56 protein-coding genes and 2 tRNA genes (1 of these 58 cut by a window edge) are annotated in these 56,868 nt (G+C 56.3%); 25 read left to right on the top strand and 33 right to left on the bottom strand.

The genetic code is table 11. The features are described 5' to 3' along the window. A protein-coding gene (mgtA, locus tag NR114_RS18070; RefSeq protein WP_234530578.1) for a magnesium-translocating P-type ATPase crosses the window boundary here: on the bottom strand, positions 1-1,674 show its 5' portion. Its footprint begins 1,035 nt before the window's first position; only the first 1,674 of its 2,709 coding nucleotides appear in the window; it begins with the start codon at positions 1,672-1,674; its stop codon lies off the left edge, out of view. Between the two features lie 417 nt (positions 1,675-2,091). Here mgtA and treR point away from each other — a divergent pair, with 417 nt between their 5' ends. Next, positions 2,092-3,039 carry a trehalose operon repressor TreR gene (treR, locus tag NR114_RS18065; RefSeq protein WP_020824994.1) on the top strand — a complete coding sequence of 316 codons (948 nt, stop codon included), beginning with the start codon at positions 2,092-2,094 and terminating at the stop codon, positions 3,037-3,039. Positions 3,040-3,072: 33 nt separating this feature from the next. Here treR and NR114_RS18060 read toward each other — a convergent pair whose 3' ends face one another. Continuing rightward, positions 3,073-3,486, bottom strand: a complete 414-nt coding sequence (locus NR114_RS18060) for an Exc2 family lipoprotein (protein WP_020824993.1) — start codon at positions 3,484-3,486, stop codon at positions 3,073-3,075. Positions 3,487-3,820: 334 nt separating this feature from the next. On the opposite strand from NR114_RS18060, the gene treB reads away from it, so the two are divergent. After that, positions 3,821-5,236: a PTS trehalose transporter subunit IIBC gene (gene treB / locus NR114_RS18055; RefSeq protein ID WP_020824992.1), complete on the top strand. Its 1,416-nt coding sequence runs from the start codon at positions 3,821-3,823 to the stop codon at positions 5,234-5,236. A gap of 56 nt (positions 5,237-5,292) precedes the next feature. Then, a complete protein-coding gene (treC, locus tag NR114_RS18050) occupies positions 5,293-6,957 on the top strand; it encodes an alpha,alpha-phosphotrehalase (protein ID WP_234530576.1) in 1,665 nt (554 codons plus the stop codon). Between the two features lie 28 nt (positions 6,958-6,985). Here the strand turns inward: treC and NR114_RS18045 are convergent, their stop codons facing one another. Then, positions 6,986-7,510, bottom strand: a complete 525-nt coding sequence (locus NR114_RS18045; RefSeq protein ID WP_129941289.1) for an NAD(P)H-dependent oxidoreductase — start codon at positions 7,508-7,510, stop codon at positions 6,986-6,988. A gap of 104 nt (positions 7,511-7,614) precedes the next feature. On the opposite strand from NR114_RS18045, the gene NR114_RS18040 reads away from it, so the two are divergent. From NR114_RS18040 to nrdG, 3 genes are all read left to right on the top strand, one after another. Continuing rightward, positions 7,615-8,523 (top strand): LysR family transcriptional regulator, encoded by a 909-nt coding sequence (locus NR114_RS18040; RefSeq protein ID WP_020824989.1) that lies wholly within the window; start codon positions 7,615-7,617, stop codon positions 8,521-8,523. 283 nt (positions 8,524-8,806) lie between these two features. Then, positions 8,807-10,945, top strand: a complete 2,139-nt coding sequence (gene nrdD / locus NR114_RS18035) for an anaerobic ribonucleoside-triphosphate reductase (protein WP_115060294.1) — start codon at positions 8,807-8,809, stop codon at positions 10,943-10,945. Positions 10,946-11,118: 173 nt separating this feature from the next. Continuing rightward, positions 11,119-11,583, top strand: coding sequence for an anaerobic ribonucleoside-triphosphate reductase-activating protein (gene nrdG, locus NR114_RS18030; protein WP_129983218.1), 465 nt, complete (start codon positions 11,119-11,121; stop codon positions 11,581-11,583). On the opposite strand, the gene NR114_RS18025 is transcribed toward nrdG, so the two are convergent. The 3 genes from NR114_RS18025 to NR114_RS18015 form a co-directional block, all read right to left on the bottom strand. Then, complete coding sequence (locus tag NR114_RS18025; RefSeq protein ID WP_048762831.1) at positions 11,580-11,870, bottom strand: type II toxin-antitoxin system mRNA interferase toxin, RelE/StbE family; 291 nt, start codon at positions 11,868-11,870, stop codon at positions 11,580-11,582. The genes nrdG and NR114_RS18025 overlap by 4 nt on opposite strands. An 8-nt stretch (positions 11,871-11,878) precedes the next feature. Next, positions 11,879-12,166, bottom strand: coding sequence for a type II toxin-antitoxin system RelB/DinJ family antitoxin (locus NR114_RS18020; protein WP_020824985.1), 288 nt, complete (start codon positions 12,164-12,166; stop codon positions 11,879-11,881). Positions 12,167-12,270: 104 nt separating this feature from the next. Continuing rightward, positions 12,271-13,329, bottom strand: coding sequence for a permease (locus NR114_RS18015; protein ID WP_129983217.1), 1,059 nt, complete (start codon positions 13,327-13,329; stop codon positions 12,271-12,273). A gap of 260 nt (positions 13,330-13,589) precedes the next feature. On the opposite strand from NR114_RS18015, the gene phnF reads away from it, so the two are divergent. From phnF to phnP, 11 genes are read left to right on the top strand one after another with little or no spacing between them, the layout of a single operon-like run. Then, entirely contained in the window at positions 13,590-14,315 is a 726-nt protein-coding gene (phnF, locus tag NR114_RS18010; RefSeq protein WP_172958979.1) for a phosphonate metabolism transcriptional regulator PhnF, read from the top strand. Further along, positions 14,316-14,759, top strand: coding sequence for a phosphonate C-P lyase system protein PhnG (gene phnG / locus NR114_RS18005; RefSeq protein WP_046374634.1), 444 nt, complete (start codon positions 14,316-14,318; stop codon positions 14,757-14,759). It abuts the gene before it with no gap. Positions 14,760-14,761: 2 nt separating this feature from the next. Continuing rightward, positions 14,762-15,343, top strand: coding sequence for a phosphonate C-P lyase system protein PhnH (gene phnH, locus NR114_RS18000; RefSeq protein ID WP_129983216.1), 582 nt, complete (start codon positions 14,762-14,764; stop codon positions 15,341-15,343). Beyond that, the gene (locus NR114_RS17995; RefSeq protein ID WP_048762826.1) at positions 15,343-16,428 is read left to right on the top strand and encodes a carbon-phosphorus lyase complex subunit PhnI; all 1,086 of its coding nucleotides are present in this window, start codon (positions 15,343-15,345) and stop codon (positions 16,426-16,428) included. The genes phnH and NR114_RS17995 overlap by 1 nt, the downstream gene beginning before the upstream one ends. Continuing rightward, positions 16,421-17,281, top strand: a complete 861-nt coding sequence (locus NR114_RS17990; protein WP_234530574.1) for an alpha-D-ribose 1-methylphosphonate 5-phosphate C-P-lyase PhnJ — start codon at positions 16,421-16,423, stop codon at positions 17,279-17,281. Before NR114_RS17995 ends, NR114_RS17990 begins: the two co-directional genes overlap by 8 nt. Beyond that, on the top strand, positions 17,281-18,069 hold the full coding sequence (phnK, locus tag NR114_RS17985; RefSeq protein WP_020824978.1) for a phosphonate C-P lyase system protein PhnK: 789 nt from the start codon (positions 17,281-17,283) through the stop codon (positions 18,067-18,069). Before NR114_RS17990 ends, phnK begins: the two co-directional genes overlap by 1 nt. A 16-nt stretch (positions 18,070-18,085) precedes the next feature. After that, complete coding sequence (gene phnL / locus NR114_RS17980) at positions 18,086-18,790, top strand: phosphonate C-P lyase system protein PhnL (protein WP_020824977.1); 705 nt, start codon at positions 18,086-18,088, stop codon at positions 18,788-18,790. Next, positions 18,790-19,926: an alpha-D-ribose 1-methylphosphonate 5-triphosphate diphosphatase gene (gene phnM / locus NR114_RS17975; protein ID WP_020824976.1), complete on the top strand. Its 1,137-nt coding sequence runs from the start codon at positions 18,790-18,792 to the stop codon at positions 19,924-19,926. The genes phnL and phnM overlap by 1 nt, the downstream gene beginning before the upstream one ends. Continuing rightward, the gene (phnN, locus tag NR114_RS17970; protein ID WP_020824975.1) at positions 19,926-20,495 is read left to right on the top strand and encodes a ribose 1,5-bisphosphokinase; all 570 of its coding nucleotides are present in this window, start codon (positions 19,926-19,928) and stop codon (positions 20,493-20,495) included. The genes phnM and phnN overlap by 1 nt, the downstream gene beginning before the upstream one ends. Further along, positions 20,492-21,094: a DapH/DapD/GlmU-related protein gene (locus tag NR114_RS17965; protein WP_234530573.1), complete on the top strand. Its 603-nt coding sequence runs from the start codon at positions 20,492-20,494 to the stop codon at positions 21,092-21,094. The genes phnN and NR114_RS17965 overlap by 4 nt, the downstream gene beginning before the upstream one ends. A gap of 14 nt (positions 21,095-21,108) precedes the next feature. Further along, positions 21,109-21,891 carry a phosphonate metabolism protein PhnP gene (phnP, locus tag NR114_RS17960; RefSeq protein WP_234530572.1) on the top strand — a complete coding sequence of 261 codons (783 nt, stop codon included), beginning with the start codon at positions 21,109-21,111 and terminating at the stop codon, positions 21,889-21,891. Here the strand turns inward: phnP and NR114_RS17955 are convergent. Together NR114_RS17955 and NR114_RS17950 are read right to left on the bottom strand one after the other, a co-directional pair. After that, on the bottom strand, positions 21,842-22,480 hold the full coding sequence (locus NR114_RS17955) for an NAD(P)H-binding protein (protein ID WP_234530571.1): 639 nt from the start codon (positions 22,478-22,480) through the stop codon (positions 21,842-21,844). The two genes, phnP and NR114_RS17955, sit on opposite strands and share 50 nt — an antisense overlap. A gap of 47 nt (positions 22,481-22,527) precedes the next feature. Beyond that, positions 22,528-22,956 carry a YhbP family protein gene (locus NR114_RS17950; RefSeq protein WP_265178593.1) on the bottom strand — a complete coding sequence of 143 codons (429 nt, stop codon included), beginning with the start codon at positions 22,954-22,956 and terminating at the stop codon, positions 22,528-22,530. A gap of 438 nt (positions 22,957-23,394) precedes the next feature. On the opposite strand from NR114_RS17950, the gene speFL reads away from it, so the two are divergent. The 4 genes from speFL to NR114_RS17930 all read left to right on the top strand — a co-directional run bounded on the left by speFL (position 23,395) and on the right by NR114_RS17930 (position 27,710). After that, positions 23,395-23,499 carry a leader peptide SpeFL gene (gene speFL, locus NR114_RS17945; protein ID WP_112363015.1) on the top strand — a complete coding sequence of 35 codons (105 nt, stop codon included), beginning with the start codon at positions 23,395-23,397 and terminating at the stop codon, positions 23,497-23,499. A 269-nt stretch (positions 23,500-23,768) separates the two neighbouring features. Next, complete coding sequence (gene speF, locus NR114_RS17940; protein WP_256824844.1) at positions 23,769-25,931, top strand: ornithine decarboxylase SpeF; 2,163 nt, start codon at positions 23,769-23,771, stop codon at positions 25,929-25,931. A 63-nt stretch (positions 25,932-25,994) separates the two neighbouring features. After that, positions 25,995-27,311, top strand: a complete 1,317-nt coding sequence (gene potE / locus NR114_RS17935) for a putrescine-ornithine antiporter (RefSeq protein WP_041415181.1) — start codon at positions 25,995-25,997, stop codon at positions 27,309-27,311. Positions 27,312-27,401: 90 nt separating this feature from the next. After that, positions 27,402-27,710 (top strand): GIY-YIG nuclease family protein, encoded by a 309-nt coding sequence (locus tag NR114_RS17930; RefSeq protein ID WP_071844585.1) that lies wholly within the window; start codon positions 27,402-27,404, stop codon positions 27,708-27,710. On the opposite strand, the gene NR114_RS17925 is transcribed toward NR114_RS17930, so the two are convergent. Further along, positions 27,697-28,200, bottom strand: coding sequence for a GNAT family N-acetyltransferase (locus NR114_RS17925; protein WP_020824967.1), 504 nt, complete (start codon positions 28,198-28,200; stop codon positions 27,697-27,699). The genes NR114_RS17930 and NR114_RS17925 overlap by 14 nt on opposite strands. Then, the gene (locus NR114_RS17920) at positions 28,194-28,715 is read right to left on the bottom strand and encodes an SCP2 domain-containing protein (protein ID WP_020824966.1); all 522 of its coding nucleotides are present in this window, start codon (positions 28,713-28,715) and stop codon (positions 28,194-28,196) included. The genes NR114_RS17925 and NR114_RS17920 overlap by 7 nt, the downstream gene beginning before the upstream one ends. A gap of 254 nt (positions 28,716-28,969) precedes the next feature. Here NR114_RS17920 and NR114_RS17915 point away from each other — a divergent pair, with 254 nt between their 5' ends. Beyond that, positions 28,970-29,965, top strand: coding sequence for a peptidase U32 family protein (locus NR114_RS17915; protein WP_044553975.1), 996 nt, complete (start codon positions 28,970-28,972; stop codon positions 29,963-29,965). Between the two features lie 11 nt (positions 29,966-29,976). Next, entirely contained in the window at positions 29,977-30,855 is an 879-nt protein-coding gene (locus NR114_RS17910; protein ID WP_020824964.1) for a U32 family peptidase, read from the top strand. Positions 30,856-30,923: 68 nt separating this feature from the next. Here NR114_RS17910 and NR114_RS17905 read toward each other — a convergent pair whose 3' ends face one another. From NR114_RS17905 to NR114_RS17890, 4 genes are all read right to left on the bottom strand, one after another. Further along, positions 30,924-32,045, bottom strand: a complete 1,122-nt coding sequence (locus tag NR114_RS17905; RefSeq protein ID WP_234530569.1) for a cupin domain-containing protein — start codon at positions 32,043-32,045, stop codon at positions 30,924-30,926. A 104-nt stretch (positions 32,046-32,149) separates the two neighbouring features. Continuing rightward, positions 32,150-33,292 (bottom strand): ABC transporter permease, encoded by a 1,143-nt coding sequence (locus NR114_RS17900; protein ID WP_020824962.1) that lies wholly within the window; start codon positions 33,290-33,292, stop codon positions 32,150-32,152. After that, positions 33,289-34,443 (bottom strand): ABC transporter permease, encoded by a 1,155-nt coding sequence (locus NR114_RS17895; protein ID WP_020824961.1) that lies wholly within the window; start codon positions 34,441-34,443, stop codon positions 33,289-33,291. Before NR114_RS17895 ends, NR114_RS17900 begins: the two co-directional genes overlap by 4 nt. Further along, positions 34,425-35,396, bottom strand: coding sequence for an HlyD family secretion protein (locus NR114_RS17890; protein WP_020824960.1), 972 nt, complete (start codon positions 35,394-35,396; stop codon positions 34,425-34,427). Before NR114_RS17890 ends, NR114_RS17895 begins: the two co-directional genes overlap by 19 nt. Before the next feature lie 224 nt (positions 35,397-35,620). On the opposite strand from NR114_RS17890, the gene NR114_RS17885 reads away from it, so the two are divergent. Continuing rightward, on the top strand, positions 35,621-36,634 hold the full coding sequence (locus NR114_RS17885; RefSeq protein ID WP_256814456.1) for a luciferase-like monooxygenase: 1,014 nt from the start codon (positions 35,621-35,623) through the stop codon (positions 36,632-36,634). A gap of 82 nt (positions 36,635-36,716) precedes the next feature. Here NR114_RS17885 and yedF read toward each other — a convergent pair whose 3' ends face one another. The 19 genes from yedF to rlmE form a co-directional block, all read right to left on the bottom strand. Further along, positions 36,717-36,956 (bottom strand): sulfurtransferase-like selenium metabolism protein YedF, encoded by a 240-nt coding sequence (gene yedF, locus NR114_RS17880; protein WP_004952879.1) that lies wholly within the window; start codon positions 36,954-36,956, stop codon positions 36,717-36,719. Next, complete coding sequence (gene yedE, locus NR114_RS17875) at positions 36,953-38,167, bottom strand: selenium metabolism membrane protein YedE/FdhT (protein ID WP_046374648.1); 1,215 nt, start codon at positions 38,165-38,167, stop codon at positions 36,953-36,955. The genes yedF and yedE overlap by 4 nt, the downstream gene beginning before the upstream one ends. 146 nt (positions 38,168-38,313) lie before the next feature. Further along, positions 38,314-40,281 (bottom strand): DEAD/DEAH family ATP-dependent RNA helicase, encoded by a 1,968-nt coding sequence (locus NR114_RS17870; protein ID WP_020824957.1) that lies wholly within the window; start codon positions 40,279-40,281, stop codon positions 38,314-38,316. Beyond that, entirely contained in the window at positions 40,271-40,345 is a 75-nt protein-coding gene (gene yrbN / locus NR114_RS24305) for a protein YrbN (RefSeq protein ID WP_223499600.1), read from the bottom strand. Before yrbN ends, NR114_RS17870 begins: the two co-directional genes overlap by 11 nt. 122 nt (positions 40,346-40,467) lie before the next feature. After that, the gene (gene nlpI / locus NR114_RS17865) at positions 40,468-41,352 is read right to left on the bottom strand and encodes a lipoprotein NlpI (RefSeq protein ID WP_012004952.1); all 885 of its coding nucleotides are present in this window, start codon (positions 41,350-41,352) and stop codon (positions 40,468-40,470) included. Between the two features lie 128 nt (positions 41,353-41,480). After that, a complete protein-coding gene (gene pnp, locus NR114_RS17860) occupies positions 41,481-43,598 on the bottom strand; it encodes a polyribonucleotide nucleotidyltransferase (protein ID WP_020824956.1) in 2,118 nt (705 codons plus the stop codon). Positions 43,599-43,853: 255 nt separating this feature from the next. Beyond that, positions 43,854-44,123, bottom strand: coding sequence for a 30S ribosomal protein S15 (gene rpsO / locus NR114_RS17855; RefSeq protein WP_012004950.1), 270 nt, complete (start codon positions 44,121-44,123; stop codon positions 43,854-43,856). Positions 44,124-44,246: 123 nt separating this feature from the next. Then, positions 44,247-45,191, bottom strand: a complete 945-nt coding sequence (gene truB, locus NR114_RS17850; RefSeq protein ID WP_115060316.1) for a tRNA pseudouridine(55) synthase TruB — start codon at positions 45,189-45,191, stop codon at positions 44,247-44,249. Then, a complete protein-coding gene (rbfA, locus tag NR114_RS17845; protein ID WP_020824954.1) occupies positions 45,191-45,601 on the bottom strand; it encodes a 30S ribosome-binding factor RbfA in 411 nt (136 codons plus the stop codon). Before rbfA ends, truB begins: the two co-directional genes overlap by 1 nt. A gap of 68 nt (positions 45,602-45,669) precedes the next feature. Next, the gene (infB, locus tag NR114_RS17840; protein ID WP_020824953.1) at positions 45,670-48,357 is read right to left on the bottom strand and encodes a translation initiation factor IF-2; all 2,688 of its coding nucleotides are present in this window, start codon (positions 48,355-48,357) and stop codon (positions 45,670-45,672) included. 24 nt (positions 48,358-48,381) lie between these two features. Continuing rightward, positions 48,382-49,890 carry a transcription termination factor NusA gene (nusA, locus tag NR114_RS17835; RefSeq protein ID WP_004952855.1) on the bottom strand — a complete coding sequence of 503 codons (1,509 nt, stop codon included), beginning with the start codon at positions 49,888-49,890 and terminating at the stop codon, positions 48,382-48,384. Positions 49,891-49,911: 21 nt separating this feature from the next. After that, a complete protein-coding gene (rimP, locus tag NR114_RS17830; protein ID WP_071827073.1) occupies positions 49,912-50,364 on the bottom strand; it encodes a ribosome maturation factor RimP in 453 nt (150 codons plus the stop codon). 217 nt (positions 50,365-50,581) lie between these two features. Then, positions 50,582-50,658 (bottom strand) — tRNA-Met (locus tag NR114_RS17825). Positions 50,659-50,718: 60 nt separating this feature from the next. Continuing rightward, positions 50,719-50,805: transfer RNA gene (locus NR114_RS17820), tRNA-Leu, on the bottom strand. A 77-nt stretch (positions 50,806-50,882) separates the two neighbouring features. Beyond that, positions 50,883-51,218 carry a preprotein translocase subunit SecG gene (secG, locus tag NR114_RS17815; protein WP_020824951.1) on the bottom strand — a complete coding sequence of 112 codons (336 nt, stop codon included), beginning with the start codon at positions 51,216-51,218 and terminating at the stop codon, positions 50,883-50,885. Between the two features lie 252 nt (positions 51,219-51,470). Further along, on the bottom strand, positions 51,471-52,808 hold the full coding sequence (gene glmM, locus NR114_RS17810; protein WP_048762815.1) for a phosphoglucosamine mutase: 1,338 nt from the start codon (positions 52,806-52,808) through the stop codon (positions 51,471-51,473). A gap of 7 nt (positions 52,809-52,815) precedes the next feature. After that, the gene (gene folP / locus NR114_RS17805) at positions 52,816-53,649 is read right to left on the bottom strand and encodes a dihydropteroate synthase (protein WP_234530567.1); all 834 of its coding nucleotides are present in this window, start codon (positions 53,647-53,649) and stop codon (positions 52,816-52,818) included. A 92-nt stretch (positions 53,650-53,741) separates the two neighbouring features. Then, positions 53,742-55,673, bottom strand: coding sequence for an ATP-dependent zinc metalloprotease FtsH (gene ftsH / locus NR114_RS17800; RefSeq protein WP_041414147.1), 1,932 nt, complete (start codon positions 55,671-55,673; stop codon positions 53,742-53,744). A gap of 56 nt (positions 55,674-55,729) precedes the next feature. After that, on the bottom strand, positions 55,730-56,359 hold the full coding sequence (gene rlmE, locus NR114_RS17795; RefSeq protein ID WP_012004940.1) for a 23S rRNA (uridine(2552)-2'-O)-methyltransferase RlmE: 630 nt from the start codon (positions 56,357-56,359) through the stop codon (positions 55,730-55,732). Between the two features lie 144 nt (positions 56,360-56,503). Here rlmE and yhbY point away from each other — a divergent pair, with 144 nt between their 5' ends. After that, entirely contained in the window at positions 56,504-56,797 is a 294-nt protein-coding gene (gene yhbY / locus NR114_RS17790) for a ribosome assembly RNA-binding protein YhbY (protein ID WP_004933536.1), read from the top strand. Positions 56,798-56,868: the final 71 nt, after the last annotated feature.

Here is a 56,868-nt window from a genome sequence, read left to right as displayed (position 1 = left end):
CGCCGGCGCCGTGCTCTCTTTAGGCGGATCGAGGAAGGCCACGTAGCCCTCGAGGATCAAATCCGACTCGTCGGCCACGCTGTATTCATGGGCCTGGGCCGGCAAGATCTTGTTGGCCACCGCCACTACGCGCAACCCTTGCTGGTTGAGATCGTCGGTGATGCGCCGAATTCGCGCCAGCAGCGCTTCGCTGAGCGGGATCACCTCATCTTCCTGCCGCACATGGCTGCAAATCGCCAGCATCTCTTCCAGCGCGCCCTTGCAGATCAGTTCGTGATATTGCGCGTCTTTGGCCACCACCACCGACATACGGCGCCGTTCAAAATCAAACGGGATCTCATCCACTTTACGGTAATGCTGCAACGCATCCGGCTGTTGGTTTTGTTCCGCGCAGCTCAGCACTGCCACGTCGAGCAGGTTTTTCAAGCCGGTCTGGTAGAAGCTGTTCAGCCAGGCGTAATGCAGTACGCGATCGCTGGCGGCACCGAACACGTCGGTGTGGCGCTCCAGCACGATTTTATCCTGGGTCAGGGTGCCGGTTTTATCAGTGCACAAAACGTCCATGGCGCCAAAGTTTTGGATAGCATCCAGACGTTTGACGATCACTTTCTGCCTGGACAGTTTCACTGCCCCTCTGGCCAGCGTTGAAGTGACGATCATCGGCAGCATTTCCGGGGTCAGCCCCACCGCCACCGACAGCGCAAACAGCGCAGCTTCCCACCAGTCACCCTTGGTGTAGCCGTTGATCAACAAAACGATCGGCGTCATCACCAGCATAAAACGGATCAGCAGCCAACTGACCCTGCTGATGCCGGTCTGGAAGGCGTTCGGCTGTTCATCCTGGCTGATGACCCGCTGCGCCAACTGGCCAAAGTAGGTGCCGCCGCCGGTACCGATCACCATCGCCAGCGCGGTGCCGCTGACCACGTTGGTGCCCATAAAGCACAGGTTCTGGCACTCCAACGGATCTTCTGCCTGTTCGCGCAGCTCGGCGATTTTCTCTACCGGCAGAGATTCGCCGGTCAACGCCGCCTGGCTGATAAACAGATCCTTGGCCGACAGCACGCGCAGATCCGCCGGGATCATATCTCCTGCCGCCAGTTTGATGATGTCACCCGGCACCAGTTGAGAGATCGGCAGTTCAAGATGTTCGCTTTTCCCGGACAATGCGTCGCTGCGGATCACCGTGGCGGTGTTGCTGACCATCGCCTTCAGCGCGTCCGCCGCCCGATTGGATCGCGCTTCCTGAATGAAGTTCAACAACGTGGAGATCACCACCATCAGTGCGATCACCAGTGCGCCCGTCAGATCTTCCGTCGCGTAAGAGATCATGCCAAGCGCGGTCAGCAGCAGGTTGAACGGGTTGCGATAACAGTGCCACAGGTGCTGCCACCAGGCTTCTTTTTGCTGCTCGTCGATGACGTTCTCGCCGCAGCGTTCGCGCACCCGCTCAGCCTCATGAGCAGTGATGCCTTCCGGGTGGCTGTGAAAACGCAGATACAGATCGGTGACGTCGGCAGCGGCGCATTCCAGCCGCTGCTGTGCCAATCCGGCGGGCAACCCTTGCGCTTTGCCGCCAAGGCTGTCCAACAGGCTATCGCGGTGCACCAAACGGCGCGGTAAATTGCGGCTGAGCATGCCCAACAGCTGACGGGGAATATTTTTCAGTTTCATTATTTTGCACCTCGTCGCCCATTGCCTCCCGGCAGCGGGTGAACGCGGGATCGCTCCCAACCGGGCTTTTGGATGTGCCAAAAAGCCTCTGCCGGGGCAGATCCTGTTTTTTTAAAAGCAGCAGGAGCGAACGACGGGCGTGCGCTACCGGTTACCGTTTACTTCACCGGTAAAACAGCAGCGCAAAGCGAGCAGGTTTTACCGGATCACCGAGTGGGTGTCTAACGGGGTCGGATCGGGATCCATACGGATGATAACCTCCGGTAAATGAAAAGATCGAACGACAAGAGCGGCCGTTCAGCGCAGCACATAAATCCCTGCATAGCGTCAAGATCCGTTGCGGAAAATAAGCTATGCTGACGGGCATTCAGCGTAGGCCGCCAGTCTACGCCTTTTAACCTCAACGAAAAGTAAACCATGCAAAACCGGCTGACCATCAAGGACATCGCACGCCTGAGCGGCGTAGGCAAATCCACCGTATCACGCGTGCTGAACAACGAAGGCAGCGTGAGCCCGCAAACCCGCGAACGGGTGGAAGCGGTGATCCGTCAGCAGGGGTTTACCCCGTCCAAATCGGCGCGCGCCATGCGCGGCCAGAGCGATAAAGTGGTCGGCATCATCGTTTCCCGTCTCGATTCACCGTCAGAAAACCAGGCGGTACGCACCATGCTGCCGCTGCTGTATCAGCACGGTTTCGACCCTATCGTGATGGAAAGCCAGTTTGAAACCCGGCTGGTGGAAGAGCATCTGCATGTCCTTCAACAGCGCAACGTCGACGGGGTGATCCTGTTTGGCTTCACCGGCCTGACGGCGGCCATGCTCAGCCCATGGCAAGAAAAGATGGTGGTGCTGGCGCGGGAATACGACGGTTTTTCCTCGGTGTGCTACGACGACGACGGCGCCGTACGGCTGTTGATGGAACGCCTGCACCAGCAGGGGCATCGCCATATCAGTTATTTGGGGGTGCAACTGTCGGATGCCACCACCGGTTTGCGCCGCCACCAGGCCTATCTGGACGCCTGCCGCCAACGGGGGATTTCCCCCCATGTGGCCTTGGGTGAATTGAGTTATCAGAGCGGCTTCCAGCTGGCTGCCTCAGCCATCGAACCACAGACCACCGCGCTGGTGTGCGCCTCCGACACCATCGCCCTCGGCGCCATCAAATACCTGCAACAGCAGCATATTACGCCGCTGCAGGTGTGCGGCATCGGTAACACCCCGTTGCTTAACTTCTTGTTCCCCGAAACCTTCTCGGTCGATCTCGGCTACGGCAGCGCCGGACTGCAGGCTGCGCAACAGCTGCTGGGCCAGCTCAGCGGCGAACAAGGCCTCCGCCAGATCATCGTGCCAAGCAAACTCGCCTGACGGCGGGTTTATTGCATCATTTGTAGGCAGTCTTCAAGGCCGCCCTTCGTAACCATCCCAGTAGGTGGCCACGGCGGAATCCAGCAATATCTGGCGTTGTTTTTGCGGGTTATCCACTGAATATTGCTGATTGATAAATTGCCCTTTCTTTCCCATGTCACTGAGGAATTCTGGGCTGCGGAAATAGGCTTCCTGCTGCTGTGCCTGTTGCTGCGTTAAGCCCTTGGCCCGATCGGCTTTCCCCATCTTGTAGAACTGGTCGAAGAACGGAATAGACGCTTTTATCGAGTCTGGGATTTGGGTTCGCATTTCGGGGGAGAAATCTTCACGTGCCAACTGATAAACCGCATGTTTAGCGTGGCGTTCCGGGCTACTTTTTTGACTGGTACAGGCGCTCAGGAGCAGCGCGGTAAAGACAATAAGCAGTCGAGGCAATGTCAAAGTCATCATTCTTCCTTGAAAAAAGTCCGTGGTAATAGCACTCGAATAGCGTATTGGTTTTGAAAACACAGGCGTGAGTGCCGCTGAATTGAATCAAATCATTGATTGTTAAGGCTAACAGTATAACCGCCATTGCGTCAGTTCAAGATAATATTACGGAATGTTTCAGCCTGCTCTCAAATTTCCCCTGTTCAACAAGTGGTCATTTTTTTATCGTTTTGTGATCCTCGCCCCAAACCGGGAACGTTCCCATTCCATAAAAAAAGCGAAATGACTAAGCTTTGATCATCACTCGAACAACACCTCTGCGGCAGTCTCATACCAAGAAAGGTATCTAATAATGGGCAAAGTAAAACAGCAGGATATCGATCGCCTGATTGTGCTGGTGGGCGGGCGCGAGAATATCGCCACCGTCAGCCATTGCATTACCAGGCTGCGTTTCGTTCTCAACGACACAAGTCTTGCCAAACCAAAAGAAATCGAAGAGCTGCCAATGGTCAAAGGCTGCTTCACCAATGCCGGGCAGTTCCAGGTAGTGATTGGCCCGGAGGTCGGTGATTATTATCAGGCGTTGATTGCCACCACCGGCGTCAACGAGGCCGATAAAGAGCAGGCCAAGGTGGCCGCGCGCCAGAACATGACCTGGAGCGAGCGCGCTATCTCCCACTTCGCCGAAATCTTCTTCCCGCTGCTGCCGGCGCTGATCAGCGGCGGTTTAATCCTCGGCTTCCGCAACGTGATCGGCGACATCCCGATGTCCGGCGGCCAAACGCTGGCGCAAATGCACCCGGCGTGGAAAACCATTTACGACTTCCTGTGGCTGCTCGGTGAAGCCATCTTCATGTTCCTGCCGGTCGCCATCTGTTGGTCAACGGTGAAAAAAATGGGCGGCACGCCGGTGCTTGGCATCGTGCTGGGCGTCACGCTGGTGTCGCCGCAGTTGATGAACTCCTATCAGCTCGGCCAGCAGATCCCGGAAGTGTGGAACTTCGGCTGGTTCACCATCCAGAAAGTCGGCTATCAGGCGCAGGTGATCCCGTCCATGCTGGCCGGTATGGCACTCGGCTGGATTGAAACCCGTTTGAAAAAGATCGTGCCGGATTACCTGTATCTGGTGGTAGTGCCGGTCGTTTCTCTGCTGCTGGCGGTGTTCCTGGCGCACGCCTTTATCGGCCCGTTCGGCCGCATGATTGGCGATGGCGTAGCCTGGGCGGTGAAAGCCGTCATGACCGGCAGCTTCGCGCCGATTGGGGCCGCGCTGTTTGGTTTCCTGTATGCCCCGCTGGTGATCACCGGCGTACATCAGACCACGTTGGCCATCGATATGCAGATGATCCAAAGCATGGGCGGCACGCCGGTTTGGCCACTGATTGCTCTGTCCAACATTGCGCAGGCATCTGCGGTGCTGGGTATCATCATCGTCAGCCGCAAGGCCAACGAACGTGAAATCTCGGTCCCGGCGGCAATCTCCGCCTACCTTGGCGTCACCGAACCGGCAATGTACGGGATCAACCTGAAATACCGTTTCCCTATGCTGTGCGCGATGATCGGCTCTGCCTTCGCCGGGCTGATCTGCGGCCTGGACGGCGTGATGGCCAACGGCATCGGCGTCGGCGGTTTGCCGGGCATCCTGTCGATCAAACCTCAGTTCTGGATGATTTACACGGTGGCGATCCTGGTGGCGGTGATTATCCCGCTGGTCCTGACCATGATGGTTTACAAACGCAAAGCCAGCCGCGGTGAGCTGCCGGTCTGATTAAAATGTAGGGGCCTGGCATGCCGGGCCCGTTGTCACGATTTAAAGGTATGACTATGAGCAATCCAATCCCCTGGTGGCAAAACGGCGTCATCTACCAAATCTACCCGAAGAGTTTTCAGGACAGCACCGGTAACGGCTACGGCGATCTGGCCGGTGTGACCCAGCGGCTGGACTATCTGCAGGAGCTGGGCGTCGATGCGATCTGGCTGACGCCGGTTTATGTCTCCCCACAGGTCGATAACGGTTATGACGTGGCGGACTACTGCGCCATCGATCCGGCCTACGGCACCATGGAGGATTTCGACCGACTGATTGCCGCCGCCCACCAGCGCAGCATCCGCATCGTCATGGATATGGTGTTCAACCACACTTCAACCGAGCACCCGTGGTTCAAAGCTTCGCAAGAACCGAACAGCCCTTTCCGCCAGTTCTACGTCTGGCGCGATGGCGAAGGTGATACCCCGCCGAACAACTGGCGTTCCAAATTTGGCGGTAATGCCTGGCAGTGGCATGCCGACAGCGGCCAGTATTATCTGCATCTGTTTGCCACCGAGCAGGCCGATCTCAACTGGGAACACCCGCCGGTCCGCGAAGAATTGAAGAAAGTGTGCCAGTTCTGGGCCGACAAAGGCGTCGACGGCCTGCGCCTCGACGTGATTAACCTGGTTTCCAAGCAGCAGGATTTCCCGTCCGATCCTCAGGGTGACGGTCGCCGTTTCTATACCGACGGACCGCGTATTCATGAGTTCCTGCAGGAGATGAGCCGCGACGTGTTCCAGCCGCGCGGCTTGATGACCGTGGGCGAAATGTCCTCCACCACCCTGGAGCATTGCCGGCAGTACGCTGCGCAAAGCGGTGAAGAGTTGTCGATGACCTTCAACTTCCATCATCTGAAAGTGGACTATGCCGGCGGCGAGAAATGGACGCTGGCGGCACCGGATTACGTTGAACTGAAACAGATTTTCCACCACTGGCAGCAGGGCATGCACAACCAGGCCTGGAATGCGCTGTTCTGGTGTAACCACGATCAGCCGCGCATCGTTTCGCGCTTCGGCGATGAAGGCGAACTGCGAGTACCGGCCGCCAAAATGCTGGCGATGGTGCTGCACGGCATGCAGGGCACGCCTTATATTTATCAGGGCGAAGAGCTCGGCATGACCAATCCCGGCTTTAGCACCATCGGGCAGTACCGCGATGTGGAAAGCCTGAACATGTACGCCGACCTGAGTTCCCAGGGCAAAAGTGACGCCGAATTGCTGGCGATCCTGGCCACTAAATCGCGCGATAACGGCCGCACGCCAATGCAGTGGAGTGCCGCGCCCAACGCCGGTTTCACCCAGGGAACCCCGTGGATTGGCTGTGCGGAAAACTACCCGCAAATCAATGCTGAAGCGGCACTGGCCGATCTGGACTCGGTGTTTTACGCCTACCGTCAGTTAATCACCCTGCGCAAGCAGTATCCGCTGTTGACCCACGGTGACTATCAGGATCTGGCGCCCAACCATCCGGCGCTGTGGTGCTACCAGCGCCGCTGGAACGGCCAACGCCTGCTGGTGGCGGCCAACCTCAGCCGTGAACCGCTGGCCTGGCAGGCGGAAGGCGTGGAACCTTCAGCGTTGTGGCGTCCGCTGATGAGCAATTACGCCGATGCGCCTACGCAACCGCAGGCCATAACCCTGCGCCCGTTCGAAGCGGTGTGGTGGTTGTTAGAGGACTAACCCCCAGGGCGCGGCCTCAGGCTGCGCCCTACTCTTTTTTCAACAGAGCCACCACTCCGGCAGCCTCTTGCGCCAGACGCTCATCGCTCATATCAAAGACGCCCTGCACCAGATGCGGCGGCAGATAATCCATGCCGGTCAGGTTGGCCATCGCATGGAACGGACGCAGCAAATCCTCGACCGGATAGCGGTTATACCCTTCCGCCGTATAGGCCTGCTGATTGCCGCCGGTGGTGACCACCAGTTGCAAGGGCTTGCCATGCAGTTGGGTACCTTCACTGCCGTAGGCGAAACCGTGGGTTAATACCGCATCCTGCCACTCGCTGAGAATCGCTGGTGAGCTGTACCAATAGAACGGGAACAGCATCACCACCGCATCATGGTTTTGCAGCAGCTCTTGCTCACGCGCCACGTCGATTTGATAGTCCGGGTAAGCACGCATCAGTTCGTGGACAGTGACGTTATGCAAAGGACGAAGCGCTTCGATCAACGCTTTGTTGATGCGTGATTCGTCGGGAAAACGGTGGGCGGCCAACACTAAAATACGCGACATAAAGGATCCTTGATTAAGATTTGATAACGCATTTTTCCATTTCCAGCGCCGCGGGTGTAGGCTGTGAATCGTCACTTCAATTTCAACTGAAAGTATCAACCACTATGTCGCTGCCCTTTGACGTGCACCGCCTGCTGCCGGCCTTTCTCGCGGCCGCCCAGGCGCAGAATTTCTCCGCCGCCGCGCGCCAACTGGGCGTCACCCCGGCGGCGATCAGTAAAAATATTCGCGTGCTGGAAGAAAAACTGGCGCTGCGGTTGTTCCAGCGTAATACCCACAATGTGGTGCTCACCGACGAAGGTAAGGCGCTGTTGCAGCAAGTCGCACCGCTATGGCAGGCGCTGTCCGCCACGCTGGAAACTGCCGGTAGCGCCCAGCAGGCACCTTCCGGCACGGTGCGCGTCAGCATGATCCCCGGCTTCGGCCGCCAGATCCTGATGCCGTTGATCCCGCAATTCCTGGAACGTTATCCGCAGATCGATCTCGATCTCTCACTGGATGCCCGCGTGGTCAATCTGGTGGGCGAAGGATTTGACGTCGGCATCGGCAGCCGGGTCGATCCCGACAGCCGGCTGGTAGCGCGGCCACTGTATCCGATGCAGATGGTTCTGGCGGCCTCGCCCGGCTATCTTGCGCAGCACGGCACGCCGCAGGATCCTGACGATCTGCTGCAACATAATTGTCTGCTGCACCGTAACCCAGCCACCGGCCGCAGCGTAAAATGGCCGTTGCATCGACATGGCGAAGCCAAAACGCTGGAGCTGCATGGCCGCCTGGTGGCCAGTCGGCCGGAGATGTTATTGGATGCGGCACTGGCTGGCCTGGGCATCGTCTGTCTGGCGCGTTGGTATGCGGAGCATCACTTTGCGCAGGGTACCCTGCTGCCGGTGCTGGCAGAATGCTGGCCGCAGCCAACCCAACTGTGGTTGTACTATGCCTCGGCCGATCTGCCCCCGCGAGTGCGCGTCTGGGTTGAGTTCCTGCTCGAACATTTCCACTCTCGTCCGGCCTGAGCATTCAGGCCAAAATTAACGTCTGTACAGCTTACGCGCGCTCTTTCATTTTCTTTGTCCTACGTCAAAAGAACCCCATCAACATCTATATATAGTGCATTAAGAAACGACAACAACTATATATAGTAGTTATCCACAAAATCATCCACACATCGCCTCAGCCCTTGCGTGCTGCGGCATTGCCCTGTGGATAAGCTGAAATCATACCGATACCCGCTAGCTTTCAGGCTGAAATCTGCAAGGCAGGGTATCAACGCTCCCTCGGGGAACAAGGAGTAACAACGTGAAACCAGTAGTGATTAAACGGGACGGTTGTCAGGTACCTTTTGACGAGGCACGTATTGGGCAAGCGATCGAGCGGGCCGCGCTGGCCGTGGGGATCGTCGATGCGGACTACTGCGCAACCGTCGCCCGCGTAGTCGCTCAACAGATATCGCAGCAGCCGCGCGTCGATATCCATGAAATCCAGCGGGCAGTGGAAAACCAGCTTATGGCCGGCGAATACAAGCAGCTGGCGCGGGCCTATATTGAGTACCGTCACGATCGCGACGTCGCGCGTGAACTGCGTGGACGGTTGAACCAGGAGATCCGCGGCCTGGTCGAGCAAAGCAACGTGGCATTGCTCAATGAAAACGCCAATAAAGACAGTAAGGTGATCCCCACCCAGCGCGATCTGCTGGCCGGGATCGTCGCCAAGCACTATGCCAAGCAGCACATCCTGCCGCGTGACGTGGTGCTGGCCCATGAGCGAGGCGAGATCCACTACCACGATCTCGACTACTCGCCATTCTTCCCGATGTTCAACTGCATGCTGATCGACCTGAAGGGCATGCTGACCAACGGCTTCAAGATGGGTAACGCCGAGATTGAACCCCCGAAGTCGATCTCCACCGCTACCGCAGTGACCGCGCAAATCATCGCGCAGGTGGCCAGCCATATTTATGGCGGTACCACCATTAACCGTATCGACGAGATCCTGGCGCCGTTCGTCACCGAAAGCTTTAACAAACACCAGCAGGTCGCCGAACAGTGGCAGATCCCGGATGCGCAAAGCTATGCCATGGCGCGCACCGAAAAAGAGTGTTACGACGCCTTCCAGTCGCTGGAATACGAGGTCAACACCCTGCACACCGCCAATGGCCAGACGCCGTTCGTCACCTTTGGTTTCGGGCTGGGGACCTCTTGGGAATCACGCTTGATCCAACGTTCTATCCTGAGTAACCGCATTGCCGGGCTAGGCAAAAACCGTAAAACGGCGGTATTCCCTAAACTGGTGTTCGCCATCCGCGACGGCCTGAATCATCAGTACGGCGATCCGAACTACGACATCAAGCAGTTGGCGTTGGAATGTGCCAGCAAGCGCATGTATCCAGACATTCTCAATTACGATCAGGTGGTGAAAGTCACCGGCTCGTTCAAAACGCCGATGGGCTGCCGCAGCTTCCTCGGCACTTACGAAGAAGAGGGCGAGCTGGTACACGATGGCCGCAACAATATCGGCGTGATCAGCCTGAACCTGCCGCGTATTGCGCTGGAGGCCATGGGCGATGAAAGCCGCTTCTGGGATCTGCTGGATCAGCGCTTGCTGCTGGCGAAAAAAGCGCTGATGACGCGCATTGCCCGGCTGGAAGGTATCAAGGCGCGCGTGGCCCCTATTTTGTATATGGAAGGCGCCTGCGGCGTACGCCTGAAGGCAGATGACAACATTGCCGAGATCTTCAAGAATGGCCGCGCCTCTATTTCGCTGGGTTACATCGGTCTGCATGAAACCATCAACGCCCTGTTCGGCAACGAACAACACGTATACGACGATGAAACGCTGCGCGCCAAGGCGATCGCCATCGTTGCGCACCTGCGGGCCGCCACGGAAAGTTGGAAAGCCGAGACCGGTTACGGCTTTAGCCTGTACAGCACGCCAAGCGAAAACCTGTGCGATCGCTTCTGCCGGCTCGATACCGCCGATTTCGGCGTGGTGTCTGGCGTGACCGACAAAGGCTATTACACCAACAGCTTCCACCTCGACGTAGAGAAAAAGGTCAATCCTTACGACAAGCTGGATTTTGAAGCCCCCTATCCGCCACTGGCCAACGGCGGCTTCATCTGTTACGGCGAATACCCGAACCTGCAGCACAACCTGAAAGCGCTCGAAGACGTGTGGGATTACAGCTACAGCCGCGTGCCCTATTACGGCACCAACACCCCCATCGATGAATGTTACGAGTGCGGTTTTACCGGAGAATTCTCTTGCACCAGCAAGGGCTTCACCTGCCCGAAATGCGGTAACCACGAGCCATCCAAGGTCTCCGTCACCCGCCGGGTGTGCGGTTATCTCGGCAGCCCAGACGCCAGGCCGTTCAATGCCGGCAAGCAAGAAGAGGTGAAACGCCGGGTGAAACACCTGGGGAACGGGCAGATCGGCTGAAGCAAAGATCGTCAAGCCTGCTGAGCATAAGTCTGTTCATCGGGCGTGATTGTCGCCGCCAATTTACCCTCGGCCAGCGCGGAAGAAACGGAGCGTACACGCAGTACCTGAGTATTCAGAGCACTGCCCGGGGGGAAAATGGCAAGTAAAATAGCCAGATGGGCAGACCTCACATGAATTATCACCAGTATTACCCCATTGATGTCGTCAACGGCCCCGGCACCCGCTGCACGCTGTTTGTTGCCGGCTGCGTGCACCAGTGCCCCGGCTGCTACAACAAAAGTACCTGGCGGCTTAACTCCGGCCAGCCGTTTACCCAGACGATGGAAGATCAGTTGATTGCCGACCTGAACGATACGCGCATTCAGCGCCAGGGGCTGTCGCTGTCCGGTGGCGATCCCCTGCACCCCGCCAACGTCGCGGCGGTGCTGCAACTGGTAAAACGGGTGCGCGCCGAATGCCCCGGCAAGGATATCTGGCTGTGGACCGGCTACCGGCTGGCGGAGCTGGATGCGCAGCAAATGCAGATAGTGGACAGGATTAACGTGTTGATTGACGGAAAGTTTGTGCAGGACTTAAAAGATCCGGCGCTGATTTGGCGCGGCAGCGCTAATCAGGTGGTGCATAAGCTGCGTTAGTTCTCTATGTCGGGGTCGGGGAATTTCTCTCGTTGATGAGCAACGGCTAAAACCTTAATCACGTCGTCGACAACAACGTATAAAACTAATAACGAAGCCTGGCTGACCAATAACTTACGCGCCTGTCTGTACCAAATTTTACCGAGTTCAGGGTAATCCAACAGGCGCTTCACTGCCTTATCAATCTCAGCATCAGCCTGCTCAGCAGCCTGTGGATTAAAAGGATAGAGAAAATCAAAAATACGTTCCCTATCCCGTAGCGCTTCTTCATCCCATTCGACACGCATAACGATCCTTATTTTCGGTCGTATTTCGCTCGGACTTTTGCCTTAAAGGCATCCATGCTTTCATCAACCTGTTGCTGGTCAAGATAGACCGCACTTCCTTCATGCAAACGGGCAAAAGCGGCATCAACCTTTTCTTTCAACCAATTTTCATGTTGCTCAGTGGCCCGTTGCTCATCCGCCATTTGCTCAGCCAAACGTCGACACGCCTCACTCAAAGTGATCCCCTTGGCTTCTGCGGCTTTCTGCGCCAAACGTTTAGTCTCATCCTCAATGCGAAACTGGATACGGCTTTCCATCTTGATACTCCTGCATTCGCTCAATATTTAACAACTGAAAACCTGCCAACGTTAGCACATTTGTGACAACGCAAATACGAATGAAAGACTATTTATTAAACAATTTATACCAACCCCATTCCTACCACGCCCGTGACGATCCCACACAGCGCAACCAATAGCGCTGTCAGGCACAGTGCCTTGGCAGAGAAGGCCTTGTTCAGCATCAGCAACGAAGGCAGGCTGACCGCTGGCAGGGTCATCAACAGCGCCAGCGCCGGGCCGGTGCCCATGCCCGCCAGCATTAGAGTCTGCACAATCGGGATTTCCGCCGCCGTCGGGATCACGAACAGGCAACCGGCGATCGCCAGACCAATAATCCACAACACGCTATTATCTATCGCCCCATCGGCATGCGGGAACAGCCAAACGCGCGCGGCCCCTAGCGCCAATACCGCCAGAATGTAGACAGGTATGGTGGACCAAAACAGCGACCACAGCGCCTTGAGCCAGCGGCCGAAAAACGGCTTTTCGTTAGCTTTATCCAGCGGCAGCAGCGGCGTTTGCAAAGCCGCCGGCTGCGGATCCCTGGCAGTGGCACGCTGCACCAGCCAGGCGATGCCCAGCACCATGATCACCCCAGCCACCAGCCGGATTGCGGCAAACTGCCAGCCGAGCACAAAGCCCATAAAAATCAGCGTGGCCGGATTCAGCACCGGGTTACTCAGCCAGAACGCCATCGCTGCCCCGCTGGACACCGACTGACGCCGTAATCCGGCAGCTACCGGCGCGGCACAACAGGTACACATCATGCCCGGCAGTGCGATCACCGCGCCCAGCAAGGTACCGGAAAAACGCGGATGACCGAGCGTGCGCATCAACCAATCGCGTGGGATCAGCACCTGCACCAATGAGCCCAACACCACACCGAGCACCGCCGCCTTCCATACCGCCGTGAAATAGACCAGCGCGTAATGCCAGGCCGCCAGCCACGGGCTGCTGTCGTCGTTGACCAGTATCGATTTGCCGATGGAATGCGTGTCCGCCGCCAGAAAGGCCTTGCCGTAATAAGGCTGCCATTTGACGTAGTAGAGGCCGATGGCCACCACCAGCAGAAACAGCGCCGGTTTCCACCACGGCCAAGGGCGCGCGCGGTGTTCAGTTGCAGTCAGGGGATGTGGCATGGGCTTAGATTAACTCGGTTCAATCATCAATAGCGTCAGCTTAGCGCGCAGCGGCCCCCTGCGCATCATCTGCCTGTCCAAAATAGTTCATCTGTTCGCCACCGACGCGTAACGCGATTGTCATCTGACGCCTGCAAGATGATGCCAACTTCACCACGGGACCTACCCGTCGTCTTTCAAGCCGCAGGGTAAGCACTGTAAGACATGCCGATAAACCGCATATTTTTATGTCGTTATGGCCACCGAGGTTTTTTATTATGATGGACTTATCTAGACATCCGACCAGTTTTCCCACCCGCTACCAGCAAATCGCCGCGCAGCTGGAACAAGAGCTGCGCACCCAATACCGCTGTGGCGACTACCTGCCTTCCGAGCAGCAATTGGCGGAACGCTATCAGGTCAATCGCCATACCCTGCGTCGTGCAGTCGATCAATTGGTGGAGCGCGGCTGGCTGCAACGCCGGCACGGGATCGGCATTCTGGTGTTGATGCGCCCCTACGACTACCCGCTGCATGCCAATACCCGTTTCAGTCAGAACCTGTTCGAGCAGGGAAGCCACCCCACCAGTGAGCGCTTACTCGCTGTACTACGCCCGTGCAATGGGCATGTTGCCAGCGCGTTGTCACGGGAAGAAGGCGAAACGGTGATCCACCTTCGCACTTTGCGCCGGGTCAACGGCGTACCGATGAGCCTGATCGACCACTATCTGCCCGATCTGGACTGGTGGCCGGCGCTACAGCAGTTCCACAGCGGTTCGCTGCACGAATTTATCGAATCAAACATCCACCAGCCGCTGACCCGCAGCCAGACACGCATCAGTGCGCGCCGGGCCCAGGCCAAAGAGAGCCGGATGCTGGAAATTGCCACCCAGGCGCCGCTGCTGTGCGTGCGCACCCTGAACGTCTGCACCGGCAGCAACAACGTGGCGGAATACTCCGTCAGCCTGGCGCGCGCCGACATGATTGAACTGACGATGGAGCACTAAATGCAAGCCTTACAGCCGAGACAACGCTGGATGTCGGTACTGGCGCACAGCCAGCCTGCACAGTTGCGCAGCCACTGGCAGGCGCTGAATATCAACCCGCGCTACCAGAGCATCCGTGCACCGGAGATTGGCCTGGCGCAGTTGCAGGGGCGCATGGGCGCCACCGGTCGCCGCTTCGTCTTGGGCGACATGACCGTCACCCGTGCGGTGGTCCAGCTCGAAAACGGCGGCTATGGCTACAGCTATATCGCCGGGCGCGATAAGGCGCATGCCGAACTCTGCGCGCTGCTGGATGCCCTGCTGCAACTGCCGGAGCAAGCCGAATTGCTGCAACAACAGCTGATAGAGCCGCTGGCCGCGCTGCAACACGAGCAACGTCAGTTGCGTGCAAGGGCCGTCGCCTCCAGCCGGGTGGACTTCTTTACGCTGGTGCGAGGGGATTAATCATGAGCCTACTGACAGGTTTTACCCAGCCGATCGACCAATCTCAGCAGACTTTCCGCTTAATTCTTAAGGCGTTAAGCGAGCCTGGGCCTGTGGTCACGCTGCAAGGCAGCCCAACCTGGGACAGGCTGAATGCAGCCAGTACCGCTGCCTTGCTGACCCTGGCGGATCAGGAAACTCCGATCCAGCTGAGTCCTGAGCTAAAAAGTGAGCAAGCGCTAACAAACATTCGCTTCCACAGTGGCGCACCGCTGGCCGAGCGCGCCGAAGAGGTGTGTTTCGCCCTGTTCGATAGCCAACTGCAGGCGACCGATTTACAGGCATTGCCGCACGGCAGCGAAATTTCCCCCGAGTTCAGCGCTACGGTGATTGTGCAGTTAGCTAGCCTGGAACAAGGCGCCGCCCTGCGCCTGACCGGGCCAGGCATCGAACATCAACGAATTATTTCACCGCAGCTGCCGCCGGCGCTGCTGGATTACCTGCTTAACCGCCCGCAGCGCTTCCCGCTGGGGCTGGATTTCCTGCTGACCTGCGGCGAATGCCTGTTGGCGTTACCGCGAACCACCCACGTGGAGGTGTGCTGATGTACGTTGCCGTTAAAGGGGGCGAAAAAGCCATTGAGGCCGCCCATCAGTTACAAGAACAGCTGCGGCGCGGCGATGACAGCGTGGCGGAACTGAGCGCACTGCAGATTGAGCAGCAGCTGGGCCTGGCCGTGGACAGGGTCATGACCGAGGGCGGCATCTACGATCCTGAGCTGGCGGCGCTGGCCATCAAGCAGGCAAGCGGCGATCTGGTCGAGGCCATTTTCCTGCTGCGCGCCTACCGTACCACCCTGCCGCGCCTGGCGATCGGCGAACCGCTGGCGACAGAAAATATGCGACTGGAGCGCCGCATCTCGGCAGTTTACAAGGACTTGCCCGGCGGACAGGTGCTGGGGCCAACCTACGATTACACCCACCGGCTGTTGGATTTCGCGTTGCTGGCGGAAGGAGAAGCCCCCCGCGCACCACAGGCGGACGAACCCTTGCCGGAAAACTGTGCCCACGTGTTTGATCTGCTCAGTCAGCAACAGCTGGCATTGGCGGAGCGGGACGACGGCAGCATACCGGACGATATCACCCGTAATCCTCCGGTTTACCCCTGCTCACGCTCAGCGCGTCTGCAGCAATTGGTGCGCGGTGACGAAGGCTTTTTACTGGCGCTGAGCTACTCCACCCAACGTGGCTACGGCCGTACCCACCCGTTCGCCGGCGAGATCCGCACCGGCTATGTTTCAGCGGAGATCACGCCAGAAGAGCTGGGTTTCACCATTGATATCGGCGAAATCCTGCTAACCGAATGCGAGATGGTTAACGGCTTTATTGATCCGGTTGACCAGCCGCCGCATTTCACCCGCGGCTATGGTCTGGTGTTTGGCCGGGCCGAACGCAAGGCGATGGCAATGGCGCTGGTAGACCGTGCTCTGCAAAGCCCCGAGTACGACGAAGGCATCGCCAGCCCGGCGCAGGACGAAGAGTTCGTGCTGGCCCATGCCGATAACGTCGAAGCCGCCGGCTTTGTTTCCCACCTTAAACTGCCGCACTACGTCGATTTCCAGGCAGAGCTGGAACTGCTTAAGCGTCTGCGCCAGGAATTTAGCGAGCGTCAGGAGGCCCGCAATGAGTGAAGTATTAACCGGCTACAACCTGGGCTACCTGGACGAGCAAACCAAGCGCATGATCCGTCGCGCCATTTTGAAGGCAATCGCCATCCCCGGTTATCAGGTGCCGTTCGGCGGCCGTGAAATGCCGATGCCCTACGGCTGGGGCACCGGCGGCATTCAGTTGACCGCCAGCGTGATTGGCCGTGCCGACGTGCTGAAGGTGATTGATCAGGGCGCCGACGACACCACCAACGCCGTGTCGATTCGCCGCTTCTTCCAGCGCGTCGCCGGGGTCGCCACCACCGAACGCACGCCCGAGGCTACGCTGATCCAGACCCGTCACCGCATTCCGGAAACCGCGCTGCGCGAAGACCAGATCCTGATTTATCAGGTGCCGATCCCTGAGCCGCTGCGCTTTATCGAACCGCGAGAAACCGAGACCCGCAAAATGCATGCGCTGGAAGAGTATGGCGTGATGCAGGTGAAGCTGTACGAAGACATCGCGCGCTACGGCCACATCGCCACCACCTACGCCTATCCGGTGAAGATCAATGACCGCTACGTGATGGATCCGTCGCCGATCCCCAAATTCGATAACCCGAAAATGCACATGATGCCGGCGCTGCAGCTGTTTGGTGCCGGACGCGAGAAGCGTATCTATGCCCTGCCACCCTTTACCAAAGTGGAGAGCCTGGACTTCGACGATCATCCGTTCAGCGTACAGCAGTGGAACGAGCCCTGCGCGCTGTGCGGCTCGCGCCACAGTTATCTGGACGAAGTGGTGCTCGACGACCAGGGCAACCGCATGTTCGTCTGCTCCGATACCGATTACTGCCAGCAGCAACTGGCGCAACCTTCGCAAGAGGCGCAGCACTGATGACTTCCACCCCTCTGAGCACCACGCCGCTGCTGTCGGTGGCTAACCTGACCCACCTGTACGCGCCGGGCAAAGGCTTTAGCGATGTGTCTTTCGATATCTACCCCGGTGAAGTGCTGGGCATCGTCGGCGAATCCGGCTCCGGCAAAACCACCCTGCTGAAGTCGATCTCTGCGCGGCTGGCGCCACAGCAAGGGCAGATCCTCTACCGTCCGCAGGCCGGGCAACAGCATGATTTATATGCGATGGCGGAAAGCGATCGCCGCCGCCTGCTGCGCACCGACTGGGGCGTAGTGCATCAGCACCCGCTCGACGGGCTTCGGCCCAAGGTTTCCGCCGGCGGCAACATCGGCGAACGGCTGATGGCCATCGGCCAGCGCCACTATGGCGACATCCGCCGTCAGGCCGGGCAGTGGCTGGAAGACGTTGAGATCCCGCTGTCGCGCCTTGACGATCTGCCGACCACCTTTTCCGGCGGCATGCAGCAACGCTTGCAGATCGCCCGCAATCTGGTGACCCACCCGAAGCTGGTATTTATGGACGAACCCACCGGTGGTCTGGACGTTTCGGTGCAGGCGCGGCTGCTCGATCTGCTGCGCACTTTGGTGGTGGAAATGCAGTTGGCGGCGGTGATCGTCACCCACGATCTCGGCGTGGCGCGCCTGCTGGCGCACCGCTTGCTGGTGATGAAACAGGGCGAGGTGGTGGAAAGCGGCCTGACCGACCGGGTGCTGGACGATCCACACCATCCTTATACCCAACTGCTGGTTTCTTCGGTGCTGTCGTAACTCAAGGTAATAACAGATGACTATTCAAATCCGGGTTGAACACCTCAGCAAAACCTTTGTGCTCCACCAGCAGCACGGCACGCGGCTGCCGGTGTTGCACGACGCCAACATGACGGTCAGCAGCGGCGAGTGTGTGGTGCTGCACGGCCATTCCGGCAGCGGAAAATCAACCCTGCTGCGCTCGCTGTATGCCAACTATCTGCCCGACAGCGGCCATATCTGGGTCAACCATCAGGGGGAATGGCTGGACATGGTGCAGGCCGAAGCGCGCCAAATCCTGGCGGTTCGCCGTCATACCCTTGGCTGGGTCAGCCAGTTCCTGCGAGTGATCCCCCGTATCAGCGCGCTGGACGTCGTGATGCAGCCGTTACTGGAACAGGGTGCCGATCGCGCCGAATGCCGTGAGCGCGCCGAAACCTTGCTTAACCAGCTCAATGTGCCGCAGCGTCTGTGGCAGTTGGCGCCTTCGACCTTCTCCGGCGGCGAGCAACAGCGGGTGAATATTGCGCGCGGCTTTATTGTCGATTATCCGATTTTGCTGCTGGACGAACCCACGGCGTCACTCGACAGCCGCAACAGCGCGGCAGTGGTCGCCTTGATCGAACAGGCCAAACGGCGCGGCGCGGCTATCGTCGGCATTTTTCATGATGAGGGCGTCCGTCAGCAGGTCGCCGACAGGTTATATGACATGCAGGCGCCACAGGCGCTGGAGATCCTCTGATGATCATCAATAACGTGAAGCTGGTGCTGGAAGATCAGGTTGTCGAAGGATCGCTGGAGATCAGCGACGGCACGATCCGCAGTTTTGCCGATACGCCCAGTCAGTTACCCCAGGCACTGAACGGTGAAGGCGGCTGGTTGCTGCCTGGCCTGATCGAATTACACACCGACAACCTGGACAAGTTTTTCACCCCGCGCCCTAACGTCGACTGGCCGGCCCATTCGGCCATGAGCAGCCATGATGCATTGATGGTGGCCAATGGCATCACCACCGTGCTAGACGCAGTGGCCATTGGCGACGTACGCGACGGCGGTCACCGGCTGGAGAACCTGCAAAAAATGATCGACGCGGTGATCCACAGCCAGCGTGCGGGGGTGAATCGCGCCGAACACCGGTTGCACCTGCGCTGCGAACTGCCGCACGACAGCACCCTGCCGTTGTTCGAACAGCTGATGGACAAGCCGGGCGTGTCTCTGGTGTCGTTGATGGACCATTCGCCGGGTCAGCGCCAGTTCGCTTCGCGAGAAAAATACCGCGAATATTATCAGGGCAAATACAACCTCAATGACCAGCAGATGAGCGACTTTGAGGAGCAGCAAATCGGGCTTTCCGCTCGCTGGGCCACGCCAAACCGCGAAGCGATCGCCGCTCACTGCCGGGCACGCAAGATCTCTCTTGCCAGCCACGACGACGCGACCGCCGAACACGTAGCCGAGTCCTGTGCACTGGGCAGCGCCATTGCCGAATTCCCCACCACCGAAGCCGCGGCCCTGGCCTCGCATCAGCAAGGATTACAAGTGCTGATGGGGGCGCCGAATATCGTGCGCGGCGGTTCCCACTCCGGCAACGTGGCAGCGCACCATCTGGCGGCGTTGGGGGTGTTGGATATTCTGTCTTCCGATTATTACCCGGCCAGCCTGCTGGATGCGGCATTTCGTATCGCGGCCGACGAGCGCAACGGCTACGGCTTGCCGCAGGCGGTGCAGATGATCACCCGCAACCCGGCGAAAGCGCTGGACTTGCAGGATCGCGGGACCATCGCCGAAGGATTACGGGCAGATTTGGTACTGGCTCGGCCGCACGGCGAGCATATCTACGTGCAGAACGTGTGGCGCCAGGGCAAGCAGGTGTTCTGATGGCACAGCTTATCTATCTGATGGGGCCTTCCGGGGCCGGGAAAGACAGCCTGCTGGCCGCCCTGCGCGCCCATGCCGACAGTGCGCCGCTGGTGGCGCACCGTTATATCACCCGGCCGGCAGACGCCGGCTGCGAGAACCATATTGCGCTCAGTGAACCCGAATTTTTGCGCCGCCGCGCCAAAGGCCTGTTCGCCCTCGACTGGCACGCGCACCAGCATCATTACGCTTTTGGGATCGAAGTGGATCTTTGGTTGCTGCAGGGGATCGATGTGGTGGTCAACGGCTCGCGCGCTCACTTATTGCAGGCGCAGCAGCGTTATGGCGCACAGCTGCTGCCGGTTTGCCTGCAGGTCAGTACGCATATTCTCCGCCAGCGGCTGCAAAACCGCGGACGCGAAAATGCCGAGCAGATCGAACAACGATTGGCGCGAGCGGCAGAGTACCAGGAAAAACTCCCTGCCGGTTGCCGACGGTTGGATAACGACGGCAACCTTGATGACACGCTGGCGGCGCTGTTGGCGCTGCTGCCCTCTTTGGCAAAACAACCACAGGATGCCGTGCCATGAACGATGCTGCACAGCAGAAAATCGGTAACAACGTGACGCTTAACCGCAGTCGCTTAGGCCAATATGTACATCTGGCCGACGATGCGATTTTGGAAGAGGTGGAGATGGGTGACTACTCCTACACCGCCGGACACAACCAGATTTTTTACGCCACCATCGGCAAATTCGTGTCGATTGCCTCTTATGTGCGTATCAATCCTGGCAATCACCCCACTTACCAGCGTATCGCCCAACACCATTTCACCTACCGCGCTTCAGAGTATGACCTGGGAGAAGACGACGAAGCGTTCTTCGACTGGCGGCGCGAACAGCATGTGACTATCGGCCACGACGTCTGGATCGGTCATAACGCCATCGTCATGCCCGGCGTCAGCATCGGCAACGGTGCCGTTATCGGCAGCGCGGCCGTCGTCACCAAAGATGTCTCCCCCTATGAGATTGTCGCCGGCGTAGCGGCCAAAAAGATCGGCATGCGTTTCGACGACGCCCTGATCGAACGCATTGAGCGCAGCCAGTGGTGGCACTGGGACCACCAGACGCTGCAACAGCGGTTGGCGGATTTCCGTGATATCCATGCCTTCGCGGAGAAGTATTTATAATCGGGAGTGACGACATGCAACTGACGTTTCTCGGCACCGGTGGCGCGCAACAGATCCCGGTGTTTGGCTGTGATTGTCTGGTCTGTCAGCGGGCGAGGCGCGAGCCGGCGTTTCGGCGACGACCGTGCAGCGCCATGCTCAAATTTCAGGGGGAAACGACCTTGCTGGATGCAGGATTACCGTCGTTGGAACGGCGTTTTTCGGCGGGGGAAATTCAACGTTTTTTACTGACACATTACCACATGGATCACGTACAGGGGTTATTTCCTTTGCGTTGGGGGTGCGGAAATTTTATTCCGGTCTATGGTCCGGCAGACGAGCAGGGCTGCGATGACCTGTTCAAACACCCTGGTATTCTGGCGTTTCAACCGCCGTTAACCCCCTTCGAACCCTTTGAACTGGGCGGGCTGCGCATCACACCGTTGCCGCTGCAGCATTCAAAAATCACGCTGGGCTATCTGATCCAGGCCGCTGGGGCATCGCTCGCCTACCTGACCGATACCGTCGGTCTGCCGCCCGATACCGACGCTTTTCTACGCGGAGTGCCGTTGGATTTGCTGGTGCTCGATTGCAGCCTGCCCCCTCAGCCGCAGGCACCGCGTAACCACAACGATTTGACCCGTGCGCATGAAATTCAGCAACGCTTGCAACCAGGCCGTACCCTATTGACGCACATCAGCCATCATCTCGATTTGTGGCTGACGGACAATGAACTGCCGCCTGGCCTGGAGCTGGCGTTCGATAATCTCAGCGTGCACTGCGGTAACAATGCAGCCGATCGGATTCCAGCACCCTAACGCCGTTGCCAGGGCTGAACGCCTGTTCCAGCAGGGTTTGCGCCACGTCTTCGGCACTCACCGCTCGCCATTTGCCGGGCAGCAATTTAAACAGCGGCGCGGTGAGGCGCTCCAGCAAGCGCGGCGAGGGCCGTGACCCCAGTAGCATGGATGGCCGCACCAGCGTCAGGCGCGGCCAATTCTGTTCACGCAGCGCCTGCTCCATTTCCCCTTTGGTGCGGTTATAGAGGAACGTAGAGCGCCTGTTCGCGCCTAGCGCACTGACGGCCAGACAATGCTGCGCCCCTAACCGACGGCCAGTCAGCGCACTTTCCACCACCAGGGTGTAATCGACATAATGGAAATTAGCGTCGCTACCGGCTTCGCGGCGGGTCGCCCCCAGGCAGCAAAACACCATATCGACCGGCTGTTCACATTCAGTCAGCAGCGCGAACAAATCATCCCCTACCGGGTTCTCTAATTTTTCGTTCGGCGGCAATGGTTTGCGCGTTGGCGCCACGATCGCCGTGACCTGCGGATCACGCTGCAGCAGATATAACAGTGCTTTACCCACCAACCCAGTTGCCCCGACAATGAATACCCGTGCCATATGCCCTCCCGCTGATTGATGATGCTGAAAAGTATAGTTTGCGGTATTCAGACCCGCGCCCAGTGAAGCTTTTTACCGAAACCGAGGGTATTGTCAGTCATCTTCACCTCCTGCAGATCCAACTGCCAGACCGGCGCCTTCATCATCTTGGCTATCGGGAAACGCTTGCAGTAACGTGCCCGTGCCAACGCCTCCTGCTCACCGTTCAGCATCGTCGCTTGCGCCCGATACTGAATGCCGCGGATCAAGGCGATGGTCTTCGGTTTCGGCGCTATGGTGCCCACCACGCTGGCGTTTTGCAGCATCAGCTCACCGTGACGGGTGTGGGTTTCGGTCATCAACCACAGCGCCATCCGCTCGGTGTCAAACACGTAGAAACAATTGGCGCACCACATATCCATGCCGTTTCCCGCGCACAGCGTCAGTACGTGCTCCTTGCTGAGAAACTGTGCGATAAGTTGATGCTCATCGGTCATAGTCACTGTGAATTCTCCCCGTTATCTTGTTTCATCTTAACCCGTGTTGTTGAGGCGGGTCACAAATAACAACAATGTCGGAAAAAATCAAAAGAGAATAAACACCCAGATAAAGTGAATTTATATACAAAATATCATTATATGGACTTATAACATAATAAAAACAAACTCACTTCAATTGCGCATTATACGCCCCTCTTAAACGCAATTTTTTTTGCTATTTCTCCCGCATAGAAAAAATCAGGTAGCAGAAAGGGCTATTTGTTATCAATCTATTTACATGCATAATCACTCTTTAGAGGTATTCTTATGCAACTCAATGCATAACCAGTGAATAGTTATTTACTTGAAGGTGTATATGCGTGATGCATGTCACATATTTTGCTCAGGCCTGCGTTAAAATAGCGCCATCTTTTCACTCACAAAGGTGGATTAGAAATGGAAAACAACAACAGAAAAATGGCGCATATCAGGCGCACAACCCATATTATGATGATGGCTCATCGTAGTTGCTTTAGCTTCGCTTTCTTTAACTTCAGATAACCTCCCTCCTCGTTCGTCCTTATTCCGAACGCAAGACATCATTACGAATTATTTTTCACTCTGTTCAACAGAGATAAACTGCTGTTGCTTACGCAGCGGAAAACATCGTAATTCATCTTCATGGGATAAGAACGTCATCACAAAATAATAGAGTGAACTCAGGAATGCCTTCCGGCATGCCAGGTTCTCGTACACCTTTATTTTAATAAGGTATTAACGGCAGATTTAATTATTTGCCGGTGGAATACCTTTGTCTGAAGAATGAGAAAATGAAAAAGTTAAAAATTGCCGCTAATGAAAAAACACTGGGCTGCTTTGAAACAGAACGTGAAATTGTCGATGTACATCAGAGCGATTTCAATGATGTCGCCGCCATTGTGCTGTCCGTTGAGGACGTTACGAAGGGCATGGTGACGCATCTCGAAGAGATCGGGTTGAACATCCCGCTGTTTGTGGCGGTTTGCTGCGAAGAAGAGTTGGACAATGCCGTATTACCGGCGCTGCACGGGGTATTTGAACTCTGCGGGAAAAACACCCAGTTCTACGGCAAGCAGTTGGAGGCCGCGGCGGTAAAATATGAAAAAGATCTGCTGCCACCGTTCTTCAACACGCTGACGCAGTATGTCGAAATGGGTAACGCCACCTTTGCCTGTCCGGGCCATCAGGGCGGTGAATTCTTCCGTAAACATCCGGCCGGACGTCAGTTCTTTGATTTCTATGGCGAGACGCTGTTCCGTTCCGATATGTGCAACGCGGACGTCAAACTGGGCGACTTATTGATCCACGAGGGGGCACCCTGTGCCGCGCAGCAACACGCAGCCAAGGTGTTTAACGCCGATAAGACCTATTTCGTGCTGAATGGGACCTCGGCATCAAACAAAGTTGCGACCAACGCCCTGTTAACACGCGGCGATTTAGTGTTGTTCGACCGTAATAACCATAAATCCAATCACCATGGCGCACTGATTCAAGCTGGTGCAACGCCGGTGTATCTGGAGACCGCCCGCAACCCATTTGGCTTTATCGGCGGTATTTATGCGCACTGCTTCGATGAACGTTATTTACGTCAGCAAATCCGCGAAGTGGCGCCGGAACGTGCCAATGAAGCCCGGCCTTTCCGTCTGGCAATCATCCAGTTAGGCACCTACGACGGCACCATTTACAACGCTCGCCAGGTGGTCGACAAGATTGGGCACCTGTGCGATTACATCCTGTTTGACTCCGCCTGGGTGGGCTACGAACAATTCATCCCAATGATGAAAGATTGTTCGCCTTTACTGCTTGAACTGAATGAAAACGACCCGGGGATCATTGTGACCCAGTCCGTTCACAAACAGCAGGCCGGCTTCTCGCAAACCTCACAAATCCATAAAAAAGACAAACATATCAAAGGCCAAAGTCGCTATTGCAACCATAAACGCTTTAATAACGCTTTTATGCTGCATGCTTCCACCAGCCCGTTCTATCCGCTGTTTGCCGCTCTGGACGTCAATGCCAAAATGCATGAAGGGAAAAGCGGTCAGCGCCTGTGGAAGGAGTGCGTTCGCGTAGGGATTGAAGCCCGTAAAATGCTGCTGGAGACCTGCCAGTTAATCAAACCTTTTGTTCCAGACCAGATCGACGGCAAGCCCTGGCAGTCTTATGACACCGAGACAATGGCCAACGATTTGCGCTTCTTCAACTTTGTGCCAGGCGAGAAGTGGCATGCCTTTGAAGGCTATGCGGAATCGCAGTATTTTGTCGACCCTTGCAAGCTGTTGCTCACCACGCCGGGCATAGACACGGCGAGCGGTAACTACAGTGACTTCGGCATTCCGGCGACCATTTTGGCCAACTATCTGCGCGAAAACGGCATAGTACCGGAAAAATGCGATCTCAACTCGATCCTGTTCCTGCTCACTCCGGCCGAAGACATCGCCAAAATGCAGCATCTGGTGGCGCTGATTGCCCGCTTTGAAAAACACATCGAGCAGGATTCATTACTCAGTGAAGTCCTGCCCGCGGTATATAAAAGCAATGAGCAACGCTACAAGAATTATACCCTGCGTCAACTTTGCCAAGAAATGCACGATCTCTATGTCAGTTACGATGTTAAAGAACTGCAAAAAGAGATGTTCCGCAAGAATTATTTCCCTCGTGTCGCCATGAACCCGCAAGATGCCAATACAGAATTTGTCCGCGGCAATATCGAATTGGTTTCATTGGCCAAGGCTGAGGGCCGCATTGCGGCAGAGGGTGCACTACCTTACCCTCCGGGTGTTTTATGTGTCGTCCCTGGAGAAATATGGGGTGGCGCTGCACAGCGTTATTTCCTGGCATTGGAGGAAGGCATTAATTTACTTCCTGGTTTCGCACCGGAATTGCAGGGTGTTTATATCCAACAAGATGAAGATGGCTGGAATCGCGCTTACGGCTACGTCATGAGTAATTAATGACCTCACAAGGCGGTGAATATTATTCACCGCCCAGATCGCATCATAAAAGAGAGAATGATCATGAGTAAGTCTAATAATAAAATGGGGGTCGTGCAGTTAACGATCCTGACGGCCGTCAACATGATGGGGTCCGGCATAATTATGCTGCCGACCAAATTGGCCGAGGTAGGCACAATTTCTATTGTTTCCTGGTTGGTCACTGCGGTTGGTTCAATGGCGCTGGCCTATGCCTTCGCCAAATGCGGGATGTTCAGCCGTAAATCCGGCGGTATGGGGGGGTATGCTGAATATGCCTTCGGCAAATCGGGCAACTTTATGGCGAACTATACCTACGGCGTTTCGTTACTGATCGCCAATATCGCCATCGCCATTTCCGCCGTGGGCTACGGTACCGAGCTGTTTGGCGCCAACCTGAGCCCGTTGGGGATCTGTATCGCCACCATTGGTGTGCTGTGGTTAGCCACGGTCGCCAACTTCGGCGGCGCTCGCATTACCGGCAGGATCAGCGGCATCACCGTTTGGGGCGTCATCATCCCGGTGGTCGGGATTTCGATCATCGGCTGGCACTGGTTCAGCGGCAGCGCTTACGTCGCCGCGTGGAACCCGCATCAGGTGCCAACTTTTGAAGCCATTGGCGCTTCGATTTCCATGACCCTATGGGCTTTCCTGGGCCTCGAATCCGCCTGTGCCAATACCGATGTGGTGGAGAACCCAGAACGTAATGTGCCGATCGCCGTATTGGGCGGCACGCTTAGCGCCGCAGTGATCTATATCGTTTCGACCAACGTGATCGCCGGTATAGTACCGAATATGGACCTGGCCAATTCCACCGCGCCGTTTGGGCTGGCGTTTTCCCATATGTTCAACCCAACGGTCGGCAAGATCATCATGGCACTGATGATCATGTCCTGCGTCGGGTCGCTGCTGGGGTGGCAGTTCACCATCGCTCAGGTATTCAAATCTTCCGCCGACAGCGGTTTCTTCCCGAAAATCTTCTCGAAACTCAGCAAGGCGGACGCCCCGGTCAAAGGCATGCTGACCATCGTCGTTATCCAGAGCGTACTGTCGCTGATGACCATCAGCCCGTCGCTGAACAAGCAGTTCAACGTGCTGGTTAACCTGGCGGTAGTGACCAATATTATCCCCTACATCTTGTCGATGGCGGCGCTGATCATTATTCAGAAGGTGGCGAAAGTGCCGGAGAAAAAAGCGCGGATCGCCAACATCATTGCCGGCATTGGCGCGCTTTACAGCTTCTATGCGCTCTACAGTTCCGGTGAAGAGGCCATGATGTGGGGTGCCATCGCCACTTTCCTCGGCTGGACGCTGTACGGCCTCGTTTCACCTCGCTTTGAAATGGCGGGCAAAAAAGGCTAACCGTAATCATCCGCAGGCGGACAGGGTGGGATTACGACGGTGAACATGCCATCATATTCCCACCCTGACCACCGAAGTTGCTGCTTATTCATGACCGATACCCTCTCCCCCTGGCACCTTTACATGCTGCGTCTGCCTAACGGCATGCTGTATACCGGCATTACTACCGACGTCGAACGACGTCTGGCGCAGCATCAGGCTGGCAAAGGTGCAAAGGCACTGCGGGGCAAAGGCGAGCTGGTGTTGGCGTTTCACTGCCTGGCGGGGGATCGTTCTAAAGCGCTAAGGCTGGAATATCGGGTGAAGCAACTGAGCAAAACGCAAAAAGAGAGGCTGGTGAATCACCCGCCTCTTTCGTTGGATCATCTACTGCCGGACGCTGAGATTAAAACCGGTTAAACGGCTCGGAAAACTCCACCGCCCCGCGCGCATCATCCAGAGCATTTTCCGCCAGCGGATACACCTGGAAGGCGGCTTCGCTGCCCGGCCAACGGCACTGCAGCCCGTAGGCGGCAGCCGGTTTAAAGCCAAAGCGGCCGTAATAAGCGGGATCGCCCAGCACCACTACTGCGGCATAGCTGAACTCATTGAGCGAATCCAATCCTTCGTAGATCAGTTTTTCACCCAGCCCTTGGCGACGCAGGCTTTCGTCCACCGCCAGCGGTGCCAGACCGACCCATTGGCGATCCTCCCCGGCCACGTCCACCGGACTGAACGCCGCATAACCTACCACGCCGCCTTCGTCGTCGGTGGCGACAATGCCCAGCGTCAGCAGGCCATCTTCGCGCAGTTGCTGCACCAGATCGGCCTCGTCGTCACGCCCAAAGGCACGACGCAACAGTGCGTCGATCCCTGCGGCATCTACCGGAATTTCTACGCGGATTAGCATGATACCGGCACACGGGAAGTTTGCACCGTGCCCTCCTGCAGCCCTGCTTCGACAAATTCAGCCAGTTGCAGCAGGCCCAGGCGCAATGGCGCAGGCATGGCTTCCAACTCGATGGCGTCCATCAGATTTTTTACATACAGGCCCAATTCGGTGTCCCCTTCAATCTGCAGCCGACGCTGAAAGAACAGCGTATCGGGATCTTGCTTACGCGCTGCGATAAGAATCAGATCGTTGGCGTCGCCGCTGAAGCTGACATCAGCCTCGGCATGTTGGCTGACAACCAGCTTGCCGTTTTCTACCGTCATAAACCAGTGTAGCGCCAGATCGCGGACTTCGATCTTTAACCAGCGCGATTCGAGAAATTCCAAATCGCCATCCGCCAACGCCTGGCGGAACTGCCAGCCCAGCACCTGTTCCAGAAGCTGGCGCTGCAAAGCAAACGGCGTGAATTTTAGCGGTACTCGCAGCAGCGACGGCCCCTGGCGCACAATGCGCGCTCGTAATTGTTCCAACACTGTCGTTCACTCCTTTCAACACAGATGCACTATTTTGCCACAGTGGCGCACGGCAGAAGCGCTCTATATCAACAAATAGTGCATTTCGCCGCCAGCTTTATCAATACGCCAGAAGCTGCCTCAAATCAAAGCCTGTTCAGCGCGCTTTCACTAAAATTGCCTCCCGATTAGCGTTTGCCGGTTAAAAACGGTCACCGGTAAACATTGTGACAGCCCGCATCCGCCATGGGTGCATGCTGAGTCAGGATAAATCTATGGAGCTGCTTTGTCCCGCCGGTAACCTGCCGGCCCTGAAGGCTGCGGTGGATAACGGCGCTGACGCCGTGTACATCGGCCTGAAAGATGATACCAACGCGCGCCACTTTGCCGGCCTCAACTTTACCGAGAAAAAGCTGCAGGAAGCGGTCGAGTACGTCCATCGCCACAACCGCAAGCTGCACATCGCCATCAACACCTTCGCCCACCCGGACGGCTATGCCCGCTGGCAGCGGGCGGTAGACATGGCGGCGCAGTTGGGTGCCGACGTGCTGATCCTCGCCGATTTGGCGATGCTGGAATACGCCGCCGAACGTTACCCGCAGTTGGAGCGTCACGTGTCGGTGCAAGCTTCTGCCACTAACGAAGAGGCAATTCGCTTCTACCAACGCCATTTCGACGTCGGTCGGGTAGTGCTGCCGCGCGTGCTGTCGATGCACCAGGTTAAACAGCTGGCGCGTACCAGCCCTGTGCCGCTTGAGGTCTTCGCCTTCGGCAGCCTGTGCATCATGGCCGAGGGGCGTTGCTACCTCTCCTCTTACCTGACCGGCGAATCCCCCAATACCGTCGGTGCCTGTTCGCCGGCGCGCTACGTGCGCTGGCAGCAAACGGCTCAGGGTATGGAGTCACGCCTGAACGGCGTGCTGATCGACCGCTACCGGGACGATGAAAATGCCGGTTACCCGACGCTGTGCAAGGGCCGCTATCTGGTGGATGACGTGCGCTACCACGCGCTGGAAGAGCCCACCAGCCTCAATACGCTGGAACTGCTGCCGGAACTGCTGGCTGCCAATATCGCTTCGGTGAAGATTGAAGGCCGCCAGCGCAGCCCGGCCTATGTTAGCCAGGTTGCCCGCGTGTGGCGTCAGGCCATCGATCGCTGCCAGGCCGATCCGGCCGCTTATCAGGCCGAGGCCGGCTGGATGGAAGCGCTCGGCTCGATGTCCGAAGGCACCCAAACCACCCTCGGTGCCTATCACCGCAAATGGCAGTAGCAGGAGGACGCATGAAATACGCATTAGGCCCGGTGCTGTACTACTGGCCAAAAACCGAGGTCGAGAGTTTTTATCAGCAGGCGGTAAACAGCAGCGCGGAGATTATTTATCTCGGTGAAAGCGTCTGCACCAAACGGCGTGAAATGAAGGTGGGAGACTGGCTGGCGCTGGCGCAAGAGATAGCCCGCAGCGGCAAGCAGGTGGTGATCTCTACCCTGGCCCTGTTACAGGCGCCGTCCGAGCTGAACGAACTGAAGCGTTATGTGGAAAACGGCGAATTCCTGATAGAAGCCAACGATCTGGGCACGGTGAACATGGCCGCGGAACGTGGCCTGCCGTTCGTCGCCGGTCACGCGCTGAATTGCTACAACGCCTACACCCTGCGTCTGCTGCACCGCCAGGGCATGACCCGCTGGTGTATGCCGGTCGAGCTGTCACGCGACTGGCTGGCCAAACTGTTGGCGCAGTGCGAGGAACTGGGCTTCCGCCAGCAGTTTGAAGTGGAAGTGCTGAGCTACGGCCACCTGCCGCTGGCCTATTCGGCACGCTGCTTCACCGCACGGTCTGAAGACCGCGCCAAGGACGAATGCGAAACCTGCTGCATCAAATACCCGCAGGGCCGCATGATGCGTTCCCAAGAACAGCAACAGGTGTTCGTGCTCAACGGTATTCAGACCATGAGCGGCTACTGTTATAACCTGGGTAACGAATTGAGCGGTATGCAGGGATTGGTAGACATCGTGCGCCTGTCGCCGCAGAGCACGGAGACGTTGGCTCTGGTCGAACGCTTCCGTGCCAACGAGCAGGGTGCGCAGCCGTTAACGCTCACCGATCAAGCCGACTGCAACGGCTACTGGCGCCGGGTCGCGGGGCTGGAATTGGTGTCTTAATTCGTTGAGAAAATACAAAACTGCCGGGTAGGCGTAGCGCCACCCGGCAAGTCAGCCAACAGCGACAACTACTCTTTGAAGAACCAGTATCCCTGATTGATCAGCTCGGTCAGCTCAGCCACAAAGGCCGGATTTTGCAACGCATCACCCAGCTCCGGCTGGCCCAGCTCGGTATAACGACACAGCGCATCGGCCGCACGATCGTCCACGGTGTTCAGACGCTCGCTGTTGACGAAGAAGCTGCCGCCGACCTGCAGCACACGCAGGCCGCTCAGGCGAGTCAGGGTTTCACCGCCCATCAGCGCATTCAGTACCTCTTCCGCTTCATAAGGGGGTTCCGCCATAGCGATATCCAGCTCATGACGTGGCGTAGTGGCAAAACGGCCAAACCACTGCTTAAAGTCTTCCGGTTGGCCGATCATTTCGAACATCATTGAGCGCAGTCGCTCAAGCTCATATTCTTCAACCCGGCCCGGATGTTCACGCAGGGTTAAATCAGGATCGCTGTAATGCGCACCACCCAGATCTTTTTCCAGCGCGTAATCAGCAAAGCTGCTGATCAAGTCACGGCCGTTTGGCCCACGGAAGCCCACTGAATAGTTGAACGCCGTTTCGTGGGTAAAGCCGTAATGTGGGAAGCCTGGCGGGATGTACAGAATGTCGCCCGGTTCCAATTCTTCATCAATGATCGGCTCGAACGGATCAACGTGCAGCAGCGCCGGGTGCGGGCAGAACTGACGCATCGGCAAGGCGTCGCCTACGCGCCAGCGACGGCGGCCCATCCCCTGAATGATGAACACATCGTAGTTGTCGATATGCGGACCCACACCGCCTCCCGGCACCGAGAAGGAGATCATCAGATCATCCAGGCGCCAGTCCGGCAAGGCGCGAAACGGACGCACCAGCTCGGCTGAGGGCGCATGCCAGTGGTTAACCGCCTGCGCCAGCAGTGACCAACCCGTTTCACCGAGGTCATCGAAATGTTCAAACGGACCGTTGCTGGCCTGCCATTTTCCCTCTGCGTTGCTCACCAGACGGCTGTCAACCTCCTGCTCCATCGCCAGCCCCGCCAGTTCGTCAGGCGTGATAGGATCGACAAAATTCGGGAAGGCATTTTTCAAAACAACAGGTTTTTTCTGCCAATACTTCTCTAAAAACTCGGGCCAGTTCAGGTTCAGTTGGTAAGCCATACAATCACACCAGTAAGAAAATTCACGGACGTGATTATGCGAGACAGCGCATCTGTCCACCTTGTTAAGGGTCAAGGAAATGGTGGGGCTCCCTTGCTGGAACGTTAATTAACCTGCCGTTTGCGGAACATACTGCGCAGCGCGACGCTGTTGCGTACGAAACCCACGCCGAAGCCCAACAGGGTGTAAACAATCCCCAGCACCAGCAGCATCGCCACGTCCCCCCACACTTCGTTCAGCGACAACCCCATCTGGTTAACCCCCGCAACGGCCTTGGTTGCCCAGGTGGAGGGAATGCTGTAGGAAATCGCCCGCACCCAGCCCGGCATTGCCTGCAGCGGCCAGATGGTGCCCGAAAGATAAAATATCGGCGTCGTAATAAACGCCAGCGTCAGGTAGATCATTTCGACGCTGCGCAGGCACTCGGTCACCAGCTTGCCCAACCCCAGCACCGCCAGTAAGAACGGGAAGGTCAGCAGCAGAATTTCCGCAATGCCCGCCGTTTGCCGATAGCCCAGCACCCATGGCCACAACACAAACAGCACGATCGACAGGAACAGCCAGATCGGCAGCAACGCCGTCAGCCCCCCCAGATGCGCCGCCAGCGGCGCTTTACCCCCGGGCATGCTCTTCATGGCAATGCTGACGCGCACGCAGGCAATCAACAGCGAGTGCTGCAACAGCATCACCAGCAGGCCGGGGAAGATGATCGCCGCAAAGCTGATGCCCGGGTTGAACACATCTAGCGTCTGCCCGACGATCGGCGTCAGGATCACCTGCGCCTGGCGTTCGCTGAAACCGCTGCGTAACAGCAGGCCGTTGTTGTACTGGGTCAGCAACTGCTGATAAGCCGCCACCACATCCTGCTGGATCTGCCCGTTGGCCAGGCGGTTGGTCGCATCGCCATACACCGGCACCACGATATTCTGGCCGCTCAGGATCTTCTTCTCCAGATCCACCGGCATGATGATCACCGCGAACAGCTTGCGCCAGCCAAGATCCCGCTGCGCCTGCTCAAGACTGTCGTAGGTTTCAATAGCGATTTTGGAGGTGGCGTCCAGTTGACGGATCAGCTGGCGACTGGCGGTGCTGTGGTCCTGATCGATGACGCCCACCGGCAGATCCCATACCGTGCGGTTGGCATAGACCATGCTCATGACGCACAACGACAGGATCAACATCAGCCACATCGGCCGCTCCAGCATGCCGAGCAGCACCCGGACGAAGGTTTGCCAATAAAGTTTCATCCTGCCCCCCCTTCTTTTAACAGCCGCGCCAACAGCCGGTTACGCACCAGCAGTGCGGTCACCAGCGGATAAATCGACAGCAACGCACAGACGCTGAAGATGGCGCTGGCAGGGACTTGCCGCAGGAATACGTCAAACATGGCGTACAACGCATGAGTTAACGGCTCAATATTAGAAATAATGCGCGCCGGCAGCGGCATCGACAGTTCCGGCACCGCCATGCCCGAAAAGGTCAGCGCAATACTCACCAAAATGGCGATCAGGCTGTAGGCGGTGATGGTGCTGCTGGTAAAGGTAAACAGCAGCAGGCCAATGCTCTGCGCCGCCATCACGTAGAAGAAGCCAATCATCAGCATGAACAGCGGATTGCCGCTGACGCGGGCGTCAAAAATGCCCACCAACGCGGCAATTTCAACCATCAGCAAGCTGGTGAAACATAAGGTGTACGGCGCCAACTTGCCGAGCAGCGCCAGGCTGAACGGCCGCGCCTTCAACAAGGATTTACTGCGTGCCAACACGTAAATCATGCAGGTCACTACGAACAGCTGCAGCAGGTGGATGGTGGCGGCAAACTGTTGATAATAAATATAGCTGCCGCTGGCGTTGAATAAACTGCCGTAGGAAAGCGTCACGTCCGCCAGGGGCGGCAGTGTTTTGCCCATCTCGCCGGCGATGATGCTGCGGTAGCTGGCGTTGATTTCGGTCATCAGGCCGCTGAAGTCCTGGGTGGAATACAGCCCCGCACCGTAAAACAGCGCATTGTAGTACATCACCACGCTCGGCTGTTTGCCAGCCAACGCGTTGGCCTCAAAATCCGGCGGCACATACAGCAGCGCATAATCCTGCGCGCTACGCAAGCGATGCAGCGATTCCTGCAGCCCACCGGGGTAAGCCTCGACGTGGGCGTGCGAACCGGCATCCAGACGGCGCGTCAGCGATTTGGATAGCGGGCTGTGATCGCTGTCCACTACCGACACCGGCAGATCGAGCAAGGTCCCTTCCGAAAAGTTACTGCTGATCAGACCAAACAGGATCAGCGGGAAGATCCAACTCAGCCAATGCACCACCGGGCTGCGGAAGGCAAGCCGACACTCGTTGCCAAACGCATGGCTGAAGCAGCGCCAGCCGGCCCTTACTCTTTCCATAGCCATAAGCTGCTCATCCCTGGGCGCAGGCCGTCTACCGGCTGTGACGGATACAGGCGCACTTCAAACGTTTTCAGATCGAAGTCACCGGTAGCTCGGGTGGCGCGTTTGGTGGCGTAGTCGCCCAGCGGGGCGATATAACGCACTTCCGCCTCGATCATTTTGTCCTTCAGTGCCGGTACCCGCATCTGGACTTTGTCGCCCTTCCGCACGTGAGCCAAAATATCTTCACGCAGGTTAAACACGAAATAAGCGTCCGGTATGCGGATCAGCGTCAGCAATGGGCTACCCGCATTCAACAACTCGCCCACTTCTGCCGGTATTGGCCCAACTTCGCCGGTCACCGGAGCTAATACCTGCAAGTCGTCCGTCTGGGCTTTCACCTGCAGCAAGTTTTCTTCCGCTGCTCGCAGTGCCGCAGCGTACTGTTGCCGTAATTCGACACGGTCGCCGTTAATCCCTTCGTCCAGGTTGGCTTTGGCCGCCTGCACCTGTTGGAAAGCGGTATCGCGCGCGCGGCGTGAAGCGTCCAATTCAGATTTCGAAATATAACCTTTACCGGCCACGCTCAGGTTGCGGTTGTAGTCGTTTTGCGCGTTGCGATATTGCGCTTCGGACTGCGCCAGGTTGGCGCGCAGGTTGCGGATGCTTTCTTCACGCGTGCCGTGTAGCGACTGCTCGAGCTGCGCTTTGGCCTCATCGCGCGACGCCTGCGCGGAACGCAGTTGCGCCATCAGTTCCGGGCTGTCGAGATGAATCATCACTTGCCCTGCCTGCACGTCGTCCCCACGCTCCACCAGACGTTCAATCACTCGTCCCTTAGCCTTGGAAGCCACAATCACCTCAGGCGCATCCACTTCGCCCTGCAACAACAAATCCTGATTATGCGCGCGGAACAATATCGCCATGGCGATCGCCACCACCATCAACAGTAGGGTAAACAACGTCTTTTTTTTCATTCTCTCAGCTCCCTGAGCAATAAGCGGCAGGTGAAATCATCATGTCCATATCTCAATAAACTCCCAAAAAAACCATTTTACTCATAAGGATATTCCGAGCACATATATCCTCTTTTATAACTATAAATTGGATTATGCTTTTAACACTAAAAGCACATTATGCTTTGTAGTTTGCAGACTTCTGCAATCGCCCTTTAAGCGATCACCTTTTGATGGACGATGCCATGACTGAAAAAACTGCGGTACCGGTTTCGGTACTGGATTTATCCCCTATCCCACAAGGGGCCAAACCACGTGATGCGTTTCACGCTTCTTTAGATTTAGCACAACATGCCGAAAAATGGGGTTATCAACGCTATTGGTTGGCAGAGCATCACAACATGACCGGCATCGGCAGTGCCGCCACCTCGGTACTGCTGGGTTATCTGGCCGCGGGTACCCAAACCATTCGCCTTGGTTCCGGTGGCGTGATGCTGCCTAACCATGCGCCGCTGGTGATCGCCGAGCAGTTCGGTACGCTGGAGTCTTTGTACCCCGGGCGTATCGATTTGGGCCTCGGCCGTGCACCCGGTACCGATCAACGCACCATGATGGCACTGCGCCGCCATCTGTCCGGCGAGGTGGATAACTTCCCCCGCGACGTGCAGGAACTGCAACATTACTTCTGCGATGCACAACCGGGCCAGCCGGTACAGGCGGTACCCGGCCAAGGATTGCATGTCCCTCTCTGGCTGCTCGGTTCCAGTTTGTACAGCGCGCAGTTGGCGGCACAGCTCGGCCTGCCGTTCGCCTTCGCCTCCCACTTTGCACCGGAGATGCTGTTCCAGGCGCTGAAGTTGTATCGTGATAACTTCAAAGCTTCCGAGCAGTGCCAGCACCCGCATGCGATGGTGTGCGTCAACGTGGTGGCCGCCGACAGCGATGCCGATGCGCGCTTCCTGTTTACGTCGATGCAGCAGCAGTTCATCAACCTGCGTCGTGGTTCGCCAGGCCCACTGCCGGCGCCGGTGGACAATATCCACGCGCTATGGACCGCCGGGGAACAGTACGGGGTTGATCAGGCACTGCGCATGTCGATCATCGGTAACGAAAATACCGTGCGTCACGGGCTGCAAACGTTGCTCAACGAAACCGGTGCGGATGAGATCATGGTTAACGGCCAGATCTTTGACCATCAGGCACGGTTGCATTCGTTTGAGATTGTCGCCGGAATAAAAGACACGCTGGCGAAAGGGTAAGTCAACGGCGGGCCGCAGGGCAATCATTTCCCTTCACGCCCGCCTTGCAAAAATGGGGCAGCACACTGCTGCCCCACGCCGGTTAACGCTGGATAAGATAGCGGATGGTTGGCCCATCCTGCTGAATATCCAACACTTTGTAACCGTGATTCCGCGCGTCGAGTGGAATGTTGTTGATCGACTGCGGGCAGTCGCTGATCACTTCCAGGATCTCGCCCGGCTTCAACTGCGGCATCGCCTCCAGCGTGGCCACTGCCGGATACGGACAAGGTTCACCCAGCATATCCAACCGATAATCTGGCACTATCGCCGCTTGCTTCATGACACACTCCTCAAATTAACCACCTGCGCATCGGGTTTGGCGCGGAAAAAACGTTTCTCCCACCACAGCATGGCGGCAAACGCCAACGCCAGCAGCAGGTAAGTCACCAGCAGGCCGCCGATCGGCCCGAAAGTATCCAGCAGGTTGATCTTGTCGTAATCTGTGGCCAGCGCCGGGGCCAGGTCATCCCAGTAGTAAGCCAGCAGGGTCGCGCCGATGATGTTACCCAGCCCCACCCACCAATAGTGCACCTGTCCTTCCACCGCACGGTACATCCAGCCGGTTTCACAGCCGCCGGCCAGCACGATGCCGAAACCAAACAGCAGGCCGCCCAGAACCGCATTGGGGCCGGCCCACATGATTTTCGGCGCGACACCCAACTGCACATAGCTGAAAATGCCGATGGCGCTCACCGCCATGCCGATAATGATCGCTTTCGCCATGTGGGTACGACCGGTGATCCATAAATCGCGGAAGGCTGAGGTGAAGCAGATCTGCGCACGCTCAATCAGCAGGCCAAAACCGATACCGAACAGCATGGCGATACCCAGCTTCGGCGCATCGAACAGCGTCCAAAGTGACCAGGCTACCGACAGGCAGAAAATCACCATGCCCAAACGGAAGCGGCGGCGCGCCTGCTCCGGCTTTTGCGTCAACGGGGCGGCGGCTTTTACCTTCTGTAATTTCACCGGGATGCGGAACATCGGCAACAGGGTAAATTTGGCGCCAAAGTAGGAGCCAGCAGCGGTCGCCAGTGCGAAGAACCAGGCGTGCAGCGAGAACTGAGGAATACCGGTAAAGAACGCCGCCAGGTTGCAGCCCATCGCCAGACGGGCACCGAAGCCGGCGATAATGCCGCCCAACAGCGCCTGCACAATGCGAATGCGGTGCTGTGGCTGGCGCAGCTTGATGTTATTGGCCCACAGTGCGGCAGCGATACAGCCAGCGAACATGCCGATGATCATCCTGCCGTCGATGCGCTGCAGCGGCGTGCCCTCAAGGCCGATAACCTTGAAGTAGCCCCATTGCTCAGGGTGCAGGCCGAACCACTGCAATACATGGCCGCCCCAGCGGGTAAATTCCCCGGTTACCGCCCAGAAGGTACCGGTCAAACCAAAGTAGTAGGTAGAGAGGATCCCTGCGGCAATCACCGCGGGTAAAGGTGCCCAAAAGCGCACCAGGTATTGAGACTTGAACTGCTGCCAACTCATGGCATCTCCCGTGCGTAGTATCCATAAGAAAAAACCTTATAAATGATACGCCATTTTCTGCCATTTAACGGTGAATTTCAGGCATAAAAAACCAGCCCGAAGGCTGGTTTCTTAGTCCGATTAACCGCAAGCGGTCAAATCAGAGGTTATGCATCACCGAAACGGCGACGTGGCGCAGCCGGAGCGGCGTCATCACGACGTGGGGCGCGTTGGCCGTCACGGTTGAAGTTACCGCCACGACGTTCGCCACCGTTGCCGGCAGGTGCAGCAGCACCGCCTTCACGACGATCACCGAAAGAACGACGGCCTGGGTTTGCCCCTTCACGACGTTCGCCGTTGAATGGACGACCACCGCCACGACGCTCGCCGTTACCTGCACCAGCACCGCCTTCGCGACGCTCACGACGTTCATGCGGCTGTGCATCGCCCAGCAGTTGCATGTTCATCGGCTTGTTCAGGATACGAGTACGGGTGAAGTGAGACAGGATCTCGCCCGGCATGCCTTTTGGCAGTTCGATGGTCGAGTGACCAGCAAACAGCTTGATGTTACCGATGTAACGGCTGCTGATGTCACCTTCGTTAGCGATCGCGCCAACGATATGACGAACTTCAACGCCGTCATCACGGCCCACTTCAATGCGGTACAGCTGCATTTCGCCAACGTCACGACGCTCGCGACGTGGGCGATCTGCGCCACCATCACGGCTGTCTGGACGTGCGTCACGACGACGGTCGCTACCGCGATCGTCACGGTCGTTGAATTCACGACGCTGACGTGGTTTGAACACGGGATCCGGTGGCAAGATCAGAGGACGTTCGCCCTGTGCCATTTTCAGCAGTGCTGCGGCCAGGGTTTCCATTTCCAGCTCTTCTTCCGGCTGCAGTTTAGCCAGCAGTGCGCGGTACATGTCCAGATCGCTGCTTTCCAGCTGTTGCTGTACTTTAGCGGCGAACTTGGCCAGACGACGCTCACCCAGCAGTTCTGCGTTTGGCAGCTCAACTTCTGGAATGGTCAGCTTCATGGTGCGTTCGATGTTGCGCAGCAGGCGGCGTTCGCGGTTTTCTACGAACAGCAGCGCACGGCCGGCACGACCGGCACGGCCGGTACGGCCGATACGGTGAACGTAAGACTCTGAATCCATAGGGATATCATAGTTTACCACCAGGCTGATACGCTCAACGTCCAGGCCACGAGCAGCAACGTCGGTTGCGATCAGGATATCCAGACGACCATCTTTCAGGCGCTCCAGGGTCTGCTCACGCAGTGCCTGGTTCATGTCGCCGTTCAGTGCTGCGCTGCTGTAACCGCTGCGCTCCAGCGCTTCAGCCACTTCCAGGGTCGCGTTTTTGGTACGAACGAAGATAATCGCCGCATCAAAGTCTTCCGCTTCCAGGAAACGCACCAGCGCTTCGTTTTTACGCATGCCGTGCACAGTCCAGTAGCTCTGGCTGATGTCCGGACGGGTAGTGATGCTGGATTGGATGCGCACTTCCTGCGGCTCTTTCATGAAGCGGCGGGTAATGCGACGGATCGCTTCCGGCATGGTTGCGGAGAACAGCGCGGTCTGATGTTCAGCCGGGATCTCTGCCATGATGGTTTCTACGTCTTCGATAAAGCCCATGCGCAGCATTTCGTCGGCTTCATCCAGCACCAGACCGCTCAGGTTAGAGAGGTTCAGGGTGCCACGCTTCAGGTGGTCCAGCAGACGGCCTGGAGTCCCTACTACGATTTGCGGGCCCTGACGCAGAGCGCGCAGCTGCACGTCATAACGCTGGCCGCCATACAGGGCCACGACGTTAACGCCATGCATGTGTTTGGAGAAATCAGTCATCGCTTCAGCAACCTGAACCGCCAGTTCGCGGGTCGGTGCCAGCACCAGAATCTGAGGTGCTTTCAGGGAAGCGTCAAGGTTGTGCAGCAGTGGCAGCGAGAATGCTGCAGTTTTACCACTACCGGTCTGTGCCATGCCCAGCACATCACGGCCGTTCAACAGGTGAGGAATACACTCAGCCTGGATCGGTGAAGGTTTTTCATAGCCCAGATCGGTCAGGGCAGAAATGATCGGAGCAGACAGCCCCAGGTCAGCAAAAGAGGTTTCAAGCTCAGTAGTCATGTACACGTGCCTCATTAATAATGGCAGCCAGTCTACATAACTCGTCGAGAAAATTTTCAGTCATTTTCATTGAAAAGTGTGAACCGGCTCAAATTAGATTATAAAACGAACAAAAAAGCCCTCGCCCGTTAAGACGATAACTTTGGCAAAAAACCAATGTATATCAGGCTGATAGTTGTTCGTCAGCTATTGCTGGTCCGATTCCGATAGGTCGTCTTGTTCTTGGCCTAACAGCGCCAATTCCAACAATGCATAGCGGTGCTCAACGAAGTTATGAACGTTGTTAGCGACCGTCAGTTTGAACAGCGCCGAAGCGGTGTCCTTGTCCCCCAGACTTAGGTAATGCTTACCTAAATAGAAGTCAGTTTCACTGAGATGCTCAGCGAGCGAAGTGTTATCCGTTGCATCTGCCTTGAGCCTTTCCATCAGCGTTTTTTCACTGATGTTGCCCAGGTAGAATTCGACAATATTCCATCCCCATTGCCCTCGGTTCGCTTTGTCATAACGCTGCTGGAGCGCTACGTCAGCCTTCTTGGGATCGATTTCTCTTTCCACCAGATAAAGCCACAACGAACGGAAGGGATCGTTTGGGTCGTCTTGATAAAACGCCTGCAGATCATCCTGCGCCAACGGGAAGCGGCCGCCATAATACAGTGCGATGCCCCGGTTTAAACGCGCGTAATTGTAAGTTGGATCAAGCTCTAGTACAGAATCAAACGCTTCATAGGCAGCATCAAAATTGCCTGCCTGCGTTAAGTAAATGCCCAGGTAGTTGAAAACTTCTGGCATATCAGGACGTATCGCCAGCGCTTGCGAGAAATCATTGCGCGCCAGTGCACGTAGCCCGAGGCTATCATACAGCACACCGCGCTCATATAAAAGCTGCGCACGCTCATCGTCCGTCAGTGCCCGGCTGGCAAGTATTTGTTCCATGCGCGCCAGGATCACTTCCTGCTGCAGAGTTGGCTGCAACGGGATCGCCAAAACTTCGTCTTTACGCCAATCATGGTTGCTGCATCCTGCCAGCATGAGTGCTGTCGCAACGTAACACCAGCGCAAGAAAGGCTTCATTTCCCACTCCCGAAGACAAACATTGGATGAACATCCTTTCATCCGTTTGCTAATACGCAAGCATCCTACCCGCGCGATACGAACAGCTCCCAACCCCATGGCCGGGAGCTGTAAATCTATCTATACAGTTATTCTGCTTCAGGCGCAGGCGAACCTGCTTCTGGTGCGGTCGCTTCTTTGATGCTCAGACGCACGCGGCCCTGACGGTCAACTTCCAGTACCTTAACCGGTACTTCCTGACCCATCTGCAGATAGTCGGTCACTTTCTCAACGCGCTTGTCTGCGATTTGAGAGATGTGCACCAGACCTTCTTTACCACCACCGATCGCCACGAATGCGCCGAAATCAACGATACGGGTAACTTTACCCTGGTAAATACGGCCCACTTCGATCTCGGCAGTGATCTCTTCGATGCGGCGAATAGCGAATTTCGCTTTCTCACCGTCGGTAGCAGCGATTTTCACTGTACCATCATCTTCGATTTCGATGGTAGTGCCGGTCTCTTCGGTCAACGCACGGATGACAGAGCCGCCTTTACCAATCACGTCTTTGATCTTGTCCGGGTTGATTCGGATAGTGTGAATACGTGGTGCGAACTGAGAGATATCGCCACGCGGAGTGCTGATAGCCTGTTCCATTACGCCCAGGATGTGCAGACGCGCGCCCTTGGCCTGGTTCAGTGCAACCTGCATGATTTCGCGGGTGATGCCTTCAATTTTAATGTCCATCTGCAGCGCGGTAATACCGTCACGGCTACCCGCTACTTTGAAGTCCATGTCGCCCAGGTGATCTTCGTCACCCAGAATGTCGGACAGAACCACAAAGTTGTCTTGTTCTTTCACCAGGCCCATTGCGATACCCGCAACGGCGGCTTTGATTGGCACACCAGCGTCCATCAGCGCCAAAGAAGCGCCACAGACTGAAGCCATAGAAGAAGAACCGTTGGATTCGGTGATTTCGGAAACCACACGCACCGTGTACGGGAAATCTTCTGCTTTAGGCATCATAGCCAATACGCCGCGTTTCGCCAGGCGACCGTGACCAATTTCACGACGTTTAGGCGAACCTACCATCCCAGTCTCACCAACGGAGTACGGAGGGAAGTTGTAGTGGAACAGGAAGCTGTCGGTCTTCTCGCCCATCAGCTCATCCAGGTTCTGCGCATCACGTGCGGTACCCAGAGTTGCAGTAACCAGAGCCTGAGTTTCACCACGGGTGAACAGTGCGGAACCGTGGGTACGCGGCAGTACGCCGGTGCGCACGTCCAGACCACGGATCATGTCTTTTTCACGGCCGTCGATACGCGGCTCGCCACGCAGCACGCGGCTACGAACGACGTTTTTCTCAACGCTGCCCAGGATGTCCTGAATTTCAGACGCGTCCAGGGTTTCGTCCTGCGCCAACAGGGTTTCAACAACGCTGTTCTTGATCGCATCTACCTGAGCGTAACGCTCTTGTTTTTCGGTGATGTGATAAGCGTCGCCCAGGCGGCCTTCTGCCAGTTCTGCAACGCGCGCGTGCAGCGCTTCGTTGACTGCAGGTGCCTGCCAATCCCACTTAGGCTTGCCGGCTTCGGCAACCAGGGAATTGATGTTCTCGATAACGATCTGCTGTTGCTCGTGGCCAAAGACCACCGCGCCCAGCATTTGATCTTCGCTCAGAACGTCAGCTTCGGATTCAACCATCAGCACTGCACCTGCGGTACCGGCAACCACCAAGTCCAGGCTGCTTTCTTTCAGCTCGTCAGTCGTTGGGTTCAGCACGTACTGGCTGTTGATGTAACCCACGCGAGCGGCACCGATTGGGCCATTGAACGGAATACCGGACAGGCTCAGGGCTGCAGAGGCACCGATCATCGCAACGATGTCCGGGTTAACCTGCGGGTTTACGGAAACAACGGTCGCGATCACCTGAACTTCGTTCAGGAAGCTGTCCGGGAACAGTGGACGGATCGGACGGTCAATCAGGCGGGAAGTCAGAGTTTCGCCTTCGCTCGGACGGCCTTCACGACGGAAGAAGCTGCCCGGGATACGACCAGCAGCGTAGGTACGCTCCTGATAGTTAACGGTCAGTGGGAAGAAGCTCTGGCCTGGTTTGGCTTTTTTCTGGCCAACTACGGTAACGAATACGGCGGTGTCATCCATGCTCACCATCACGGCGGCGGTGGCTTGACGAGCCATCATACCGGTCTCGATAGTGACGGTATGCTGGCCATACTGGAATTTGCGAATGATCGGTGTCAGCAAAATTATATCCTTAGATTAGGCGCGCAATCGTATTGACGACTCGACACGCCATTGGCTCGATTTGCCTTCTCACTACATCCTCGCGACTAATGACAATCCTTATCTCAAGCCTGAGACAAAGCCTCTCATTAGCCGCGCGAACCTCTGTAATGGAAGATCCTGTTTGGAAACATCAGTAATACATTAACCTGATTTGCTTATGCTTCCTAGAAGAAAGGGGCCCAAATAGGCCCCTTTCCACTGAAACTCGCTAGATTAGCGACGCAGACCCAGACGCTCGATCAGGCTGGTGTAACGTGCTACATCTTTACGCTTCAGGTAGTCCAGCAGCTTACGACGCTGAGAAACCATACGCAGCAGACCACGACGGCTGTGGTGATCTTTTTTGTGCTCTGAGAAGTGGCCTTGCAGATGGTTGATCTGCGCAGTCAACAGGGCAACCTGAACTTCGGAAGAACCGCTGTCGTTAGTACCACGACCGAAATCAGCTACGATTTTAGCTTTAGCTTCAACACTTAGAGACATTGTAATACTCCAGATTATAGATAATAAATACAGGCGCCGATCTCTAATTCAGCAACCCAATGCATAAGCTGCGCCATTCTACCCTTAGCGCAGTGCGATCGCAAGGCAGTGCGTTTTCTGCCCTCAGTCGAAATATTCGACGACCAGGCGGCGCGGCGCCACACGACCGTCATCGGCAATATCGCCCACGCCGATAAATTTACGCTCTTCACCTTCGGTGATACGTACCATGCCCGAGGCCGGCGCACCGGCAACCTGTACGGGCTGCCCCTGCTTAACGTATCCCGCGACTACCGGCAGCAAATTCACTTCCGGGTAGTTCTCCACCGGGCTGTCCATCGGCATCAGCAAAGGATCGAGCAGCTCGCCTGGCGCGACTTCCTGTGCCTGTGCCTGCTCCAGCAATTCGTTCAGCTGTTCCAGCGTGACCATCCTTTCGATCGGATAGGTCGCCACCTGCAGACGACGTAGGTAGATCACGTGTGCGCCACACCCCAGCAACTCACCGAGGTCGTCGGTAATGGTGCGGATGTAGGTGCCTTTCGAACAGTGAATTTCCAGCTCCAGTTCGTCCCCTTCCCAGCGGATAAACTGCAGATCGTAAACGGTGATGCTGCGTGCTTCGCGCGGAACTTCGATACCTTGACGAGCATACTCATAGAGTTTCTTGCCCTGGTACTTCAGCGCCGAATACATCGAAGGCACCTGCTTGATATCGCCGCGGAAGCTGTCCAACGCCGCATCGAGCTGCACCTGGGTGAAGTTCACCGGACGTTCCTGCACAATCTGGCCGTCGGCGTCCGAAGTATCGGTGCGCTGACCCAGTCGAGCAATAACGCGATAGCGTTTGTCGGAGTCGAGCAGGAACTGTGAGAACTTGGTCGCCTCACCGAGGCAAATCGGCAGCATGCCGGTCGCCAGCGGGTCGAGCGCGCCGGTGTGTCCCGCGCGGTTGGCGTTATAGAGGCGTTTTACTTTTTGCAGGGCGTCGTTAGACGACAGGCCCTGCGGTTTGTCCAGCAACAGGACGCCGTGGATATCACGGCCGCGGCGACGAGGGCGACTCATTAAGCCTCCTCGTCATCGCCTGATGCGGAACGGCGTTCGGCGTCGTTCTTCACTACGTTAGTCACCAGGTTGGACATGCGCATGCCTTCAACCAGAGAGTTGTCGTAAGCGAAGGTCAGCTCAGGTACTACACGCAGACGCATGGCTTTGCCCAGCAATGTGCGGATGTAGCCCGAAGCGTCTTGCAGCGCTTTGATACCGTTTGGCACCAGTTCCGGATCCGGGTTTTCGGTCAACACGTTCAGGAAGGTGACATAAACTTTGGCATAGGCCAAATCGCGAGAAACTTCTACACCAGAAACGGTAGCCATGCCGATACGCGGATCTTTGACTTCACGCTGCAGAATGATAGCAATCTCTTTTTGCATCTCTTGTGCCACGCGCTGACCGCGGCTGAATTCTTTTGCCATTATGGATTCTCCAGACAAATCGGGGGGCACAAGGCCCCCCAGAAAAGACTTAAGCAGATGTGCTAGCGTTAAGCGATGGTACGTTGGATCTCGATGATTTCGAAGACTTCGATCATGTCGCCGACGCGCACGTCGTTGTAGTTCTTAACGCCGATACCACATTCCATGCCGTTACGGACTTCGTTAACGTCATCTTTGAAGCGGCGCAGGGATTCCAGCTCGCCTTCATAGATAACCACGTTGTCGCGCAGAACGCGGATTGGGTTGTGACGCTTGATGTTACCTTCGGTAACCATACAACCGGCAATAGCACCGAATTTAGGTGATTTGAACACGTCACGCACTTCGGCCAGACCGATGATCTGCTGCTTGTACTCAGGCGCCAACATACCGCTCATCGCCTGCTTCACTTCATCGATCAAGTTATAGATCACGGAGTAGTAACGCAGATCCAGGCTTTCTGCTTCAATCACGCGGCGCGCAGAAGCGTCGGCACGGACGTTGAAGCCCAGGATGATGGCGTTGGAAGCGGCTGCCAGCGTTGCGTCGGTTTCAGTGATACCACCTACGCCAGAACCAACAATCTTCACTTTCACTTCGTCGGTAGAGAGTTTCAACAGTGAATCCATGATGGCTTCACAAGAACCCTGTACGTCGGATTTCAGTACGATGTTCAGCTCAGAAACTTCACCGTCGGTCATGTTCGCAAACATGTTTTCCAGTTTGGATTTCTGCTGACGCGCCAGTTTAACTTCGCGGAACTTGCCTTGACGGTACAGCGCAACTTCACGCGCTTTCTTCTCGTCACGCACAACGGTCGCTTCATCACCGGCGGCAGGAACGCTGGACAGGCCCAGGATCTCAACCGGAATAGAAGGACCCGCAGAGGTCACTTCGCGACCCAGTTCGTCACGCATCGCACGCACGCGGCCGTATTCGAAGCCACACAGAACGATATCGCCTTTGTTCAGCGTACCTTCCTGTACCAACACGGTAGCAACCGGACCACGACCTTTATCCAGGAAGGATTCGATAACTACGCCGCTGGCCATGCCGCTGCGTACTGCTTTCAGTTCGAGAACTTCGGACTGCAGCAGGATAGCGTTCAGCAGTTCGTCGATACCGGTACCGGCTTTCGCAGATACGTGAACGAACTGAGCTTCGCCGCCCCACTCTTCCGGCATAACGCCGTACTGGGACAGTTCTTGCTTAACGCGATCCGGATCGGCTTCCGGCTTGTCAATTTTGTTCACTGCAACCACCAACGGTACCTGCGCAGCTTTCGCATGCTGGATAGCTTCGATGGTTTGCGGCATCACGCCGTCGTCGGCAGCAACAACCAGAACAACGATGTCAGTCGCCTGAGCACCACGGGCACGCATTGAAGTAAAGGCTGCGTGGCCTGGGGTATCCAGGAAGGTGATCATGCCGTTGTCGGTTTCTACGTGATAAGCACCGATATGCTGGGTAATACCGCCGGCCTCGCCTGCTGCCACCTTGGTGGAGCGGATGTAGTCCAGCAAAGAAGTTTTACCGTGGTCGACGTGGCCCATGATGGTCACAACTGGCGCACGTGGCTCAGCCGCTGCACCGGTATCACGATCGCTCATCAGCGCTTCTTCCAGCTCGTTCTCACGACGCAGGATAACTTTGTGGCCCATCTCTTCGGCAACCAACTGCGCGGTTTCCTGATCGATGACCTGGTTGATGGTGGCCATTGCGCCCAGCTTCATCATCGCTTTGATGACCTGAGAGCCTTTAACCGCCATTTTGTTAGCCAGTTCGGCTACGGTGATGGTTTCGCCGATAATAACGTCGCGGTTAACCACCTGAGCTGGCTTGTTGAAGCCCTGCTGCAGAGTGCTTGGCTTACGCTTGCCTTTACCACCACGGGTAACGGCGCGCGCTTCTTCACGGTCTGCTTTAGACTCGGAAAGCTTGTTGCCTTTCTTCTGCTTGGTCGCTTTACCGCCACGGGTGCGGCTGCGGCGTTCGCCTTCAACTTTAGCGTCGTTTTCGTCTTCAGCGGCACGGGCGTGCTGAGAGGTAGTCACGTGGTAATCGGCTGTTTCAACCGCAGCGCTTGCTGCTTCAGCTTCGGCCCACTTCTCACCGTTCTCTTCTGCCATGCGGCGAGCTTCTTCCGCTACGCGTTTGGCGTCTTCTTCGACCTTACGGCGTACTTCCTCTTCCGCTTTACGTTTCAGTTCAGCGGCTTCGGCTTCACGGCGTGCTTTTTCTGCCTGAGCTGGCTTGGTCATTTCGTCGGTATGTTGATTCGTCACTTTTTCTTTTTCCGCTGAATTACGCTTAGCAATCTCCGCGGCCTCACGTTTGGCTTGCTCTTCGGCTGCGCGCTTCGCTTCTGCTTCGCGTTTCGCTAGCTCTTCCGCTTCGCGCTGTGCCTGCTCTTCCGCTTCACGCTGTGCCTGCTCTGCCGCTTCAGCCTGTTGGGCTTCTGGCGTATCGCGATTTACATAAGTGCGTTTCTTGCGGACCTCAATTTGCACCGATTTACTTTTACCGCCGGTGCTCGGAATATTCAAGGTGCTGCGCGTTTTGCGCTGCAACGTGAGCTTACCAGGCGCGCTACCGTGTTCACGGTTCAGGTGCGCCAGTAAGGCTTCTTTCTCATGTTGGGTTACAGAGTCTGTCTCAGACTTGTTAATCCCTGCATCAGCAAACTGCTGTACCAGGCGATCAACTGGAGTCTGAATCTCTGCTGCCAGCGATTTTACGGTTACATCTGTCGTCATGCTGTTCCTTCCTGCTACAGTTTATTACGCGTTGTCGCCAAACCAACAGATATTACGTGCGGCCATAATCAGCTCGCCGGCTTGCTCATCGCTAAGCCCTTCAATATCAGCCAGATCGTCAACACCCTGCTCGGCAAGATCTTCCAGCGTACAAACCCCACGCGCGGCCAGTTTAAAGGCCATGCTGCGCTCAAGACCCGGAAGGTTGAGCAAATCGTCAGCAGGTTTTTGGTCGCCCAGGCTTTCTTCTTGGGCCAGGGCCAGCGTGGTCAATGCAGCTTTGGCGCGATCGCGCAACGCTTCAACCATATCTTCATCCAGACCGTCGATTTCCAGCAGCTCTTTGATTGGCACGTAAGCCAATTCTTCCAGCGTAGAGAAGCCTTCTTCAACCAGTACGGTGGCGAAATCTTCGTCGATATCAAGATACTTGGTGAAGGTATCAATGGCGGCATGAGCTTCGGCCTGGTGCTTGGCCTGCAGATCGTCCGCCGTCATCACGTTCAGTTCCCAACGGTCGTCGTCACGGTGTTGTTTTAACAGCTGGGATGCCAAACGCACGTTTTGGCCATTACGGCCGATCGCCTGTGCCAGATTGCTGGCTTCAACGGCGATATCCATAGTGCAATTATCTTCATCAACCACGATCGAGGCAACGTCTGCCGGCGCCATGGCGTTGATGACGAACTGCGCAGGGTTATCATCCCACAGGATGATGTCGATACGTTCACCGCCGAGCTCGCTCGAAACGGCCTGAACGCGCGCACCGCGCATACCTACGCAAGCGCCGACCGGGTCGATGCGTTTGTCGTTGGTTTTCACTGCAATTTTCGCACGGGAGCCTGGATCGCGGGCTGCCGCTTTAATTTCAATCACTTCTTCGCCGATTTCCGGTACTTCGATGCGGAACAGTTCTTTCAGCATCTCGGCGCTGGAGCGGCTGACGAACAGCTGGGCACCACGGGCTTCGGGACGAACGGCGTACAGGATGCCGCGGATGCGGTCGCCTGGACGGAAGTTTTCGCGCGGCAGCATGTCTTCACGGCCAATGACCGCTTCGGCGTTGCTGCCCAGATCCAGCGCAATGCTGTCACGGTTAACTTTCTTCACTACGCCGGTGACGATTTCACCTTCGTGCTGACGGAAAGCATCAACGACCATAGCGCGCTCGGCTTCACGTACTTTCTGTACGATAACCTGTTTCGCGGTTTGAGTGGTGATACGGTCGAAGGTAACAGATTCAATCTGATCTTCGATGTAACCGCCCAGCTCGATGCCTGGCTCTTCATACTGCGCAGCTTCCAGCGTGATTTCACGCGTTGGCTGAGTCACTTCATCTACGGCGACCCAACGGCGGAAGGTATCGAAATCGCCAGTTTTGCGGTCAATGCTGACGCGAACTTCGATTTCCTGCTCGTATTTTTTCTTGGTGGCGGTGGCTAATGCGGTTTCCAGCGCTTCGAAAATCTTCTCACGCGGAAGGGATTTTTCATTGGAAACAGCTTCAACAACAGCCAGAATCTCTTTATTCATCCTAGTTGCCTCATCCAAACTTTAAAAGTGGGGTACCAGGTTCGCTTTCTGGATATTGCTCAGCGCGAACACTTCATCTTTCCCTTCCACAGTAACCGTGATCATCTCGCCATCGACAGACTTGATAATGCCCTGCCATTTGCGACGGTTCTGTACGGCCATGCGCAGGACCAAGCTGACTTCATCACCGAGGAAACGAGTATAGTGTTCGGCGGTGAACATCGGGCGATCAAGGCCAGGAGAGGAGACTTCCAAGTTGTAAGCGACTGTGATTGGCTCTTCGACGTCCAATACAGCGCTGACCTGGTGGCTGACATCAGCGCAATCGTCAACATTGATGCCGTTTTCACTGTCAATATAGATACGGAGCGTCGATTGGCGCGCACGAATAAATTCGATGCCTACAAGTTCAAAGCCCAACGCTTCTACCGGTGCCGAAAGCATCTCTGTTAATTTTTGCTCTAATGTGGACAAGCCCACCCCCAAGACATAAAAAAAGGGCCTAATAGCCCAGTGATTCTGTTGCCAAATAACAAAAAACCCCGAAAATTCGGGGCTTTATGCAACTGGACCCTGTTTGCCGCTAAGCGGCTTCGGTGCAACTTTCTAACAAGTGTCATTTTCAAATGTTGATCGAGAAAAGCGGAATTCAATCGAAAAGTGTATTTGAAAATAAACACTTAAAGGAAAGTGGTTGCGGGGGCCGGATTTGAACCGACGACCTTCGGGTTATGAGCCCGACGAGCTACCAGGCTGCTCCACCCCGCGTCCGAAAACGTGGCAAATATTACGCCGATAATCGCAAAATTGCAAGTTATCTCTGGGATTTGGTACCGAGGATGGGACTCGAACCCACAAGCCCGTTAGGGCACTACCACCTCAAGGTAGCGTGTCTACCAATTCCACCACCTCGGTACTGATTCTTACTGCTAACGGCCGTTATTTTAATGAGGTAATAACAACCGTTTTCAAACTCTGTTACTGCGTGCTGCTTACTGCGGGATATCGCTGCTCGGCTTGGTTGGTGCTGCCGGCGCGGTAGTCTGCTCAGATTTCACTGGCTGACCCAGATTTTCCCACTCGCTGCCTTTCTTGCTCTGGTTGGTGCTCAGGTTGCCCAGGATCAGACTGATGACGAAGAACAGCGTCGCCAGCACAGCCGTCATGCGGGTCATGAAGTTACCGGAACCGCTCGAACCGAACAATGTGCCAGAAGCACCTGCTCCGAATGAGGCTCCCATATCAGCGCCTTTACCTTGCTGCAGCATAATCAGAGCAACCAGCCCGATTGAGATCAGCAGGAAAATTACCAGAAGAGCTTCGTACATAGTTGTACCCGTATCCTTGCGGCTTCACCGCGTGCCAAATGCTTCACACCCCAAAGGCTTCTAATTCTATTAAGAAGTCGCAGGCGTTATATCAAACTGCCCACTGAAGCGGGTGTGAATACTAACCAAAGGCGCCAAACCACGCAAGGGCAATTTGCAGCCACCGGCGCGTTTGCGGAAAAAAACGCCAATAAAATTCGCAGGCTGTGATTTCCGAGGGCAGCGGTTGCCCCCGGACCGATCAAAAAAGCGTTAGCCCGCAGATTTCACCGCGTCGGCAATGCGATGTGCCAATGCCGTCACTTGCTGCTCGTCCTCGCCTTCCACCATCACGCGGATCAGCGGCTCGGTACCGGATTTACGTAGCAGCACGCGGCCGCGGCCGGCCAGTTCAGCCTCGACCTGCTCGGTGATTTTACGCACCTCTTCCGATTCAAGCGGGTTGTGCTCGCCGACAAAACGCACGTTGACCAGGATCTGCGGCAGTAATTTCATGCCGCTGCACAGGTCGTGCAGGCTCATGTTGTTGCGGACCATCGCCGTCAGTACCTGCAGACCGGCAACGATGCCGTCACCGGTGGTAGTTTTATCCAGCAGGATTACATGGCCGGAGTTCTCCGCACCAATGCGCCACCCCAGTTCCTGCAGCTTCTCAAGTACGTAGCGGTCACCGACTTTGGCGCGAGCAAAGGGAATGCCCAACTGCTTAAGTGCCAGTTCGAGCCCCATGTTGCTCATCAGCGTGCCTACCGCGCCACCGCGCAATTGGCCCTGACGCAACCCTTCGCGGGCGATGATATAAAGGATCTGGTCGCCGTCGACCTTGTGGCCAAGGTGATCAACCATCATCACCCTGTCACCGTCACCGTCAAATGCCAGACCGACGTGCGCTTTCTCCTGCAGCACGCGCTCTTGCAGTTGGCGAACGTCTGTTGCACCGCATTTTTCATTGATGTTCATGCCATCCGGTTCAACGCCGATGGCAATCACCGTGGCACCCAGTTCACGCAGCACGCTCGGCGCAATGTGATAGGTCGCGCCGTTGGCGCAGTCCACCACAATTTTCAGGCCTTTCAGGCTCAGTTCGCTCGGGAAGGTGCCTTTACAGAATTCGATGTAACGGCCGGCGGCATCAATGATCCGGCTCGCTTTACCCAGTTCGGAAGATTCTACGCAGGTCAGCGGTTTTTCCATTTCAGCTTCAATGGCTTCTTCCACATGATCCGGCAGCTTCGCGCCATCAATGGAGAAGAATTTAATGCCGTTGTCGTAAAAAGGATTATGAGAAGCCGAGATCACAATACCGGCTTCCGCACGGAAGGTACGCGTCAAATAGGCTACCGCCGGCGTCGGCATTGGCCCCGTGAAGGAAGCAGACAGCCCCGCCGCGGCAAGACCGGCTTCCAATGCAGACTCAAGCATGTAACCTGAGATACGGGTATCTTTGCCGATAATAATTTTACGAGAACCGTGGCGTGCCAGCACCTTGCCCGCCGCCCAGCCCAGCTTCAGAACGAAATCTGGGGTAATAGGGCTATCACCGACCTTGCCACGAATGCCGTCGGTACCAAAATATTTGCGCTCGCTCATGTCTCTATCATCCCTTAGCTGAAATGGTTGCCTCGACGACACGCATCGCCTCGACGGTTTCTTTAACGTCATGCACTCTGACAATCTGCGCTCCCTGCATGGCGGCGATAACCGCGCAGGCTACGCTGCCGATAACCCGCTGATCAGGGGGGACACTCAGCAGTTGCCCAATCATCGACTTACGCGACATTCCCACCAAAAGCGGCAGGCCGAAGTGATGAAACTCAGACAATCTGGCCAGAAGCTGATAATTGTGCGCTAAATTCTTACCGAAACCGAACCCGGGGTCGAGCAGCAATTTCTGATTTGTAATACCGGCGGCATTACAGCGTTCGATATGATGCTGAAAAAAGGCGTTCACATCGCCAATAAGATCGTCGTAGTGCGGTGCCTGCTGCATGGTTCGTGGCTCACCCTGCATGTGCATCAGGCACACTGGCAACCCGCTTTCCGCCGCAGCGGCCAATGCGCCCGGCTCCTGCAATGAGCGAACGTCGTTGATTAGGTGCGCACCGGCCTGAGCCGACTCGCGGATCACCCCCGCTTTCGAAGTATCTACCGAGATAAAAACTTCAAAACGCCGGGCAATGGCTTCAACGACGGGGACTACGCGCGCGATCTCTTCGTCTTCGCTGACCTCAGCCGCTCCCGGTCTTGTCGACTCGCCGCCCACATCAATCATGGTCGCACCGGCCGAAATCAGCGCATGCGCGTGCAGTAAAGCCTGATTAAGCTGGTTGTGTTGGCCGCCGTCAGAAAAAGAATCCGGGGTCACGTTGAGGATCCCCATCACCCGCGGATGGGAAAGATCGAGAGTCATGTCTCGCACGGTTAACTGCATTGCTAATCCACCTTACTGTTGCCTGGTTCACTGCCCGCCGGGCAATAAAAAACCCCGGCATGCCGGGGTTCGATGTTATTACACAGCCAAAGTTACTTGTCTAGCTGTTCAGACATGGTATTGCCTGGGTTTGGTGTGCGCGGTTCATCAACCGGCGTCGGGGCTTTTGGTGTGCCACCGTTGTCGGAATTGCTGCCCTTGCCCACATCGTCCCAACCCGCTGGCGGACGCACGTCTTTACGGTTCATCAGATCGTCAATCTGCGGCGCGTCGATGGTTTCGTACTTCATCAGGGCGTCCTTCATTGAATGCAGGATGTCCATGTTTTCCATCAACAGCGAACGCGCTCGCACATAGTTACGTTCAATCAGGGATTTAACTTCCTGGTCGATAATGCGCGCGGTTTCGTCCGACATGTGTTTCGCCTTGGCCACGGAACGGCCCAGGAACACTTCGCCCTCTTCTTCCGCATACAGCAATGGCCCCAGCTTCTCGGAGAAGCCCCATTGGGTCACCATGTTGCGGGCAATCGAGGTCGCCACTTTAATGTCGTTCGAGGCACCGGTAGAGACTTTTTCCGGTCCGTAAATGATCTCTTCAGCCAGACGACCGCCGTACAGAGTAGAAATTTGGCTTTCCAGCTTCTGACGGCTGGCGCTGATCGCATCCCCTTCCGGCAGGAAGAAGGTCACACCCAACGCACGGCCACGAGGGATAATCGTGACCTTATGCACCGGATCGTGCTCAGGAACCAGGCGACCAATAATGGCGTGGCCAGCTTCGTGATACGCGGTCGACTCTTTCTGCGCTTCGGTCATCACCATGGAGCGACGTTCTGCACCCATCATGATCTTGTCTTTGGCTTTTTCAAACTCAACCATCGACACAACACGTTTGTTGCCACGTGCGGCAAACAGTGCAGCTTCGTTAACCAGGTTGGCCAGGTCAGCACCGGAGAAGCCAGGCGTACCACGAGCCAGTACAGATGCATCAACATCGGGTGCTAGTGGCACGCGGCGCGAATGCACTTTCAGGATCTGCTCACGGCCACGCACGTCCGGCAAGCCCACCACAACCTGGCGGTCGAAACGGCCTGGACGCAGCAATGCCGGGTCAAGCACGTCTGGACGGTTAGTCGCAGCGATAACGATGATACCTTCGTTGCCTTCAAAGCCGTCCATCTCAACCAGCATCTGGTTCAGCGTCTGCTCACGTTCGTCATGACCGCCGCCCAGGCCGGCACCACGCTGGCGACCGACAGCGTCGATTTCATCGATAAAGATGATGCACGGTGCCGCTTTCTTCGCCTGCTCGAACATGTCACGCACACGGGAAGCACCGACACCCACAAACATTTCCACGAAGTCAGAACCGGAAATGGTGAAGAACGGCACTTTCGCCTCACCGGCGATAGCTTTCGCCAGCAGGGTTTTACCTGTCCCCGGCGGGCCAACCATCAGCACGCCTTTCGGGATCTTGCCGCCCAGCTTCTGGAAACGGCTCGGCTCGCGCAGGTATTCCACCAATTCGCTTACTTCGTCTTTCGCTTCGTCACAGCCAGCAACGTCAGCAAAAGTGGTTTTGATCTGGTCTTCCGTCAGCATGCGGGCCTTGCTCTTGCCGAAGGACATCGCGCCCTTGCCGCCGCCGCCCTGCATTTGACGCATGAAGAAGATCCAGACCCCGATCAGCAACAGCATCGGGAACCATGAAATAAAGATAGAAGCCAGCAAACTCGGCTCTTCAGGCGGTTCACCAACCACTTTCACATTCTTGGTCAACAACGTATCCAGCAACTTAGGATCGTTGACAGGGATGTAGGTCGTGTATTTGTTACTGTCTTTCTTGGTAACGTTAATTTCACGTCCATTGATTCGCGCTTCGCGAACCTGATCTTGGGTCAGTTCGGACATGAAGGTAGAGTAATCCACCCTACGGCCATTCGACTCGCTGGGCCCAAAGCTCTGGAATACAGACATCAACACTACCGCGATGACTAACCAGAGAATTAGGTTTTTCGCCATGTCACTCAAGGGATTAACCTCATATTACAACTGTGTTAACAAACAGCGTTAGGGTACTACAGCTTGCGCCCTGTCGCTACAATGTACACTTCGCGCGAACGTGCGCGGGAAGCGTCTGGCTTACGAATCTTAACCTTCGTAAACAGGGAGCGAATTTCCCGTAGGTACTCGTCAAAGCCATCTCCCTGGAACACCTTCACCAGGAAACTTCCGCCTGGTGCGAGGACATCACGACACATTCCCAGTGCTAATTCCACCAGATACATCGATCTTGGAATATCGACGGCCGGAGTGCCACTCATATTCGGGGCCATGTCAGACATGACCACCTGAACCTTACTTTCACCTACACGTTCCAACAGAGCCTTGAGCACCAGTTCATCACGAAAATCGCCCTGAAGGAAATCGACGCCAACGATAGGATCCATTGGCAAAATATCACAGGCGATGATGCGGCCGGAACCGCCAATCTGGGTCACGACATACTGCGACCAACCACCCGGCGCCGCACCTAAATCTACTACGGTCATGCCAGGTTTAAACAGTTTGTCACTCTGCTGTATTTCATCAAGTTTAAACCAGGCGCGCGAACGTAGCCCTTTTTTCTGCGCCTGTTGCACATATTTATCGCTAAAGTGTTCTTGTAACCAGCGACTGGAGCTAGCAGAACGCTTTTTATTAGCCATCTCGTTTTCCAACTATCATAAAAAGAGTCTTAATGTCAGGTTCGCAGCTCATGTAGACTCACACCGATGAAGACCGATTTGGTGATATACATGAGATGGCGGTAGAATGTACCGTTTTCAATCCCAACTTAAGCAAAAAAGACAATGAATCTGAATAATAAACAAAAACAGCACCTGAAAGGCCTGGCGCATCCGTTAAAACCGGTTGTCATGCTGGGTAATAACGGTCTCACCGAAGGGGTGCTGGCTGAAATTGAACAGGCTCTGGAGCATCATGAGCTGATCAAGGTAAAAATCGCTGCTGAAGATCGCGAAACCAAAACCCTGATCGCCGACGCTATCGTGCGTGAAACGGGTGCCTGCAATGTGCAAGTCATCGGCAGTACGCTTATTCTTTACCGCCCGTCTAAAGAGCGCAAGATCAGTCTACCGCGTTAATAAGCATTGGGTTAACGAAAAGGTGCCATGCACCTGATTCAGATAAAAGGCCGCACGCGGCCTTTTTCCTT

The sequence above is a fragment of the Serratia sp. Ser99 genome (assembly GCF_024519545.1).
GTDB classification, from domain to species: domain Bacteria; phylum Pseudomonadota; class Gammaproteobacteria; order Enterobacterales; family Enterobacteriaceae; genus Serratia; species Serratia liquefaciens.
Note: the sequence above shows the minus strand (reverse complement) of the source record. Positions and strands in the feature narration are given on the sequence as shown.

Excerpts from the sequence above, each read along its gene's own strand:
- nlpI (WP_012004952.1), bottom strand. The coding sequence starts at position 41,352 with ATGAAGCCTTTCTTGCGCTGGTGTTACGTTGCGACAGCACTCATGCTG.
- NR114_RS17885 (WP_256814456.1), top strand. The coding sequence starts at position 35,621 with ATGACTGAAAAAACTGCGGTACCGGTTTCGGTACTGGATTTATCCCCT.
- folP (WP_234530567.1), bottom strand. The coding sequence starts at position 53,649 with ATGCAGTTAACCGTGCGAGACATGACTCTCGATCTTTCCCATCCGCGG.
- potE (WP_041415181.1), top strand. The coding sequence starts at position 25,995 with ATGAGTAAGTCTAATAATAAAATGGGGGTCGTGCAGTTAACGATCCTG.
- phnM (WP_020824976.1), top strand. The coding sequence starts at position 18,790 with ATGATCATCAATAACGTGAAGCTGGTGCTGGAAGATCAGGTTGTCGAA.
- NR114_RS17965 (WP_234530573.1), top strand. The coding sequence starts at position 20,492 with ATGAACGATGCTGCACAGCAGAAAATCGGTAACAACGTGACGCTTAAC.
- rbfA (WP_020824954.1), bottom strand. The coding sequence starts at position 45,601 with ATGGCAAAAGAATTCAGCCGCGGTCAGCGCGTGGCACAAGAGATGCAA.
- secG (WP_020824951.1), bottom strand. The coding sequence starts at position 51,218 with ATGTACGAAGCTCTTCTGGTAATTTTCCTGCTGATCTCAATCGGGCTG.
- NR114_RS17955 (WP_234530571.1), bottom strand. The coding sequence starts at position 22,480 with ATGGCACGGGTATTCATTGTCGGGGCAACTGGGTTGGTGGGTAAAGCA.
- NR114_RS17900 (WP_020824962.1), bottom strand. The coding sequence starts at position 33,292 with ATGAAACTTTATTGGCAAACCTTCGTCCGGGTGCTGCTCGGCATGCTG.
- phnN (WP_020824975.1), top strand. The coding sequence starts at position 19,926 with ATGGCACAGCTTATCTATCTGATGGGGCCTTCCGGGGCCGGGAAAGAC.
- rlmE (WP_012004940.1), bottom strand. The coding sequence starts at position 56,359 with ATGGCTAATAAAAAGCGTTCTGCTAGCTCCAGTCGCTGGTTACAAGAA.
- NR114_RS18060 (WP_020824993.1), bottom strand. The coding sequence starts at position 3,486 with ATGACTTTGACATTGCCTCGACTGCTTATTGTCTTTACCGCGCTGCTC.
- phnP (WP_234530572.1), top strand. The coding sequence starts at position 21,109 with ATGCAACTGACGTTTCTCGGCACCGGTGGCGCGCAACAGATCCCGGTG.
- rpsO (WP_012004950.1), bottom strand. The coding sequence starts at position 44,123 with ATGTCTCTAAGTGTTGAAGCTAAAGCTAAAATCGTAGCTGATTTCGGT.
- NR114_RS17930 (WP_071844585.1), top strand. The coding sequence starts at position 27,402 with ATGACCGATACCCTCTCCCCCTGGCACCTTTACATGCTGCGTCTGCCT.
- NR114_RS17910 (WP_020824964.1), top strand. The coding sequence starts at position 29,977 with ATGAAATACGCATTAGGCCCGGTGCTGTACTACTGGCCAAAAACCGAG.
- treR (WP_020824994.1), top strand. The coding sequence starts at position 2,092 with ATGCAAAACCGGCTGACCATCAAGGACATCGCACGCCTGAGCGGCGTA.
- nrdG (WP_129983218.1), top strand. The coding sequence starts at position 11,119 with ATGAATTATCACCAGTATTACCCCATTGATGTCGTCAACGGCCCCGGC.
- NR114_RS17905 (WP_234530569.1), bottom strand. The coding sequence starts at position 32,045 with ATGGCTTACCAACTGAACCTGAACTGGCCCGAGTTTTTAGAGAAGTAT.
- treB (WP_020824992.1), top strand. The coding sequence starts at position 3,821 with ATGGGCAAAGTAAAACAGCAGGATATCGATCGCCTGATTGTGCTGGTG.
- NR114_RS17995 (WP_048762826.1), top strand. The coding sequence starts at position 15,343 with ATGTACGTTGCCGTTAAAGGGGGCGAAAAAGCCATTGAGGCCGCCCAT.
- speFL (WP_112363015.1), top strand. The coding sequence starts at position 23,395 with ATGGAAAACAACAACAGAAAAATGGCGCATATCAGGCGCACAACCCAT.
- NR114_RS18045 (WP_129941289.1), bottom strand. The coding sequence starts at position 7,510 with ATGTCGCGTATTTTAGTGTTGGCCGCCCACCGTTTTCCCGACGAATCA.
- treC (WP_234530576.1), top strand. The coding sequence starts at position 5,293 with ATGAGCAATCCAATCCCCTGGTGGCAAAACGGCGTCATCTACCAAATC.
- yhbY (WP_004933536.1), top strand. The coding sequence starts at position 56,504 with ATGAATCTGAATAATAAACAAAAACAGCACCTGAAAGGCCTGGCGCAT.
- phnG (WP_046374634.1), top strand. The coding sequence starts at position 14,316 with ATGCAAGCCTTACAGCCGAGACAACGCTGGATGTCGGTACTGGCGCAC.
- phnL (WP_020824977.1), top strand. The coding sequence starts at position 18,086 with ATGACTATTCAAATCCGGGTTGAACACCTCAGCAAAACCTTTGTGCTC.
- NR114_RS17990 (WP_234530574.1), top strand. The coding sequence starts at position 16,421 with ATGAGTGAAGTATTAACCGGCTACAACCTGGGCTACCTGGACGAGCAA.
- NR114_RS17925 (WP_020824967.1), bottom strand. The coding sequence starts at position 28,200 with ATGCTAATCCGCGTAGAAATTCCGGTAGATGCCGCAGGGATCGACGCA.
- yedF (WP_004952879.1), bottom strand. The coding sequence starts at position 36,956 with ATGAAGCAAGCGGCGATAGTGCCAGATTATCGGTTGGATATGCTGGGT.
- truB (WP_115060316.1), bottom strand. The coding sequence starts at position 45,191 with ATGAGTCGCCCTCGTCGCCGCGGCCGTGATATCCACGGCGTCCTGTTG.
- speF (WP_256824844.1), top strand. The coding sequence starts at position 23,769 with ATGAAAAAGTTAAAAATTGCCGCTAATGAAAAAACACTGGGCTGCTTT.
- NR114_RS17915 (WP_044553975.1), top strand. The coding sequence starts at position 28,970 with ATGGAGCTGCTTTGTCCCGCCGGTAACCTGCCGGCCCTGAAGGCTGCG.
- glmM (WP_048762815.1), bottom strand. The coding sequence starts at position 52,808 with ATGAGCGAGCGCAAATATTTTGGTACCGACGGCATTCGTGGCAAGGTC.
- NR114_RS17870 (WP_020824957.1), bottom strand. The coding sequence starts at position 40,281 with ATGACTACTGAGCTTGAAACCTCTTTTGCTGACCTGGGGCTGTCTGCT.
- nusA (WP_004952855.1), bottom strand. The coding sequence starts at position 49,890 with ATGAATAAAGAGATTCTGGCTGTTGTTGAAGCTGTTTCCAATGAAAAA.
- phnF (WP_172958979.1), top strand. The coding sequence starts at position 13,590 with ATGGACTTATCTAGACATCCGACCAGTTTTCCCACCCGCTACCAGCAA.
- yedE (WP_046374648.1), bottom strand. The coding sequence starts at position 38,167 with ATGAGTTGGCAGCAGTTCAAGTCTCAATACCTGGTGCGCTTTTGGGCA.
- NR114_RS18040 (WP_020824989.1), top strand. The coding sequence starts at position 7,615 with ATGTCGCTGCCCTTTGACGTGCACCGCCTGCTGCCGGCCTTTCTCGCG.
- NR114_RS17895 (WP_020824961.1), bottom strand. The coding sequence starts at position 34,443 with ATGGCTATGGAAAGAGTAAGGGCCGGCTGGCGCTGCTTCAGCCATGCG.
- ftsH (WP_041414147.1), bottom strand. The coding sequence starts at position 55,673 with ATGGCGAAAAACCTAATTCTCTGGTTAGTCATCGCGGTAGTGTTGATG.
- NR114_RS18020 (WP_020824985.1), bottom strand. The coding sequence starts at position 12,166 with ATGGAAAGCCGTATCCAGTTTCGCATTGAGGATGAGACTAAACGTTTG.
- phnH (WP_129983216.1), top strand. The coding sequence starts at position 14,762 with ATGAGCCTACTGACAGGTTTTACCCAGCCGATCGACCAATCTCAGCAG.
- infB (WP_020824953.1), bottom strand. The coding sequence starts at position 48,357 with ATGACGACAGATGTAACCGTAAAATCGCTGGCAGCAGAGATTCAGACT.
- NR114_RS17890 (WP_020824960.1), bottom strand. The coding sequence starts at position 35,396 with ATGAAAAAAAAGACGTTGTTTACCCTACTGTTGATGGTGGTGGCGATC.
- phnK (WP_020824978.1), top strand. The coding sequence starts at position 17,281 with ATGACTTCCACCCCTCTGAGCACCACGCCGCTGCTGTCGGTGGCTAAC.
- NR114_RS18015 (WP_129983217.1), bottom strand. The coding sequence starts at position 13,329 with ATGCCACATCCCCTGACTGCAACTGAACACCGCGCGCGCCCTTGGCCG.
- NR114_RS18025 (WP_048762831.1), bottom strand. The coding sequence starts at position 11,870 with ATGCGTGTCGAATGGGATGAAGAAGCGCTACGGGATAGGGAACGTATT.
- NR114_RS17950 (WP_265178593.1), bottom strand. The coding sequence starts at position 22,956 with ATGACCGATGAGCATCAACTTATCGCACAGTTTCTCAGCAAGGAGCAC.